Raw genomic sequence first — 57671 nt, forward strand, 5'->3', positions numbered from 1 at the left:
GCTGCTGATCGCCGGCGATGTTTTCGATCAGGCCAATCCCTCGGCGCAGGCCCAGCGCCAGCTCTACGCCTTTCTGGCCGCGGCGGTGCAGCGCCGCCCCGGTCTCGACATCGTGCTGATCGCCGGCAACCACGACTCACCGGGTCGCCTCGAAGCCATTGCGCCACTGGCTGCGGCGTTCGGCGTGCATGTCATCGGCCACACCCATGCCGACGTGCACGGCCACGTCGAGCTCGAACGCCTGCTGCTGCCGCTGCACGACACTGACGGAGCGGTCGCCGCCTGGTGTCTGGCCGTGCCCTTCCTGCGTCCGGCCGATGTGCCGCGCAGCAGCGCCGACGAGGCCGGCGCGGCCTATGCCGCCGGCGTCGCCCGCCTGTATGCGGAGCTCGGCGCGCTGGCGCGGACGCGCCGGGCCGCCGGTCAGGCGCTGATCGCGCTCGGCCACTGCCATCTGCATGGCGGTGCGGTCTCGCAACACTCGGAACGGCGGCTGCTGATCGGCAATGCCGAGGCGCTGCCATCGACGCTGTTCGCAGCCGATCTCGATTACGTCGCCCTCGGCCACCTGCACCGCGCGCAGCGCATCGGCGAAGAGCGACTGCGCTACGCCGGCAGCCCGCTGCCCCTGTCCTTTGCCGAGGTCGACTACCCGCACCAAGTGCTGCGCGTCGACTTCACCGACGGCCGCCTGAGCGCCGTCGAAGCACTGCGCGTACCGCGATCGCGCGCGCTGCTGCGCCTGCCGGCGGCCGGCCCGGCCCCGCTCGAAGCCGTGCTCGCCGAGCTCGCCGCGACGCGCTTCCCGTCACCGGCGCCGTATCTGGAAGTGCGCGTGCGCCTCGACGCCCCGCAACCGGGCCTGCGCCCGCTGATCGAAGACGCGCTGAAGGGGCACGACGTGCGCCTGGCGCGCATCGACTCCTGCTATGCGCAAACCAGCACGGAGCCGGAAGCCCCCGCCGCCCTCGAACGCCTCGATCCTGCCGAGGTATTCGCCCGCCGCTACCGCATGCAGTTCGCCGCGGAGCCACCCGAGGACTACACGGCGGCGTTCGCAGAACTGCTGCAGGCGGTGCAGCACACCGAGGACGCGCGATGAAGATCCTCGCCATCCGCGGCCGCAACCTCGCCTCGCTGGCCGGTGACTTCGAGATCGATTTCGGCATCGAGCCGCTGGCCTCGGCCGGCCTGTTCGCCCTCTGTGGCCCGACCGGTGCCGGCAAGAGCACGCTGCTCGATGCGCTTTGCCTGGCTTTGTATGCACAAACCCCGCGCCTGCAGCACGCCGGCACTCGCGGCGTCGCCATCCGCGACACGGCCAGCGACACCCTCGCTCCCTACGATCCGGCCACGCTGCTGCGTCGTGGCTGCAGCGAAGGCCACGCCGAAGTCGATTTCCGCGGCCACGACGGCGAGCGCTGGCGCGCCCGCTGGAGCGTGCGCCGCGCGCGCAATCGCAGCGAGGGCAAGCTGCAGCCGGCGGAAATGTCGCTGCACGCGCTGGCCAGCGGCCAGCCGGTCGGCGGCAAAAAGACCGAAGTGCTGACCGCGATCGAAGCGCGCGTCGGCCTGAATTTCAGCCAGTTCACCCGCGCCGTACTGCTGGCGCAGAACGAATTCGGCGCCTTCCTGCGCGCCGACGACAGCGAACGCGCCAGCCTGCTGGAAACCCTGACCGGCACGGAACTCTACGGTGCGCTGTCGAGCGCCGCCTATCGCCGTGCCCAGCAGGAGACCGACGCACTCGCCAGCCTGCAGGCCCGCCTGGCCGACCAGCAGCCGCTGACAGCGAGCGAACGCGCCGCACTCGACGCGGAACTCGCCCAGGCGCAGGCCGACGGCACGCTGTTGACGACGATCTGCCAAGCCGCGCGCGCCGCGCTCGACTGGTACGCCGAAGCCGAGCGGCTCGAAACGCTGCTGCGTGAAGCCGGCAGCACGTTCGAACAGGCTCGCGCTGCCCAGGCCGATGCCGCGCCGCGCCGCGCCGCCCTGCAGCAGATCGAAGCGGCGCAGGCCGCCCGGCACCTGGAAGCCAGCGCCCGGTACAGCGCCGAGCAGAGCGTACAGGCCACCCGACACGCACAGGACGCCGCCAACAATGCCGAGCAGGCACGCGCCGCTGAGCACATCGCCCACGCCGCCCAGCTGCAGGCCCGGGAGCAACAGGCACAGGCCGACCGCGCCTGGAACGACGCGCAACCGGCGCTGCGCGAAGCGCATCGCCTCGATGGCGAATGCGAGCGTCTGCAGCGCGAGTACGTCGACGCCGCGGGACCGCTCAAGCAGGCAGAACAGACGCTCGAAACCCTGCAAAAACAGCACGAGCAGGCTGAAAACGAACGCCATCAGCGCCAGCACCAGCTCGCAGCGATCGAAGACTGGCTGAACGAACACACCGCCGATGCCGCACTGGCGCACGCCTGGCCACGCCTCGAAGCCCTGCTGCCGCGGGCCGCTGACGAGCGCGCCGAGGCCGCGCAAGCGCAACAGGTGCTGGCCGCGACGCAGGCACAGCTAACGCAGCGCGAAGCCGAGCTCAAACAGGCGCAGGCGCCACTGACGACCCTGCGCGCGAACGCCGAGTGCAGTACGCAGCGCCTGCAGCAGGCACGGGATCGTGCTGCCGCATTCGATGCCGGGGCACTTGCCGAGACCCGCGAGCACCTGCAGCAACGCAGCGCCCAGCTCGACGCCCTCGCCCGTCACGACACAGAACAAACCCGCCGCGCCGACGACATCGCTGCACGACAAGCCCGCGCGCTGGACATCAGCGCCGAGCGGGACACGCTGCAGCAGCACCTCGACCGTATCGCGCAGGCACTGCCGGCACAGACCGCCGCCCGCACCCAGGCGCGGCAGATGCTGCATCTGACCGAGTGCGCCGCCGATGCGCAGAGCGAGCGCCTGCGCGCCGAACTGCGCGACGGTCAGCCCTGCCCGGTATGTGGCGCCACCGAACATCCGTGGACCGAGATCACCCCTGAGCTGCGCACATTGCTCGCTCGGCAACAGGCCGCATTGGCACAGCTCGAAATCGACTGCAATGCACTGCTGGGTGAGCAATCCGCGCTGCAGGAACGCCAGCGCACGCTGAACGCTGAGTCCGTAACCCTCACCGCAACGCTACGTGATCTGCGGGCCGCTCACGATGCCGCCAGCCGTGCACGCACGGCACTGCCACTGGCGACGATGGCGACTGATGCGGGCGCACTGCGCACGGCTCAGGATGACTGTGCGCAGGCACTGGAAGCGCTGAAGCAGCAGGAACGTGACAGTCGCACGGCCACTCGGACGCTGGAGCAGGCGCGCACTGCCGACAGTCAGGCGCAGCGCGCCCTGAGCGATGCGCAGGAGGCCATCACAACCGCCGAGCACCGTCAGCAGCTGGCAGAAAACGATCGCGACAACGCACAGAACCTGCAGCGCCTGAGCACGGATCACTTCGCAGCCACGCTCACGGCCATCGATGCGATGCATCCGCTGGCCGACTGGCGCCAGCGATGGCAGGACGATGCCGCTGCCGCGCTCGTGCGCTGGCAGCAGATCGTCGACGCCTGGCGCGCGCAACAGGCACAAGCCGCGCAGTTACACGAGGCCCGACAACAGGATGCGATCGAGCAGCAGCGCGAACGCAGTGCGCTCGAACAGGCGGGCATAGCACGTGCGCAGACAGCCCAGGCATTGGACGCGGCCGGCAGGCGACACCGGCAAGCCCTCGACGCGCGCACCGCGCTGTTCGCCGGCCAGGCGACGGCGGCGGTCGAACAAGCGTTGCGACGGGCCGTCGACGAGGCCCGCAACCACGTTGAAGCGGCCGAACAGCGGGCGCAGCAGTGCACAGCCGGGCGGGCCAGCGCCGAAGAAGCGGCGCGTCAGACGCAGGCAGCGCAGGACAACGCACGGCAGGCAGCGGCCGCTGCGGCCGCCGAACTCGCGACCTGGCTGGCCGCGCAGCCCGTCGAGGCCGACGGCCCGCTGACGCTCGAACGCCTGCACCAACGGCTGGCGGTCCCCCCCGAGGCCCGCCAGCGCGAAGCTGAAGCACTGGATGCACTCGACCACGCACGGGCGCAGGCACAGACGGTCGTCGACGAACGCCGGCAGCGGTGCGACGAACACCTGCGCAGCCGCCCGGCGGAAGATGCCGACAGCGCGCGCGCCACGCTCGCCGTGCAGGAGCCGGCGCTGCAGCAGGCGAACGAGGCCTGCACACAGGCGCTGGTCCGCCAGCGCGAGGATGAGCACCGTCGCCAGACCAGTGCAGCGCTGCTCGCCGACGGCGAGCGCCAGCAGCGCAGGCAAGCCCTGTGGGCCGGCATCAGCGGGCTGATCGGTTCGGCCGACGGCAAGAAATTCCGCAATTTCGCCCAGCAGCTGACGCTCGATGCACTGCTCGGCTACGCCAATCACCACCTCAACGAGCTCGCCCGCCGCTACCGTCTGCAGCGCATCGCCGACACGCTGGCCCTGCAGGTGATCGACCGCGACATGGGCGACGAGGTGCGTTCGGTGCATTCGCTGTCCGGCGGCGAATCGTTCCTGGTGTCGCTGGCGCTGGCGCTCGGCCTGGCCTCGCTGTCATCGAATCGCGTGCGCGTCGAATCACTGTTCATCGACGAAGGCTTCGGCAGCCTCGATGCCGACACGCTGCGCGTGGCGATGGACGCGCTCGACCGCCTGCAGGCGCTCGGGCGCAAGGTCTGCGTGATCTCGCACGTGCAGGAGATGACCGAACGTATCGGTACGCGCATCGACATCCGCCGCCGCGGTGGCGGCCGCAGCGAGATCATCCTGCCGCGCTGAACCGCCGGTGGCTGATATGACCAGTGCGGCCGCACGCACTGATCTGCGTCAAGCCACATGCCAACATGACAGAAAAGAAAGCAAACAGCCGTCTCGTCACTGTCAACAAATTTGGCAGCTATTGCCGCAGCAAAAATTGCAGCCTAGCGTGAGGGCGTGCTCATTAAGGCTTGGAAATCATGAACATGGATACGGCATCCGGTAACTGGTTGTCACAGCTTCGGCGCGCGCTGATCCGCATTATCTGCCCGCTGCTGGCGCATGACTGGCATTTCGAAGATCTGCAGGCCGACGGCCGCTGCACCGCAGTCTGCCGCCGCTGCGGCAAGCGCGAACCGGCAGTGCTGCTGGTTCACTCGGATCACCATGCCCACGTCTGAGGTCTCGGCATCACGGCCGGCCGCACGATCGTGAGATGGCAGCGGCCGACACGGTGAACGGACTCCCATTCGCCTGCCAACGGTGCTAAACCGGGCACTCAGCTGCCAGAGCGCCTGGAGGCGAGGCCGATGTCTCTGATACGGGAAGTCAATTTCGATGGCATCGTCGGGCCGACCCATCATTACGCGGGTCTGTCCTTCGGTAACGTGGCTTCGGCGAACAATGCCGGCAGCCAGTCGAACCCGCGCGCCGCAGCCCTGCAGGGGCTGGAGAAAATGCGGGCACTGCATGCGCTCGGTGTCGAACAGGCGGTGCTGCCGCCACAGGAGCGCCCGGACCTGGCGACGCTGCGCCGGCTCGGCTTCAGCGGGCGCGAAGGCGACTTGCTCGCCCGCGTCGCGGCGCAGGCACCGGCGCTGCTGTCGGCCTGCAGCTCGGCGTCGAGTATGTGGTGCGCGAACGCCGCCACCGTCGCCCCCAGCAGTGACACCGATGACGCGCGCGTGCACCTGACGCCGGCCAATCTGCACGACCGCTTCCATCGGGCGATCGAACCACCGACCACCACCCGCGTGCTGCGTGCGATCTTCAGCGACACCGCACGCTTCGTCGTCCACGAGCCGCTGCCCGCGCACGCGGCGACCGCTGACGAAGGCGCTGCCAATCACACCCGGCTGGCCGCCAACCACACCGCGAGCGGCGTGCATCTGTTCGTCTACGGGCGCGACGACGCCGACGCCCAGGCACCGCAGCCACAACGCTTCCCGGCCCGCCACACGCGCGCGGCAAGCGAGGCGGTGGCGCGTCTGCACCGCCTCGATCCGGCGCGCTGCGTGTTTGCCCAGCAGCATCCGGCGGCGATCGACGCCGGTGTGTTCCATCACGACGTCATCGGTGTCGGCAACGAATCGCTGCTGCTGCTGCACGAAGACGCCCTGCTCGATCAGGAACGCGTGCTTGCAGAGCTGCAGCACGCCGCCGGCGACTGGCTGCAGATCGTCGAGGTCAGCCGCGACGAGCTGAGCATCGCCGAGGCGGTGAGCAGCTATTTGTTCAACTCACAACTGGTGACACGGCCCGACGGGCAGATGGTGCTGGTGCTGCCGCAGGAGTGCTCGCAGTCCGATGCCGTCTGCATGCTGCTCGACCGCATCCTCGCCGAGCACAATCCGGTCAGCGACCTGATGTTCGTCGAGGTCCGCGAAAGCATGCGCAACGGTGGCGGTCCGGCCTGCCTGCGTCTGCGCGTACCACTCAGCATCGAGGAGCTCGGCACCCTCCATCAGGGGGTGCGCTACACGCCGGCGCTCGGGGAACGGCTGGGCGGCTGGGTGCGCCGGCATTACCGCGACCGCCTCAGTGAGGCCGATCTGGCCGACCCCGCCCTGCTGCAGGAATCACGCGACGCGCTCGACGAGCTGAGCCAGCTGCTCGGGCTCGGTAATATCTACCCATTCCAGCTGGTTTGAATACCGCGCACAGTCGCTGTCACAAGGAGGTGATCGATGGCCTGCCACACTGCGTACCGATCCACTCCAGCCACGGACGCCACGCAGATGAGTATGGACACCGAAACGCCACCAGCCGACGTGGCTGCGCTGCTCGCGCGGCTCGCCGCACACCGCTTCGACGATCCCGCTGCGGCGTTCAGCTTCAGCCAGCGCCTTGCCCGCGACAACGGCTGGACGCACGCCTATGCGCTGCGGGTCATCGACGAATACCGCCGTTTCGCCGCACTGGCGGTCCTCGCCGGCCATCCGGTGACGCCGTCGGACCAGGTCGATCAGGTCTGGCACCAGCACCTGTGCTACAGCCGCGACTACTGGCAGACCTTCTGCCCGCAGGTGCTCGGCACGCCGCTGCACCACGGGCCGACGCTGGGTGGCGACGCCGAGCGCGCCAAGTACCGCGACGGGTACCTGCGCACGCTGGCGAGCTATCGCCGGCTGTTCGGTGAATGGCCGCCGGCCGACATCTGGCCCGATCCGCAGCAGCGCTTCGGCCGCGATCTGGCACAGGTGCGCGTCAATCGTCACGACTACTGGCTGCTGCTGCGGCCGCGCTGCTCACGCCTCGGCATCGGCCTGAGCGCATTGGCGGCCTTCATGCTCGGTGGCTGCACGCTGCTCGAACTGCCCGCGCAGCTGCTGACGATGAGCGGCCACCAGTTCCTCATGTATTACCTGCCGAGCGCGCTGCTGGCGCTGTTCGTGGCGCTGCTGCTGCGTCTGGCGTTGCGCTCGCCGGGCGCATACGACCCGCGCGACCGCGCACCGCAACTGAGCGTAGCCGAAGCCGCCTGCCTGGCCGACGGTCCGCAACGGGTGGTCGACAGCAGCCTGCTGGCCATGATCCAGCGCGGACTGGTCAGCGTCAGCGAGGATGGTCGCCGACTGGCCTTCATCGGGGATGCCCGTTCACTCGGCGATCCGCTGGAACGGGCCATCGCCGGCGCCATCGCTCACGACCCGCGGCCGCAGGCCGTGCGCCGGGCCGCCAGCGGCCGCGCCAGCGCTGCACTGGCGCCCCTGCGCGCCGCCGGTCTGCTGGTCGCGCAGCGGCGCAGCCTCAGCGTGCGCCTGCTGCCGGCGCTGATCTGCAGCGCGATGCTGGTGCTGGCACTGTTTCGCATCGGGCTCGGCCTGTACCGCGACCGTCCGGTCGGCTTTCTGGTGTTTTTCAGCCTGCTCTACCTCGGGCCGACGCTGTGGCTGTGGTTCGGCCGCGTGCACCGCAGCCGCCGCGGTGAACGCGTGCTCGGTGAGCTGCGCCATCAGGTACGCCCGCGCACGGTTGCCCGTCTCGAAGACCCGGTGGTGCCGCTGGTGGTCGCGCTGTTCGGCCTGTCGGCCATCGGCGCCCTGCTGCCCTTGCCGCTGCGCGAGCTGCTGGTGCCGACCAGCGCTGACAGCGGCAGCTCCGGCGCGGACGGCAGCAGCAGTGACGATGGCGGTGGCGGGGGTGACGGCGGTTGCGGTGGCTGCGGCGGCGGTGACTGACGGGACTCAGGCCATCGCTGCCGGGCGCGCCAGGCGGTAGGCCTCATCGAGCCGGGTGCCGAGCACGACGACGACTTCGGCATCAACGCGCCCCTGCCGGCGCAGAGCCTCGATGAACTCGAACGCCTGCGTCGCAGCGAGGCCGGCCCGATACGGCCGGTCCTGCACCATCGCCTGAAAGATGTCGGCCACACGCAGGATACGCGCCTCGATCGGCAGCACGCTGGCATCGATGCGAAACGGATAACCGCCGCCGCCCGGCTCCTCGTGGTGGTAGGCAGCCCACGGCGCGATCTCCTCGAAGCCGGGGATGCGGCGCAGGATGCGGTAGGTTTCGAAGCTGTGGGTGTTGATGATCAGCCGCTCCTGCGCCTCCAGCTGCCCCGGTTTGTCGAGGATCTCATCGGGTACGCGCAGCTTGCCGAGGTCGTGCAGCAGGCCGGCGATCTCCAGCTTGTCGCAGTGCTCGCGGCTGATGCCCAGCGTCTCGGCGAGAAAGCGCGCCAGACGGGCAACACCGAGCGAGTGCTCGGCGGTGAACGGGCTCTTGGCGTCGACGATGCGCGAGAAGATCGCCGCCAGCGCGCGCAGCTCGGCGAGGCTGGCCTGATACGGCGTGCCGCCGGCGCGCATATCGAGCATGTAACCCTCGATCGAGCGCGCTTCGAGCTGCAGCCAGAAGGCCTCCGCCGCCGAAGCCGCCATGAACACCTCGACCAGATCCGGGCAGAAGGCCTCGCCGGCGTGCTGCGCGATCGCCGCCCGCAGCTGTGCGACCTGCGGCAGCAGGTGATCGTCGCCGTAGTACGGCGCCGCCAGTGCATCGACGCGATCGACCAGATAAATGAGGTTGGTCCATTGCGCGCACTCGGCATCGAGCGTCGCCGGCAGGTGCAGCCAGTGCGTGTGGTGGTAGCGCACCATCGGTGCCAGTGCGGCCAGCGGCTCGAAGGCGGCCAGGCGTTCGGCACCGACGCGGCAGTGCTCCTGCGCGCCTTCCCAGTCGAACTGGCCGACCAGCTCGCGATGCACGCGGGTCGACGACACGCCGATGTCATGCAGCAGACCGAGGTCAAACAGACGTGTGCGTTCGGCAGCCGGCAGGCCGAGCACGCGGGCACATTCCGCCGCCATGATGCCGACGCGCTTGCCGTGTGCAATGTCATCGATGCCGACCAGATCGAGCGCATCGGACAGCGCATAGATGACTTCGCGTAAATCCATAACCACGCTCATGCTGCTTCGCTCCTCTCCCCGCTCAGCGCACCGGCCGCGCCGCAGCAGGCCTCATCGGCTGTCACAGGCTTAGGCGCTGCACGCGTCGCACACCAGTGGCGATGGCCACATCGCGTGCCATCGCCAGTGCGGTGGCGGGGATTGCCCACGCACCGGCGTGCCGCAGCGCTACACTGCGCGGCTTTCCGCCCCGCCGCTCCGGAGCCGTGCATGACCGCCACGCTTGAGCTCGCCTGCGAACTGATCCGTCGCCGCTCGATTACCCCCGAGGACGCCGGCTGCCAGGCGCTGATGATGGAACGCCTCGCCCACCTGGGTTTTCATTGTGAACGCCTGCGCTTCGGCGAGACCGAAAACTTCTGGGCCCGGCGCGGTACCTGCGCGCCGCTGCTGGCGTTTGCCGGCCACACCGATGTGGTGCCGACCGGGCCGCTGGCGCACTGGCATTCCGATCCGTTCGAGCCGGTGATCCACGACGGCATGCTCTACGGTCGCGGTGCCGCCGACATGAAAGGCAGCCTGGCGGCGATGGTCACCGCCTGCGAGCGCTTCATCAGCCAGCACCCCGGTCACGCCGGCTCGATCGGCTTCCTGATCACCAGCGACGAGGAAGGCCCGGCGCATGACGGCACCGTCAAGGTCGTCGAGCACCTCGAAGCCCGCCACGAAAAAATCGACTGGTGCCTGGTCGGTGAACCGTCGAGCGGTCGCGAGCTCGGCGACACCATCAAGAACGGGCGCCGCGGTTCGCTGCACGGCCACCTGACGATCCACGGCGTGCAGGGCCATGTCGCCTACCCGCACCTGGTGCACAACCCGATCCACGCGCTCGGCCCGATCATCACCGCGCTCACCGACACGATCTGGGACTACGGCAACGAGTTCTTCCCGCCGACCTCGTTCCAGATCTCCAACGTGCACGGCGGCACCGGCGCCAGCAACATCGTGCCCGGCAGCGCCGAGCTGCATTTCAACTTCCGCTTCTCGACCGAATCCAGCGTCGAAAGCCTGCAGCAGCGCGTGCAGCAGCTGGTCGAGACCGCGCTGCTCAACGAGGAGGTCAAGGCCGGCTACCGCTACGAACACACGCTGCACTGGGATCTGTCGGGCCTGCCGTTCCTGACCACGCCGGGCGCGCTGGTCGAAGCCGCGGTGGAGGCGATCTACGCCGAAACCGGCTTCGAGCCCGAGCTGTCGACCAGCGGCGGCACCTCGGACGGGCGCTTCATCGCGCCGACCGGGGCGCAGGTGCTGGAGTTCGGCCCGCTCAACGCCACCATCCACAAGGTCGACGAATGCGTGCGCGCCAGCGATCTCGATGCCCTGTCACGCATCTACGAGGGCATCCTCAGCCGTCTGCTGGGGCGCTGAAAACACCGTGGACCTGTTCGCCGCCGATCCCGGCACGCTGTTGTTGTTCACCGCCATCTCCTTCACCGCCGGTTTCGTCGACGCCATCGCCGGCGGCGGCGGACTGCTGACCGTACCGGCGCTGCTCTCTGCCGGCATCCCGCCGCATCTGGCGCTCGGCACCAACAAGCTGTGCGGCACCTTCGGCAGCTCGACGGCGGCGCTGACGTTCATCCGCAAGGGCCTGTTCACGCCCGGCCGCTGGTGGGCCGCCAGCGGCGCGACACTGGCCGGCGCCGCGCTCGGCGCGCTGCTGACGCGTCTGGTCAGCGCCGGCGTGCTGAAGACCGTGCTGCCGCTGGCCGTGCTCGGCGCGGCGCTGTATCTGCTGTGGCCGCGACGGCGCAGCGCGACGGCCGAGCCGGCATTTCAGCCGACCCGCGCCAGTCAGTGGACGGCAGGCAGCCTCATCGGCTTCTACGATGGCTTCATCGGCCCCGGCACCGGCGCGTTCTGGATGGCAGCGGCAGTGCGCTTCTTCCGTCTCGATCTGGTGCAGGCGGCCGGGCTGGCACGCTTCATGAATTTCCTGAGCAATGCCGCGGCCCTCGCCGCTTTCATGACGCTCGGCACGATCGATTACCCGCTCGGGCTGACGATGGGCATGGCGCTGATGGTGGGCGCTTGGGCCGGCGCGCACAGCGCGATACGCTTCGGTGCACCATTGATCCGACCGCTGTTCATCGCCGTGGTACTGGCGATGAGCGTGCGACTGCTCTGGCAACAGTTCCACGGTTGAGCGACGCGGCGCTCGCCGTGCCCGACACGCGACCGAGGCTGCATGCACGCACACGACGAACGCCACCGGCTGGGATTGCGCGCGCTGGCAGCCCGCCGCGACGAGATTCAGACGCTCGAAGGCCGGCTGGCGCAGGCGCGACGCCAGCACATCGAACTGCAGGCCAGCCTGCACCGCTTTCTTGAGCGCTATCACCGCCGTGTCGGCAGCCTCGCCCGTGAATGGCAGGCGTTGGAGCAACAGCTCGATCCGGCGCACACGCCGCTGCCGGACACTGTCTGCAGCACAGTGCCGGACCGTGACGATGTGGAAATCCCCGACGCCGACGCGGGTGTCGACACGGCCGCACCCGCGATCAGTGAACCACCCGCCGAACTCAAAGTGCTCTATCGCCGCCTGGCCCGGCGCATCCATCCCGACCGGGCGCGCGACGAGGTCGAGCGTCTGGAGCGCAATGCCCTGATGGTGCGTGCCAACGCCGCCTTCGCCGCCGGCGATCGCGACGCGCTCGACGCCCTGTTGGCCGAGGTAACGGCAATGGATAGCGCCGCTCAGTCGACGGCGGATCTCAGTGCCCAGCTGGTGCAGTGCATGCGCACACTCGCCCGCCTGCGCCGTGCCCTGCGCGAGGTCGAAGCGACCATCGGCGTGCTGCGCACCAGCGCCGACTGGCAGTTCATGGAGCAGACACTGTGCGAGGAAGCCCGCGGCCACGATCCGCTCGGGCGCCTCGCCTGCCGGCTCGAAGCGCGCATCCGCGAAGCGCATGACCGCCTCGATGCCCAGGCGCGCCGGGCCAGTGCGCAGCGCCCGTTCCCGACCCGCGCCGGTGACTGGGTCAGCAGCGCGGCAGAAGCGGCGCTGGCCGACCGGCTGCACGGCCTCGGCCTGTGCTATCGCTATCGGCCGACACTCGCCATCGCCGGCGGTGCACCGCTGCGCCCGCTGTTCGCGATCGAGCGTGCGCAGGCGCCGGTGCTGTGGGAACACGTCAGCCGCCACGAAAACCCGGCCGCGCTCGCCGCGCGCCTGTCACGCTACCTCGCGGCGGGCTACCGCATCGGCGAGGATCTGCTGCTCAGCCACGAGCATGCCGACGGCAGCCTCGATCTCGAACGCATCGAACGTCAGCTGCGCTGGCTGGCGGCCGGCACCTCGAACGCGGCCTGAACGGCGCCCCGCTACAGTGAACGCGCCATCACCAGCGCATCTTCGCGCCCGCCGGCGGCCGGGTAATAGCCGCGACGCTGACCGATTTCACCAAGCCCTTCCGACAGGTACAGCGCGATCGCGTGGATGTTCGACGGCCGCACTTCGAGGAACATCATGTCGGCACCGAGCTCGCGCGAGCTGGCCATGACATGGCGCAGCAGGCGGCGGCCAACCCCCTGGCTCTGCCGGTGCGGGGCGACGGCAAGATTGAGCAGATGCATCTCACCGACGGCAACGCTGGTCATCGCGTAGGCGGCCAGCACACCGCCGATCTCCCAGACGTAACCGTGGTAGGCACTTTTCAGGCAGTCACGGAAGATCGCCGCCGTCCACGGAAACGGATAGGCGGCCAGCTCGACCACCATGACCGCCGGAATGTCGTCCACCGTCATCGCCCGGACTTCGGCGATCAGCTCCCCGCTCGTACTCATCCTGCTTCCTCGTCGCCGGCCGCTGCGGCAAGCGCCAGTTCCAGATCGTCCCAGCTCCTGCGCTTCTCGGCCGGCGAGCGCAGCAGATAGGCCGGGTGGTAGGTGACGACCAGCGGCACCTCACCGTAGCGATGCACCCGCCCGCGCAGCTTGCCGACCGGAGCATCGCTGCCGAGCAGGTTCTGCGCCGAAATGCGTCCGACCGACAGCACCAGTCGCGGGCGCACCAGCGCCAGCTGACGGTCAAGGAAGGGCTTGCAGGCGACCACCTCGGCCGGCAGCGGATCGCGGTTGTTCGGCGGCCGGCACTTGAGCACGTTGGCGATGAACACGTCATCGCGGCGGCGACCGACGGCGAACAGCATCTCGTTGAGCAGCTGCCCGGCCTGGCCGACGAAGGGCTCGCCCTGCAGATCCTCGTCGCGCCCCGGCGCCTCGCCGACGATCATCCAGGCGGCATCATGCCGGCCGACACCGAACACCGTCTGCCTGCGCGACTCGCACAGCGGGCAGGCCGTGCAGCCGCGCACGGCCTCGGCCAGCTCATCCCAGTCCATGCGCGCGATGCGCGCCCGCCGGTCATCGATCGGCGCCGCGCCGGCGGACACCGGCCCGGCGTCGACATCTCCGGCGAAGGCCGCATCGTCGAAGTCAGCCGCGGCGCCGAGGTAGGCGTAATCCGCGTCGGCATCGGGCGGCGCGAACGGCGCCCAGTCATCGCTGGCGATGTCCCCGCCGGCGTCCGTCGGCATGTCGGCTGCAACGGGGGGTTCGGCCGACCCGGCGACCGCCTCAACCGCGCTGGCAACAGGCGGCGTCACCTGCGCCATCACCACCGGCACGGCCGGCACCGGCATTTCTATGCTTACGGCCTCGGCCGCCGATGCGGCGGCAGGACTGTCGGCAACCGTCGCCGCAACCTGCAGCGCATCCGGCTCTGCCGCCGGTGCAGTCGCGCTGCCGGCCAGCGGCCGCCGCGCCAGCCACAGCGGAATACCGAGCGCTTCGAGGTAACGGCGATGACGCTCGCTCACGGCTCAGACGTTACCCAGCTGCGGATGCGCCCGCTCGGCCGGAGCGATGATCTTGTTCAACGCGTTGACGAAGGCTTTCGCCGAGGCGATGACGATGTCGGTATCGGCCCCCTGGCCGTTGACGATGCGTCCGGCCTTCTCGACGCGCACCGTGACCTCGCCCTGCGCGTCGGTGCCGCCGGTGATGGCGTTGACCGAGTAGAGCTTGAGCTCGGCGCCGACGTTGAGGATCTGCTCGATCGCCTTGAACGCCGCATCGACCGGGCCGCTGCCGCTCGCCGTCGCCTTCATCTCGGCGCCGTCGACGCTCAGCACCACCTCGGCGGCCGGCGTTTCGCCGGTTTCGGAGGTCACCTGCAGGTAGACCAGCTTGGCGCGCTCCTGCGCCGTCGCGGCGCTGGTCTCGCTGACCAGCGCCTGCAGATCCTCGTCGAAGATCTCGTGCTTTTTGTCGGCCAAGGTCTTGAAGCGGGCGAAGGCGGCATTGAGTTCTTCGTCGGAGGCGAAGCTCACGCCCAGCTCCTCCAGCCGCGAGCGGAATGCGCTGCGCCCGGAATGCTTGCCGAGCACCATGCGGTTGGCCGTCCAGCCGACGTCCTCGGCACGCATGATTTCGTAGGTCTCGCGGTGCTTGAGCACGCCGTCCTGATGGATGCCGGACTCGTGGGCGAAGGCGTTGGCACCGACGATGGCCTTGTTCGGCTGCACCGGGAAGCCGGTGATCGTCGATACCAGCCGCGAGGCCGGCACGATCTGCGTGGTGTCGATGCGCGTGTCGCAGGCGAACAGGTCGCGGCGCGTGCGCACGGCCATGACGATCTCTTCCAGCGCGGCGTTGCCGGCGCGCTCGCCGAGGCCGTTGATCGTGCACTCAACCTGACGCGCACCGGCGCGCACCGCCGCCAGCGAGTTGGCGACGGCGAGACCGAGGTCGTTGTGACAGTGCACCGAGAACACCGCCCGGTCGGCATTCGGTACCCGCTGCAGCAGCGCGCCGATGGTCGCAGCGAACTGTTCGGGCACGTTGTAGCCGACGGTGTCCGGAATGTTGATGGTGCGCGCACCAGCAGCGATGACCGCCTCGGTGATGCGGCAGAGGAAGTCGATCTCCGAGCGCCCGGCGTCCTCGGCGGAGAACTCGACGTCGTCGGTCCACTGCCGCGCGCGCTTGACCGCCGCCACCGCCGCTTCGATGACCGCCTCGGGCTCCATGCGCAGCTTCATCTGCATGTGGATCGGGCTGGTGGCGATGAAGGTGTGGATACGCGCCCGCGCGGCGTCTTTCAGCGCCTCGGCACAGCGGTCGATATCGGCGAAGGTCGCGCGGCTGAGGCCGGCGACGGTGGATTCCTTCACCGCCCGCGCCACTGCCTGCACCGACTCGAAGTCACCGGTGCTGGCCATCGGAAAGCCGGCCTCGATGACATCCACGCGCATCTTCTCCAGCACCTTGGCGATGCGCACTTTTTCCTCGCGCGTCATCGAGGCGCCGGGGCTCTGTTCGCCGTCGCGCAGCGTGGTATCGAAAACGATCAGCGTGTCTTGGCTCATGGCTGAAAACTCCGAAGCGGAACGCCGCGCCAGCGGGCGGCGTCCTGCGAGGTGAATGGGGCGTGCGCCTCGGCGTCCGCACCGGCCTGCGGGCAGGCAACGGCCGGTGAACTGCGGGGTTCGCGCACTATAGGAAAGCCCCCTGCACGCCGCCAGCGTGCGGGATGCGCCGGCCTCAGCCGGGCTCGCCGCCGCGCCGGCGGCGCACGCGTGCGCGCCAGCGCACGATCGACAGCGTCGGCCCGGACAGCGTGTAGATCAGGAAGCCACCGAACAGCGCCATCGGCGCCTGCAGATTGATCAGTGCAAACGCCAGCACCATGACGATGACGACGACGAACGGTACCTTGCCGCGCAGGTCGACCTTCTTGAAGCTGTGGAACAGGAAATTGCTAACCATCAGCAGGCCGGCCCCCAGCGTCAGCACGAACGCCGGCAGGGTGAAGGCTGCCGGAGCGACGCCCTGATCGGCGCCGACCCAGACCAGCCCCATCGTCACGGCCGCCGCCGACGGACTGGGCAGACCAAGGAAGTAGCGTTTATCGGCACTGCCGACCTGCGTGTTGAAGCGCGCCAGGCGCAACGCAGCGCCGGCGGCGTAGACGAAGGCGGCCAGCCAGCCAAGCTTGCCCATGCCGGACAGCACCCACTGATACATGATCAGCGCCGGCGCGACGCCGAAGGAGACCATGTCGGCCAGACTGTCGTACTGCACGCCAAATTCGGTTTCGGTGTGGGTCAGGCGCGCGACGCGGCCGTCGAGGCCATCGAGCACCATCGCCACGAACACCGCGACCGCGGCGGCTTCGAAACGGCCGTTCATCGCCGCAACGGTGCCGTAGAAGCCGGCAAACAGCGCCGCAGTGGTGAACAGGTTGGGTAACAGGTAGATGCCGCGCGGGCGTCGTGCTTCCGGGGTCTTCGCTTCGGGCGTCTCGATGTTCACGGTACGATCCGGTGGGGTGCCGGTCCGCGCCGGCTGCCGTGGCGGAGCGACAGCGCAGGACTGAGGCGGAAACCGGCGGGGCATCGCATATTGCGTGCCGCTACCGGCGGGAGGCCGCGCATTATCGCCCCGCGCCAGCGCCAGGCGCCAGCCCGACGCCGAACGGACAGCACTTGCCGCATGCCGGGCATGTGCGCACCATCAGCCGATGACCACCCCCCTGTACACGCTCGATGCTGTCGCGACCCTGCGGTCGCTGCCGGCAGCCCATGCCCTGACACTGCGCCAAGTCTTCATGCGGTGCCTCGAAAGCCCCCTGCCGGCGCCTCTGCCCGCCCGTCGCGAATGCCTGCTCATGGCCGGAACCTGGGCGCTGTGCCTGCATCCGCACGGCGCACGCACGATGCTGCTGCTGATCCTGCCCGCGGCGCTGTCACTGCCGCAGATCGAGGCCCGGCTGCTGGCTTTTCATCAGGATGATCTCGGCTTTCGCGTGCCGGATGCAGTGCTTGAGCGTCTGCTCACCGGCGTACCGGCCGTGCGCGCGTGGCGTGAACTGCGGGCGATGCCTCTGGAGCGTCTGGCAGCCGCCTGCCGGATCACGCCGGCCGGCCTGCGCGCCATCGAAGCCGGTGAGCGCCCGTCAACACGACGCGAAACGACCCGCATCGCCGAAATTCTCGGCCTGCCGCAGCAGGCGCTGTAGGCAGCGCTCATGCAGGCGAAAAAAAAGCCAGCTCGATGTTCGAGCTGGCCAAAAACAACCACCAAAGGAGGATTGGAGGAGAAACATCCATTGGATGTTGCGACGCAGTCTGAGCATGTTGCAGTGACACGACAAACGACGCTTTCTCATCCGAACCCTCAGTTTTTTTCACAATTCGTGAAAACGACGAGATTGATAATTCGCAGTGCGGACTATCGGACCGCTCTTTTCAACCGCCGAGATAGGCTTTGCGGATATCTGCATTGGCGAGCAGCGCCGAACCTGTGTCGCTCATCACAATCCGGCCATTTTCAATGACATAACCGCGATCAGCGAGCGCCAGCGCACGGTGCGCATTCTGCTCGACCAGGAACACGGTGACCCCCTCGTCGCGAATCTCCTGCACGATCTGAAAGATCTGCGCGATGATCAGCGGCGCCAGCCCCAGCGAAGGCTCGTCGAGCAGCAGCAGGCGCGGCCGGCTCATCAGCGCCCGACCGATTGCCAGCATCTGCTGCTCACCGCCCGACATCGTGCCGGCGCGCTGTGCGCTGCGCTCACGCAGCCGCGGGAACAGCGTGAACACCCGCTCCAGATCCTCCTCGATACGCTCGGCATCCGAAAAGAAGCCGCCCATCTGCAGGTTCTCAAGCACGCTCAGGCCCGGGAATACACGTCGCCCCTCGGGGGAAACGGCGATGCCACCCTGCATGATCAAGTGGGTTTCGCGCTGCGTGATGTCCTCGCCTTCGAAGCGGATCGTGCCGCTGGCCGCACGCGGACTGCCGCACAGCGTCATCAGCAGGGTGGTCTTGCCGGCGCCGTTGGCACCGATCAGCGTGACGATCTCGCCGCGATTGACGGTCAGCGACACGCCTTTCAGGGCTTCGATCTTGCCGTAGAAGGTATGGACGTTCTCGAAGCTCAGCATCGGTTCGCTCATCACTCTTCTCCGAGATAGGCCTTGATGACGCGCGGATTGCTGCGCACTTCGGCCGGCGTGCCGATGCCGATCGGGCGGCCGTATTCCATCACCAGGATGCGGTCGGAAATCTCCATCACCAGACTCATATCGTGTTCGATCAGCAGCACGGCGACGTCATGCTGATCGCGCAGTTCGCGGATCAGCAGGTCGAGTTCGTGCGTCTCCTGCGGATTGAGGCCGGCCGCCGGCTCGTCGAGCAGCAGCAGCCGCGGCTGCGTGATCATGCAGCGAGCGATTTCGAGGCGCCGCTGCTGGCCGTAAGCGAGATTGCCGGCTTCGCGGTTGGCGTATTCGCGCAGCCCGACTTTCTCCAGCCAGTAGGCCGCACGTTCCAGCGCATCGCGCTCGGCACGGCGAAAGCGCGGCAGCATGAACAGGCCGCTGAACCAGTTGGTGTCGAGCTGCGCGTGCTGCGCCACCAGCAGGTTTTCGACCGCCGTCATCGTGCGAAACAGGCGGATGTTCTGGAAGGTGCGCACGATGCCGGCACGGGCGATGCGATGCCCCGGCTGGCCGGTGATGGCTCTCGCATCGAGGCGGATTTCGCCGGCCGTCGGCCGGTAGAAACCGCTGACACAGTTGAACACCGTGGTCTTGCCGGCACCGTTGGGGCCGATGATGGCGAAGATCTCGCCGGGATTGACCTGGAACTCGATACCGTCGACGGCGAGCAGACCACCGAAGCGCATCTGCAGGCCGGATACCGTCAGCAGCGGCGACTTCATTGGTGCGCCTCCTCGGCCGTCGGCAGTTCGAGGCGTGGCCGGGTCGCCGGCATCAGGCCCTGCGGGCGCCAGATCATCATCAGCACCATCACCAGACCGAAAATCAGCATGCGATATTCGGAGAAGCTGCGCGCCAGCTCCGGCAGCACGGTCAGCAGGAGCGCAGCGAGGATCACGCCGATCTGCGAGCCCATGCCACCGAGCACGACGATCGCCAGCACGACCGCAGATTCAATAAATGTGAACGACTCCGGTGTGATCGTGCCCAGCCGCGAAGCGTAGAAAGCACCGGCCAGCCCGGCGAAACAGGCACCGAGCGCGAACGCGGAGAGCTTGATCAGCGTCGGGTTCAGACCGAGCGAGCGACAGGCGATCTCATCCTCGCGCAGCGCCTCCCAGGCACGACCGACCGGCATGCGCACCAGACGGTTGATGATGAACAGCGTCAGGATCACCAGCAGCAGCGCAATCAGATACAGCGCGATCACCGCATACAGCGAATCGAATGGGATGCCGAAGAACTCATGCAGCGTGGTGCCGCCGGGACTGGCGCGCCGGTTCAGTTCGAGGCCGAACACCGTCGGCCGGGCAATGCCGTTGATGCCGTCGGGACCGTGGGTCAGGCTGTCCCAGTTGTTCAGCACCAGACGGATGATCTCGCCGAAGCCAAGGGTGACGATCGCCAGGTAATCGCCGCGCAGGCGCAGCACCGGAAAGCCGAGCAGGATGCCGAAGGTCGCAGCGAACAGGCCGCCGATCGGCAGGCAGACCCAGAACGACAGGCCGAAGTACTGCGACAGCAGCGCGTAGCTGTAGGCGCCGACGGCGTAGAAAGCGACGTAGCCCAGATCGAGCAGACCGGCGAAGCCGACGACGATGTTCAGGCCGAGCCCGAGCATCACGTAGGTCAGTGCATAGGTGGCGACATCGACGGCGCCGCGTGAGGCGACGAACGGGAAGATCAGCGCGGCAACCAGCACGACGGCCAGCCACAGACGAATATGGCGCGAGAAACTGGCGCTCGACAGCGACACGGTCGGCAGCGCCTGTGTGATGGCGCCAAGCCGCGCCTTCAGATCCAGCAGCTGGGCGACGAATACCAGCAGTACGGCAATGCCCACCGGCCACAGATTGACGACCAGCGTCGTCGACAGGCCGTTGACCACCAGGTGGGCGCCCAGCAGCGGCAGCGTGAGCACGGCGGTGAGCAGCGCCGCCATGCACGCAGTCTTCAGAGACTTCATCAGACTTTCTCCACGTCGGGCGTGCCAAGCAGGCCGGTCGGACGGAACAGCAGGATCAGCACCAGCAGGCCGAAGGCGACGACGTCCTTGTATTCGGTCGGCAGGAACGCCGAGGCGAAAGTCTCGGTCAGGCCGAGCAGCACACCGCCGAGCATTGCACCGGGAATGCTGCCGATGCCGCCGAGCACCGCGGCGGTGAAGGCCTTGATGCCGGCGACGAAGCCGATGAACGGGTTGATCTTGCCGATCGACAAGCCGATCAGCACGCCGCCGACCGCGGCGAGGATCGCACCGACGACGAAGGTGAAGCTGATGACGCGGTTGGTATCGATACCGAGCAGATTGGCCATGCCCATGTCCTGCGAACAGGCACGGCAGGCGCGGCCCATGCGGGAGCGGCTGATGTAGAGCGTCAGCGCGATCATCAGCGCCAGCGTCGCAAAGATGATCAGCGCCCGCGTCAGCGACAGGCTGACCGGGAAGCCTTCCACGTCAATTTCAAACAGGTTGCCCGGCAGCAGCGGCGGCACGGAAATATCACGCGCACCCTGACCGAGCTGGACGTAGTTCTGCAGGAAGATCGACATGCCGATCGCTGAAATCAACGGCACCAGTCGCGGGCTGCCGCGCAGGGGGCGGTAGGCGACGCGCTCGACGGTCCAGCCGTAGGCCGCGGTGACCACCACTGCGATGATCAGCGCACCGGAGAGCACCAGGGCCAGCGGCATCGCGCCACTGGCCGCGCCGAGCGCGGTGATGGTGACGACGCCGACATAGGCGCCGATCATGTAAATCTCGCCGTGCGCGAAATTGATCATGCCGATGATGCCGTAGACCATCGTGTAACCGATCGCGATCAAGGCATAGATGCTGCCAAGCGACAGGCCGTTGATGACCTGCTGGGCAAGGACGGGGAGTAAATCGTTCATGCGGGTTCGGACCCCTGAATAAGACGACGCCTCCGCCTCCCGAAGCTTGGGCGGCGGAAGCGTGCGGTCCGCTGCGGGCCGATCCCGGGCCCGACCGGCGGCGAATACGGCTGGATTACTTCACCGCGGTCTTGCTGGCATCCTTGTGCCACTCGTAAACGACGAACTTGAAGTCCTTGAGGTCGCCGCTGGCGGTAAAGCCGAGTTCACCGATCGGAGTCTTGAACGTGTGCTTGCGCATGTAGTCGGCGACCTTGACCGGGTCGGCACCGACCGCCTTGATCGAATCGGCGATGACTTCCACCGCCGCATACGAGGTCAGCACGAACGGGCCGCTCGGGTCCTGGCCCTTGTCCTTGAACGCCTTGACCAGCGCGGCATTTTCCGGCTCGGTGGTGAAGTCCTGCGGCAGCGTGACGTAGAGGCCCTCGACGGCATCGCCGGCGATCGCGTTGAGGTCCTTGTTACCGACGCCCTCCGGGCCCATCCACTTCGCCTGCAGCCCCTGCTCCTTGGCCTGACGCAGCAGCAGGCCGAGTTCCGGGTGGTAGCCGCCGTAGTAGATCACGTCGGCGCCGGCGGTCTTGAGCTTGGTGATCAGCGCCGAGAAGTCGGTATCGCCCTTGCTGATGCCTTCGAACATCACCGGCTTGACGCCAGCCGCCATCGCCGTTTCGCGAACCTGCTCGGCGATGCCCTGACCGTAGGACTGCTTGTCGTGGATGATCGCCAGCGCCTTCGGCTTGAGGTGCGAGACGATGAACTTACCGGCCGCCGGGCCCTGCTGGCTGTCCTTGCCGATGGTGCGGAACACCATCTTGAAGCCCTCGGCAGTGATCGCATCATTGGTCGCCGCCGGGCTGACCATCAGCACGTCGTTTTCGTCGTAGATCTTCGCCGCCGGCTTGGTCGCGCCCGAGCACAGATGACCGACGACGAACTTGATGCCGTCGTTGACGACCTGATTGGCGACGGTCGGCGACTGCTTGGGTTCGCAGGCGTCGTCCATCTTCACCATCACCAGCTTGTCACCCTTGATGCCACCCTTGGCGTTGATCTGCTCGATCGCCATCTCGGCACCGATCATCTGCATATCGCCGTACTGAGCGACCGGACCGGTCACCGGGCCGGCCACGGCAATGCGGATATCAGCGGCGACGGCCTGGCCGGCGACACCGGCAAGCGCGGTGGCAACGGCGATGCCGAGCAGGTTACGGGAAAGTTTCATGCATTCGCTCCTCGTTTGGACGTTCCGACGGGACAAGCATGCGCCTGTGGCGCAGCGGTCAACGGGCCGACTGGCGGCACTGGAAATGGGCGAAGCTTGGTACCAATACCCGCCTCGCTCAACCGGCGGCCGGCCCCGTGCACACGCTCAATGGAAATACTGCGTGACGTGAGCACGCCTTGACCGATGTCAGCCGAAGCTGCACAGGTACTCGCACAGGCCTTCAGCGACGCTGATTTCGAACTGGGAATCGCCGGGAACATGGAAGGTTTCCCCGGTCGCGTACTCCTGCCATTCCGTCTCGCCGGCAATGCGTACACTGCATTTTCCGGCCACGATATCCATGCGCTCCGGTGCGGCGGTACCGAAGACGTACTCACCGGGACGAATCAAGCCGAGCGTTTGTTTTTCGCCATTCGCATGCTGCAGCACATGGCTGATGACGTTGCCATCGAAATAGACATTGGCCTTGCACAGCACGCTGACCGCATCGATCTGGGTCGGAATCGGCATGAATTTACTCCTGAGGGACGGGCGGACTCACACGCACAAGCGGAGCAGCATCGCCCGCAATGTGCTCGCGCGCGGAGCTTAGCGACTCCCCCCCGGTACGACCAGATGCGTGATCTTCGCCGGTCGGTCGAGCCAGCGGGCAAACGCCGTGGCATCGCACGGCGGCGCCAGCCAGTAGCCCTGATACTGGTTGCAGCCGATGGCCCGCAGAAAATCATGCTGTTCGCGCGTCTCGACACCTTCGGCGACGGTCTGCAGACCGAGGGCCCGAGCCATGTCGACGATCGCCTGCACCAGCCCGGCATCCGCCGCCGCGCCGGGCAGCGCACGCACGAAGCTGCGGTCGATCTTCAGGCGATCGAGCGGCAGATGCCGCAGCGATGACAGCGATGAGTAAGAGGTGCCGAAATCGTCGATCGCCAGACGCACACCGAGGGCTTTGAGCTGGTGCAGCGTATGGGCAGTGCTGTCGATATCGCGCATGACCAGGCTCTCGGTCATCTCGATCTCCAGCCATTCGCCTCCCAGCCCGACTTTTGCCAGCGCCTGAGCAACGCGCTCGGCAATGTCGCCGCGACGAAACTGCACCGGCGACAGATTGATCGCGATCGGCAGCAGCGGCAGGCCACTGTCGGCCCAGGCGCGTGCCTGGCGGCAGGCTTCGGCGAGCACCCACTCGCCGAGTGGCTCGATCAGGCCGCACTCCTCGGCAACCGGAATGAATTCCGCCGGCGACAAGCCGGCCAGCAGGCCACCGCGATCGCGCAGCAGCGCCTCGGCGCGCACGACCCCGCGGCCGTCGAGCCAGGCCTGCGGCTGGAAATGCAGCTCGAACGAACCGGCGTCGAGTGCGGCGCGCAAGGCGCGCTCGACAGCATTGCGCCGTTCGGCACGCTCGCTGAGGCCGCGGTTATAAGGCTGGTAGGCATTGCGCCCGCGTCCTTTCGCGGCATACATCGCCGCATCGGCGCAGCGCAGCAGGGCTTCGGCATCGCCGGCATCATCCGGGTACAGCGCGATACCGATACTGGCCGAGGTGTAGACGGTACGGCCGGCGCACAGATAGGGCTCGGCGAGGCGCTGCAGGATGCGGCTGGCGATCTGCTCGGCATATTCGGCCGAGCCGGCCTGCGCCAGCAGCACGACGAACTCATCGCCACCGCGCCGGCTGACGGTATCTTCGCTGCGCACGCAGGCGAGCAGCCGTGCCGCCACCTCGCGCAGCAAGGCATCGCCGATGGCATGGCCGAGTGTGTCGTTCAGGGTCTTGAAGCGGTCGAGGTCGAGGAACATCAGCGCGATGCGCCCGCCGCTGCCGGCAGCATGCGCAAGCGCGACGTCGAGCCGCTCGCCGAGCAACGCCCGGTTCGGCAGACCGGTCAGCGCATCACGCTGACCGAGCCAAGCCACCCGTTCCTGCGCCTCGCGACTGGCGGTGATGTCGTGCAGCGTGCCGAGCATGCGCGTCGGCTCGCCACCGGCATCACGGCGCATGATCTTGCCGGTGATGCGAAACCACAGCCAGCGGCCGTCCGCCGCGCGCAGGCGGTGTTCGTGGACGAAGCGTTCAGTCTCGCCGGCCAGATGCTGACGCACCGCTTCGCGCGAGGACAGCAGGTCCTCGGGGTGCATCAGCGCTTCCCAGTCCTCGTAGTGTTCGCTGAGCTGGCCACGCGAGTAACCGAGCAGCTCCAGACAGCGGGCCGAGGCAATGATGCGCCCGGCCGGCACGTCGTAATCCCAAACGCCGTCGCCACTGCCTTCAAGGGCGAAATGCCAGCGCTCCTCGGCCTCGCGCAGGGCCGCCTCAGCGCGATCACGCTGATCGGCGCGATGCATCGCGTCGAGCGCGAACGACATGTCTTCGGCCAGATCGCGCAGCAGTTCGACCAGATCCGAGCGGAAAAAGCCTTCTTCACCGGCGTACAGACACAGGCAGGCAAGCGGCCGCCCCTCTTCACGCAGCACGAAGGAGGCTACTGCACCGATGCCATAGCGACTGACCGGCTCGTGCCACGGCGCCATCGCCGGTGCAAGCAGCATGGAGTTCTCGACTGCCCAGCCACCGCGCCAGGCACGCCCCATCGTGCCGCGCCCCTCAACGCGCGTGGGATCGTTGGAGACACGGATTTCATCGAGCAGCCCGGCGGCCGGGCCGGCTACAGCCACCGGCCGGAACCAGCCGGTTTCATCCGGCATGCCGATCCAGACCAGCGAAAAACGGCAGTGCTCCAGAGCGATACGGCACAACTCGGCGAACAGCTGTTCACGCTCGCGCAGACGCACGATGGCGCGGTTGACACCGCCGAGCACGGCATAGAGATCCTTGATCCGCTCCAGACTGCCTTCGGCACTGATGCGAGCATCGATCTGATCGCTGAGCGTGGCCGACATCGTTTCCATGCCGCGCGCCAAATCGCCAAATTCATCGCCGTCGGGCACCTCGATGCGCAGCCGTGACGGACAGTGCGCAATACGCACCATGGTGGCCTGCAGACGTGCGATCGGGCGCTGCAGCAACCTGCGCACCAGCCAGACCAGCGCCGCGGCGCAGAGTGCGCCACCGGTGCTGAGCGCCACCAGCAGTGCCCATGGCAGCGCGGCACGGATCTCGTGCGCTGCTTCGCCATGCGGAAGGTTCAGGTACAGCCAGCCAAGCGGAATGGCGATCGCCAGCAAGACCGTCGGCATCACTCCGATCAGGAATTTGCACGCCAGCCGCATCGACCTGCCCGCCCGTCGCTGTCCGCATCACCTGCGGAGTGCTTCATTGCTGCGATCCCCAGTGCTGAAGGCGCCGCCCGGCGACGACGCGATGCTCACTAGATGACTTTCGAAAAACGCTGTTGCGTAGCCTGCCGCAGATAGCGATCAAACACCATGCAGATATTGCGTATTAAGAGACGCCCTGGCGCCAGCACCCGGATGGCGGCAGGCGTCAGAGTCAGCAGACCATCCTCCACCATCGCCGCCAGCTCGCCGAGTTCGAGCGCGAAATAGTCGGCAAAGACAATCTCGAACTCACGCTCGATGGCGGCGAAGTCGAGCACGAAGTTGCACAGCAGGCGGGTGATCACCGCCCGGCGCAGCTTGTCGTCGGCATCCAGCTGCACGCCGCGGAACACCGCCAGCTCACCGGCGGCGAGGCGCTCGGCGTAGGCCTCCGGCGTTTTCAGGTTCTGGCTGTAGGAGTCACCGACCATGCCGATCGAGGTCGCGCCGAGCGCGACCAGATCGCAGTCGGCATGCGTGCTGTAGCCCTGGAAATTGCGATACAGCGTGCCTTCGCGCTGCGCGACCGCCAGCTCGTCGTCGGGTTTGGCGAAGTGGTCCATGCCGATGTAGACGTAGCCGGCCGCAGTCAGCCGGCGGATCACCAGCTTGAGGATTTCGAGCTTTTCGGCAGGACTCGGCAGCTGGCTGGCATCGATCTGCTTCTGCGTCTTGAACAGCTCCGGCAGATGCGCGTAGTTGAACACCGACAGCCGGTCGGGATCGACTTCGAGGATCTCATCGAGCGTGCGCGCGAAGCTTGCCGCCGACTGCAGCGGCAGGCCGTAGATCAGGTCGACGCTGATCGAGCGGAAACCCTCGGCACGCGCCGCGGCAATCGCCGCCAGCGTCACCGCCTTCGGCTGCAGGCGGTTGACCGCCTGCTGCACCGCCGGATCGAAATCCTGCACGCCCATGCTCAGGCGGTTGAAGCCGAGCTCGCGCAGCAGCGCGATCTTCGCTGCGTCGGCCTCGCGCGGATCGATCTCGATCGAATACTCGCCGCGATCGCCGTCGAGCAGCGTGAAATGCTCGCGCGTCTTGGTCATCAGCGCGCGCATCTCCGCCTCGCTGATGAACGTCGGCGTGCCACCGCCCCAGTGCAGCTGCACCACCGGACGCGAGCGATCGAACAGCGCGCCCTGCAGCTCGATCTCGCGATGCAGCTGTTCGAGGTACGGTGCGGCACGGCGGCGGTTGCGGGTAATAACCTTGTTGCAGGCGCAGTAAAAACAGACGGTGTCGCAGAACGGGATGTGGAAATACAGCGACAGCGGCCGGGCACTGGCATTGCTGGCACGAGCCAGTGCGGCGTAGTCGGCGGCAGTGAAGCCTTCGTGGAACTGCACCGCCGTCGGGTAGGACGTGTAGCGCGGCCCGGCCTTGTCGTACTTGGCGAGCAGCGCCTCGTCGAACACGATCTGTGTATCCATCGGTGGTCCGTCCTCGCGCAAGCTGAAGCTGCGCCAAACATAGGGAGCCGGCCGCCGCCGGCCCGGAGAAGTCGCTCAGGCGGCCGCGATCGCCGCCGCGTGCTCGCGCAGCTCGGCGGCCGTCAGCAGGAACACGCCTTCGCCGCCACGCTCGAAGTCGAGCCACAGGAACGGCACCTCGGGCAGGCGCTCGCGCAGGGCCCACTGGGCGTTACCGACCTCGACCACCAGCACGCCGTCATCGCTCAGGTGCTGCGGCGCGGCGCGCAGGATCTGCAAGGTCGCATCGAGACCGTCCTCGCCCGAGGCCAGCGCCAGCGCCGGTTCATGGCCGTATTCCGCGGGCAGGCCGGCCATTTCCTCGCTGCCGACATACGGCGGGTTGCTGACGATCAGCTGGTAGACGCGATCTTCCAGCTCCGAGAACAGGTCCGACTCGATCGCCTCGACGCGATCCTCGACGCCGTGCTCGATGATGTTGATCTCGGCGACGTCGAGGGCGTCGCGCGAAATATCGACCAGATCGACCTCGGCCTCGGGGAAGGCGTGTGCGCAGGCGATGCCGATACAGCCGCTGCCGGTGCACAGATCGAGGATGTGGGTCACGGTTTCAGCCTTGATCCACGGTGAGAACTGGCGCTCGATCAGCTCGGCGATCGGCGAGCGCGGAATCAGCACGCGCTCGTCAACGAAGAACGGCATGCCCATGAACCAGGCCTGCTGCGTCAGGTAGGGCACCGGCACGCGCTCGTTGATGCGCCGCTCGAACAGTTCGAGGATGTCGCGCTTTTCATCGGGCGTGAGATTGGCGTGGAAGTACTCCACATGCAGATCCGGCGGCAGATGCAGCGCATGCAGCACGATGGCGGCCGACTCGTCGATCGCGTCAGCGGTGCCGTGGCCGAAATACAGCCCCGCACCGTTCATATGCGAGGCGCCCCAGCGAATCAGGTCACGGATGGTATGCAGGTGCGCCAGCAGGCTGAGATCAGTCATCGATGGTGAAATCCCGAACAAACAGTCGCCGACTATAGCACCGCGCCCTGCTCCACCGCGCCGGTACGGCGGGCGCCATGCGTTACACTGCGCCCCCCTCGAACCACCCGATGGAGCGAGCCGATGGCACGCGCCCGACTGATTGCAATCACTCTCGCCGGCGTCGCCGCGCTCGCTGCCGGCCTGTGGATCGGCCAAGGCCTGAGCGGCTCGCAGGAGCCGCCACCGCAGGTCCAGGGCTTCGTCATGAGCGAACGCCCGCCTGTGGTGCCGTTCACGCTGACCGACCAGGATGGCAAGCCGTTCGGCCCGGAACGCTGGCGCGGCCACTGGTCCCTGCTCTACTTCGGCTACACCTATTGCCCGGACGTCTGCCCGACCGCGCTGACCGAACTGGCCCAGCTGCAGAAGGCACTGCGCGAGCGCAATGCCGAGGGCGATCTGCACTACTGGATGGTGTCGGTCGATCCACAGCGCGACAGCCCGCAGCGGCTGAAGACCTACGTGCACTTCTTCAGCCCCTCGTTCGAGGGAGCGACCGGCAGTGAGGCCGAGCTGAAAAAGCTGATGTACCAGTTCGGCGTCGTCGCCATGCGCGCACCGGGCGGCGGCGAGGACTCCTACACCATCGACCACTCGTCGACCTTCACGCTGATCGACCCCGAAGGCCGCCTGATCGCGATCTTCACGCCGCCGCACGATCCCGAGACCATGCTGCCGCAACTTTTGGCGGTGCAGGCGTACTACCAGCACATTCGCTGATTCCATCGATCCTTTGACACGCCCGCCTGCCGTGGCGGGCTGCGAGCACGCGTCCCCATGACCCCGTCCCGCCCCCCGTTCGCCGATCGCCTGCGCAACCTGCCGCAATACCTGCTGCCGCAGGTGACGATCACCGCGCTGATCCACCGCGCCACGCGCTGGCGCATGCCCTGGTGGCGCAAAGCGCTGACGCGCTGGTTCGTCGCCCGCTACGGCGTCGACATGAGCGAAGCGCTGCAGCCCGATCCCCTCGCCTATCCGGATTTCAACGCCTTCTTCACCCGCGCGCTGCGTGCCGATGCGCGACCGCTGCCGGCCGACCCGGCGCTGCTGTGCAGTCCGGTCGACGGCGCCGTCAGCCAGGCCGGGGCGATCCGCGGCGACGCCGTGTTCCAGGCCAAGGGCCACGACTACTCGCTGACGGCGCTGCTCGGTGGCGAGGCCAGCGATGCCGCGGCGTTTCTCGACGGCCGCTTCGCCACGCTGTACCTCAGTCCGCGCGACTACCACCGCATCCACATGCCGGTCGACGGCCGGCTGCGCGCGATGATTCACGTCCCCGGCCGGCTGTTTTCAGTGTCGCCGCTGACCACGCGCTGCATCCCCGGGCTGTTCGCCCGCAACGAGCGCGTGGTCACGCTGTGGGATACGGCGCACGGGCCGATGGCGCTGGTGCTGGTCGGCGCGATCAATGTCGCGTCGATGGAAACCGTCTGGGCCGGCGTCATCACGCCGCCGCTCGGCCGCCAGATCCGCCGCTGGCAATACCCGGCGGACGGTGACGGCAGCGTGCACCTGCGCCGCGGCGATGAACTCGGCCGCTTCAACATGGGCTCGACGGTGATCCTCGCCTTCGGCCCCGGTGCCGTCGAATTCGAGGCGGCGATCCAGGCCGCCGCGCCGCTGCGCATGGGACAGGTGCTGGCCCGCCCGCAGCCAGGCTCCTGAGCATGCAGCCGCGACCCGCAGGCTCGGCACTCGCGCTGACACTGCTGCTGGCAAGCGCCGCAACCCAGGCGGCGCCGCGACTGGGCCTGGTGTTCGACGGCGAGTACGGCGACGGCCTGCAGCTGCTCGGAGCACTGCGCGCGCTCGAATGGCTGGACGTGCCGGTCGATGCGCTGGTCGTCGGCGGTTCGGGGGCGCTGGTCGGCGGCAGCTACGCCGCCGGCGCACCGCTCGCGCAGATCCACCACACCTTCACCCGCAGCGACTGGCGCACCCTGCTGCGCGCGCAGCCGGCACCGGCCGCACCGACGGCAGCCGCGGCGGGCCTGCCGGTCGGGCTGTCGCGGGTCTGGCGACTGGAACGCACGCTGCATCACCTGCTGCCGCGCACGGCGCTGTCCGGCACCGACTTCGATACGCTGCCGCGCCGCCTGCGTGTACTGGTCGAGCGCGACGGCCGCTGTGAACTGCTCAGCGCCGGCCAGCTGCCGCGCCGCCTGCGCAGCGCCATCGCCGGCCCCGGCCTGCCGGCACCGGCCAACGCCGACGGCAGCCACGACCGCCGGGCCGGACGTCAGTGCCAGGCCACCGCGGCCCAGCTCGATGCGCTCGCTGTCGATCTGTGGCTGCGGCTGCAGACGCCTGATGCCGACAGCGTACCGGACGCGCAAACGCCGCAGCTGCTGGTGCCCAGCGTCACCGCCACAGCCGACGATGCCGTGCTGATCGCCGCCGGCGAAAACGCCGTGCTCGCCGCCGCCGCGGCGCTGCGCCGCTTCGCCGTCCATCCGGTCGCGCGCCTCGCCGAGCGCGACGCCGCCCCGCCGCGACTCGCTGATACGGCGAGCGCGCAGCCGGCCCGGACGCCGGTCGCCTTCGGCCCCGGCAGCGTCCATGCCGCCTCGAACTATCCACCCGGCGTGCGTCTGCATACGTATGACGGCGGCAGTGATGCCGTCCTCGAAACCCTCGGCGACTATCGCGACGGCAGTGCGCTGTGGCTGCGCCTGGGGCTGTCGCGCAGCGGCGATGCCGCCGATCTCGGTTGGCGCAGCGGTGTCCACCTCGGCCGCACGACGGGGCGCACGCAGGCACGGCTCGACCTTGGCGGCGACACCCGCCGCGGCAGCGCGGCGCGCCTGCGCATCGAGCAGCAGGCGCATCATCACGGCAGCCGCACGATCATCGAGCTCGGCCATGACGCCGACGCCGCGTGGCGCGCCAGCGCGCGCTGGTCGACCGCCTTCAAGCTCGGCGAAGGCGACTTCGGCGCGCTGGCGCTGCTCGGCGACACCGGGCGCACCGCCCTGCCGCTGGAGGCAGCCAGCGACGATTCACCGCTGCTGCTCGGACTGCCGGGCCGGGCCGCCCTCGCCCACATCGACTACAGTCAGCCGCTGCTCGCCTTCGAGCTGCCGGTCCAGGCCGGTGGCAGTCTCGAAATTGGCCAGAGCAGCGAAACCGAAGTGGTGCACAGCGCCGCCAGCCTGTTCCTCGGCCTGCGCACGCTGTTCGGACCGACGCGGTTGAGCTTCGACTTCGGCGACAGCGGCCGCCAGGCACTGCAGCTGTTCTTCGCCACGCCCTGGTGAAACCGCCGGACTTGCTCGGCGCGGCGTGTCCGGCACAATCCCCCGACCGCCGCCGCCCCGAGCCCATACCATGGACCGACCCAGCCGCTTTCTCGTCGCCCTCGTCCTCTGCCTGAGTGCGACGCTCGCACACGCCGCTGCGCCGCGCATCGGCCTGGTGCTGTCCGGCGGCGGCGCGCGCGGCATGGCGCACATCGGCGTGCTCAAAGTGCTCGAAGAAATGCACATCCCGATCCATGCGATCACGGCGACCTCAATGGGATCGATCGTCGGCGGCGCCTACGCCTCGGGCATGTCGGTGGCGGACATGGAGCAGCGCGTCACTCACACCGACTGGAAGGATCTGTTCACCGACGAGCCACCGCGTGCCGAGCGGCCGATGCGGCGCAAGCTCGACGACCGCCGCCCGCTGCTCAACGGCCAGCTCGGCTACGGCGCACGCGGCTTCCAGCTGCCCAAGGGCCTGCTCAACGGGCAGAAGCTCGGTTTCTACCTGCGTGACCTGATCAGCAACGCCGAAAACATCGAGTCCTTCGACAAGTTGCCGATCCCGTTTCGGGCGATCGCCACCAACCTCGAAACCGGCGATATGAAAGTGTTCGACCACGGCGATCTGGCGCTGGCGATGCGCGCTTCGATGTCGGTGCCCTCGGCCTTCGCACCGGTCGACATCGACGGCCACCTCTACGTCGACGGCGGTCTGGTACGCAATCTGCCGATCGACGTGGTACGGCAGATGGGCGTCGACGTGGTCATCGCCGTCAACCTCGGCACACCGCTGCTCAAGCGCGAGGAGCTCGGCTCGGTGCTCGGCGTGACGGCACAGATGATCGGCATCCTCACCGAGGCCAACGTCAAGACCAGCCTCGGCGAAGTCGACCCGCACCGCGACGTGCTGATCCTGCCCGAGCTCGGCGACATCACCGCCGCCGACTTCGACAAGGCGGCGGCCTCGATCGCCATCGGCGAGGCGGCGGCGCGCAAGGTCGCCGCGCAGCTGCGCCGTTTCAGCGTGCCGCCAGCCGAATACGCCGCCTGGTCGGACGCCCGCCTGACCCGCAACCCGCAGGTCGCCCGCATCGACGAGGTACGCATCGACGGGCTGCATCGCGTCAACCCGATCGTCGCCGAAGAGGTGCTCACGCCGAAAGGCCGGCCGCTGACCCGGGCACAGCTGGAGCAGCGCGCCAACCAGCTGTATGGCAGCGGCGACTACGAACGCATCGACTATCGCGTGCGCAGCGAGAACGGTCACGAGGTGGCGATCGTCGACGCCGTCGAAAAAGCCTGGGGGCCCAACTATCTGCGCTTCGGACTCGGACTCAGCGCCGAAGCCGAGGGTACCGCCAGCTACGGTCTGCGCGGCAGCTGGCTGTCGACCTGGGTCAATCCGCTCGGCGCCGAGTGGAAGACCGACGTGCAGCTCGGCTCGACGATGCTGCTCGAATCCTCGTTCTATCAGCCGCTGCAGGCCGGTGGCGGCGGCTTCGTCGAACCCTATCTGTCGCTCAGCCGGCGGCCGCTGTCGCTGTATGACGGCGATCGCCACGTCAGCACCTACAACGTCAATGAGTCACGGCTGGGCATCGATCTTGGTTATACCGCCGGCCAGTCGTTCGAACTGCGCGCCGGACCGTACATCGGCCAGACCAAGGCTGACGTCGATGTCGGCACCACGGTGTTCCCGGACATCGAGGTCAAAGATCGCGGCCTGCGCTCGGTGATCGGCTGGGATGATGTCGACAGCCTGGACTTTCCGCATGACGGGCAGCGCGCCACGCTGACGGTGCAGCGTTCGCTCGGCGTGCTGGGCGCCGATCTCGACTACACCAAGGTCAGTGCCAGCTGGCTGGGTGCGACCACTTTCCAGCGCTATACGCTGCTCGGCCGCGGGCTTTACGGCGACAGCTTCGGCGAAGATCAGGGCCTGTTCTTCGACGACTTCACGCTCGGCGGCTTCCTGCGCCTGTCGGGCTATCCGAGCGAGCGCTTCCGCGGCAACCGCTTCGCCTTCGGCAGCCTCGTCGCCTATCGCCAGCTCGACACCGAACTCGCCGGCATGCCGCTGTATCTCGGTGGCAGTCTGGAAACCGGCAAGGTGTGGAGCGACGACGCCATCCCGCTCGACACCGGCGGTACGCACAGCTCGGCCAGCCTGTTCTTCGGTGCCGACACGCTGCTCGGGCCGACCTATCTGGGCTTCGGCATCAGTGAAGAGGGCGATACCAACGTCTACTTCATGCTCGGCCGGCCGTGGTGAGGCCTTCAGGCACGGGCCTGCGGAAACGCCAGCACCGCATCCAGTGACGAGGCCCCCTGCGCGAGCATCAGCAGACGGTCAAAGCCGAGGGCGACACCGGCGCAGTCCGGCAGGCCGTGTGCCAGCGCGGCGAGGAAGCGCTCGTCGAGCGGCACCGGCGTTAGGCCGAGGGCGCGGCGCTGCCCGTTGTCGGCGAGAAAACGTGCCCGCTGCTCGGCGGCGTCGCCGAGTTCATGGAAGCCGTTGGCCAGCTCGACGCCGTCGAGGTAGAGCTCGAAACGGCTGCCGACCGCCGGCGAGTCCTCGACGCGGATGCGCGCCAGCGCCGCCTGACTCGGCGGGTAGTCGTAGAGGAACGTCAGCCGCTCCCGCCCCAGCTGCGGTTCGATGCGATGGCTGAGCAGCAGATCGAGCCAGGGGTCGAGCACCGCCTCCGGCATACCCGGCGGCGGCACGATGCCCTGCGCCAGACAGGCCGCACGCGCCTCGGCCACGCCAATGGCGAACGGGTCGAGGCCGAGGTGGCGCAGGAACGCCTCGCGGTAGCTGAGCTTTTCCACATCGCCCAGCCGGCGCCGCCCGGCGAGCAGCGTGTGCACCAGCTCGGCCACCTCGTCCATCAGCCGATGATGATCGAAACCGAGGCGATACCACTCCAGCAGCGAAAACTCCGGGTTGTGCCGCCGCCCGGCCTCGCCATCGCGAAACACCTTGCACAGCTGCCAGATGCAGCCGCTGCCGGCGGCGAGCAGACGCTTCATCGCGAATTCCGGCGAGGTCTGCAGCCAGCGCGGTCCGCCATCCGGGCCGTTGAAATGCGTGGCGAAACTCGCCAGCTGCGGATCGCTGACCGCAGCGGCCGACAGTGCGGGCGTATCGACTTCGAGCACGCCACGCTCGGCGAAAAAGGCGCGCAGGCGCCCCAGCAGTTCAGCGCGCAGACGCAGCGCATCCAGGCTGCAGGCCGGTCGCCAGTCGACGGACTCACTCATGATTCGAAACATCCCCTAAATACAAAGGGCGACCCCGTGGTCGCCCCTGCTGCACTGGCGGCAACAGCCGCCGTGTTCATTCCTTGACGCGCGATACGTACTCGCCGGTGCGGGTGTCGACCTTGATCACCTCGCCGGTCTGCACGAACAGCGGCACGCGCACGACGGCACCGGTATCCAGCGTCGCCGGCTTGCCGCCACCACCCGAGGTATCGCCCTTCAGCCCGGGATCGGTCTCGACGATCTTGGCGATGATGAAATTCGGCGGCAGCACCGTCAGCGGCACGCCGTTCCACAGCGTCAGCTGGCAGATGTCGTTTTCCTTCATCCACTTGGCGCTGTCGCCAACGGCGTTGGCATCGGCCGAGAGCTGCTCGAAGGTGCTCTGGTTCATGAAGTGCCAGAATTCGCCGTCGTTGTAGAGGTACTCCATGTCGACGTCCATGACGTCCGCACCTTCCACGCTGTCGCCCGACTTGAAGGTCCGCTCGATGACGCGACCGGACTTGAGGTTGCGCACGCGGACACGATTGAACGCCTGTCCCTTGCCGGGCTTGACGAACTCGTTCTCGACGATCGCGTACGGGTCGCCATCCAGCATGATCTTCAGCCCGGACTTGAATTCGTTGGTACTATAGGTCGCCATGGTTGTTTAGCCTGCTTTGCAGCGAATTTTCTGGAATATAGAGCCGCACATGATACCCGCATCTCCCGCCGTGCGAGAAATGCCCCGCTGGCAGGCGGAAATGGCCCGGGCGATCACGCAACCCGCCGAACTGTTACGCGTACTGGCGTTGGACCCGGCCCTGCTGCCGGCGGCCGAGCGCGCCGCCGAGCGTTTTCCACTGCGCGTGCCGCGCGGCTTCGTCGCCCGCATGCGCAGGGGCGACCCCGATGACCCGCTGCTGCGCCAGGTGCTGCCGCTCGCGGCCGAACTGGACGACGCCGACGGCTTTGGCAGCGATCCGGTCGGTGACCTCGCCGCCCGCGTCGCCCCCGGCCTGCTGCACAAATATGCCGGCCGCGCGCTGCTGGTCGTCACCGCCGCCTGCGGCGTGCACTGCCGCTACTGCTTTCGCCGCGACTACCCCTACGCCGACAGTGGTGCACGTGCCGGCGACTGGCGCGCGGCCCTCGAACACATCACTGCCGACACCTCGATCCGCGAAATCATTCTTTCCGGCGGCGACCCGCTGGCATTGGCCAATCCCCGGCTGCGTGCCCTGATCGAACAGCTCGACGACATCACGCACCTGCAACGCCTGCGCATCCACAGCCGCCAGCCGGTGGTGCTGCCCGAGCGCATCGATGACGAGCTGCTCGAAATCATTGCCGGCAGTCGTCTGCAACAGGTAATGGTGCTGCACGTCAACCATGCCAACGAGATCGATGCTGCGCTCGGCGACGCCTGTCGGCGGCTGCGCCAGACGGGGATTACTTTGCTCAATCAGGCCGTGCTGCTAGCAGGTGTAAATGACAGTGTCAAAACACAGTCGCAGCTGTGCGAACGCTTGTTCGCGGTTGGCGTGTTACCGTATTACTTGCATCTGCTCGACCGAGTGCAGGGAGCGGCACATTACGAGGTCCCGACGGAACGGGCCTTAACTATCATGGAATTGCTACGGGCCGAGCTGCCGGGCTTTCTGGTGCCCAGACTGGTGCGCGAGGAAGCCGGTGCTGCGGCAAAGTCACCGGTATACAGCACGCCTGAGCCTCGGCACGGTCTCAGGGAAGAGAGCGCGCGTGTCCCTTGAAGCTACCATTCGTCTGCTGCTCGTCGATCGGCCCCAGGCCGATCCGCAGCCTGTCCTGAAACCGCTGCGTGCGGCGGGTTTCCTCGTCCGTCACTGGCAGGTGGAACGCATCGACCTGTTGCAGAAACTGGTCGACGATCAGGTGCTCGACCTGATCGTCGTGCACATCGCCGAGGGCGTACCGCGCATCGAGGATGTGCGTGATTCGGTCGACAGCGCCTTCAAGGACATCCCGCTGATCGCCGTCGTCGAGGGTGAAGGCATGCCCGATGCGGTGCATCTGCTCAGCGCCGGCGCCGATCGCATCGCCTCGCTCGACATCGCGGACTCGCTGCCGATGGTCGCCCGGCTCGAACTCGGCCGCCTCAACGAGCGTCGCCAGGCGCGGCGCTGGGAAGGTCTCTACCGTGAAGCCGAGGCCAGGGCGCAGGCGCTGCTCGAAACATCCCGTGATGCCATCGCCTACATCCACGCCGGGGCGCACATCTATGCCAACCCGACCTATCGCGCCCTGTTCCACTACGAAGACGACCTGCTCGACACCACGCTGATCGATCTCGTCCATCGCGACGATCGCACCGCCATCAAGGCGTACCTGCGTGCCTGTGAACGCGCCGGTGCGAAAGACACTCCGGAAGGTTTCGACTGCCGCGGCCTGCGTGCCGACGGCAGCGAGATTCAGCTGCACATGCGCGCCAGCCCGGCACGCATGAACGAGGAGTTCTGTCTGCAGCTGGTGGTGCGTGAAGCGGCCGACGATTCCGAGGTGCAGGACCGGCTGCGCTATCTGACCGAGCACGATCCACTGACCGGCCTGTTCAACCGCCAGTACTTCGCCCAAGTGCTCAACCGCGTGCAGATGGCGGCGATGAACCAGGGACAGACCTCTGGAGCCGTGCTCTACATCCTGCTGACGGACTACCGCGGTGTTGCCGAACGCCTGGGTCTGGAGGCCGTCGACGACCTGCTGCGCGGCGTCGCGCATGCCATCGAGTCCGCCGTCACGCCGCATGAGATCATCGCCCGCTTCTCGGATGCGACCTTCACCGTCTATACGCCGCAGCCGGGCCGCAGCACGGTGACTGAACTCGGCGAACGCATCCGTATCAGCATCGAAACGCACAGCATCCGCACCGGCGAAAAAATGATCGCGGCGCGCGCCAGCATCGGCATCTGCATGATCGGCGACACCAACGCCAGCGCCACACAGATCATCGTCTACGCCGACAAGGCCTGCGAGCAGGCCCGGCAGCTCGGCGGCACGCAGGTGCAGGTGTACACGCCGGTCGCCCCGGAGCGTGACTCGATCGCTCGCCGCGACAGCCTGCTGCACGCGCTGCGCCGCGCCATCGCCGACGGGCGGGTCTACCTGCAGTTTCAGCCGATCGCCAGCTTCCAGTCCGACCCGCTCGAACGCTATCAGGTCCGGGTGGCTGCGATCGGCGACGACGGGGCTCCGCTCGACATGCGCGAGGCGCTGCCGCTGGCCGAAACCCGCGGCCTGCTGGTGCCCTTCGATCGCTGGGTGATCGCCTCGGCCTTGGGCACCCTGTCCACGCGCCGGGAACAGGGCCATCCCATCGCCCAGACGCTGTTCATTCCGCTGTCGACGAACACCATCCTCGACAAGGAATTTCCGGGCTGGCTGCTCACGCAGCTGACTTCACTGAGCCTCGAAGGCTCGGTGCTGGTGCTGGAAGTGGCCGAAGGCGCCGTCGAGCCGTATTTCACCGACCTGTTACGTGTGAAGCAGGCGGTGGAAAAAGCCGGCTGCCATCTGGCGCTCGAACACTTCGGCGAACATCCTTCCTCGGCGCAGCTGCTGCGTGAACTCAAGCCGGCTTACGCCAAGCTCGGTTTCGATCTGATCGAACGCGCGTCGCATGATTCGGCAGCCGCCCAGTCCGCACACGAGCTGGCCGACCTGGCCCATTCGCTCGAAGTCCGCACGATTGCCTGTGACGTCGACAATGCCGCGGCGATGGCTGCGGTATGGCAGTTTGGCATCACGCTGATCGAGGGCGATCTGGTGCAGGCACCCGGCGCGGAAATGAACTTCGACTTCCGTCAGTTCATCAGCTGAGCGCTGCCAGAACAGCGGCCCAGCACCACCGAGCCGAAAAAAGCCCACCTGCTCAGGTGGGCTTTATATTTCCGCTCGCGACACAAGCCTCAGCACGCGGCCTGCAGCGCCGCGATGCGCTCCTCCAGTGGCGGATGCGAGGCGAACAGCTGCATGAAACCGCCACGGCCACCGGCGATGCCGAAGGCGGCCATCTGCGAGGGCAGCTGCGAGGGCTCGTGCATCAGGCGCAGGCGTTCGAGCGCGGCGATCATCTTGCCGCGACCGGCCAGGTGGGCACCGCCGGCATCGGCGCGGAATTCGCGCTGCCGCGACACCCACATGACGACGATCGAGGCGAGGATGCCGAACAGGATCTCGCAGACGATGCTGGTGACGTAGTAGCCGATGCCGACACCGCCGGAATCCTCGTCGCGATTGCCGCTGAGCGCCCGGTCGACGACGTAGCCGACGACCCGCGACAGGAAGATCACGAAGGTATTCACCACGCCCTGCACCAGCGCCAGCGTGACCATGTCGCCGTTGGCGACGTGGCTGATCTCGTGGGCGAGCACACCCTCGACTTCATCGGCGCGCATCTGGCCGAGCAGGCCGGTGCTGACCGCGACCAGCGCATTGTTGCGGCTGGCACCGGTGGCGAAGGCGTTGATTTCCGGCGAGTCGTAGATGGCGACCTCGGGCATGCCGATGCCGGCCTGCTGTGACAGGCGCTGCACTGTTTCCACCAGCCAGCGCTCGGTCGGATTCTGCGGCTGCTCGATGACGACCGCGCCGACCGACATCTTGGCCATCCATTTCGACATCGCCAGCGAAATGAACGAGCCGCCCATGCCGAAGACCGCCGCGAAGCCGAGCAAGGCGCCAAGATTGAGCCCGTTCTGCGTCAGGAAGCGATCGACCCCGAGCAGACGTGCGGTCACGCTCAGCACCAGGACGACCGCGAGATTGGTCAGGATGAACAGGAAAATGCGTTTCATGGAAACCCCCGAAACTCGGTCAAGGTGATTCGCGTTGGCCTAATGGCTGCCGCCACGGTGCTTTTCAAGACCGCCGGCTCGCAGGCAGAGACTGACGCAGCGCACAGAAGTTGCAAGTCAGCGCGTATTCTTACCTGTAATGAACATTGCATCGCCATAGCTGAAAAAGCGATAGCGCTGCGCCACCGCATGACGATAGGCCGCCATGATCTCGGCATGGCCGGCCAGTGCGCTCACCAGCATCAGCAGCGTCGATTCCGGCAGATGGAAATTGGTCACCAGCGCATCGACGACGCGAAACCGGTATCCCGGGGTGATGAAAATAGCGGTCTCACCGGTGAAGGGCCGCAGCTCGCCATCCGCAGCCGCGGATTCGAGACTGCGCACCGCCGTGGTACCGACGGCGATCACCCGGCCGCCGCGGGCACGGGTACGGGCTACCGCGGCGACAACCTCCTCGCCCACCTGCAACCACTCGCTGTGCATGCGGTGGTCCTCGATACGCTCGCTGCGCACCGGCAGGAAGGTACCGGCACCGACGTGCAGCGTGACGAAGGCAGTCTCGATGCCGCCCGCCGCCAACTGTTCAAGCAGGGCCGGCGTGAAATGCAGGCCGGCGGTCGGCGCCGCCACGGCACCGGGGCTGCGCGCGTAGACCGTCTGGTAGCGTTCGGCGTCCTCGGCAGCGTCGGCACGCTCGATGTACGGCGGCAGCGGAATGTGGCCGTGACGCTCCAGCACCTCGAATGCGCCGCGCTCGTCTTCGAAGGCCAGTTCGAACAGATCCTCGTGGCGCCCCAGCATGCGCGCATGCACCGCCTGCTCCAGCCACAGCCGCGTCCCCGGTTTCGGCGCCTTCGAGGCGCGCACATGGGCGAGCACGCGCCGGCTGTCGAGCACGCGCTCGACCAGCACCTCGACCTTGCCGCCACTGCCCTCCTTGACCCCGTGCAGGCGCGCCGGGATGACGCGGGTATCGTTGAACACCATCAGGTCGCCGGGCCGCAGCCAGTCCGGCAGCTCGGTGAAACGCTGGTCGCTGAGCGCGCCGCTGGCGCCATCGAGGACCAGCAGGCGGCTGTCGCCGCGCTGCGCCGGCGGCTGCTGGGCGATCAGCTCTTCAGGCAGGTCGAAATGGAAATCGGATCGAAGCATCGGTAATGACCTCGCCGCGGCGCTCGGTGCGGCGCGCGGACGGTACGGATGGCCACACCGCAGGGCCGCTACGGCCCCCAGCGCGGCGGGAGCGGCTTTATACAGCAGCGTGCCACCGGCAGGGAAACGCCGCCTGCCCCTTGACCTTGCCATCGTGGCAAGCGACAAGCTGCGCGGGCATTCAGCCTGCTGCTGGCAGGGTTTTCAGGAGAAGCATGATGAACAGCTACCGATTCACCGTTCCGGACATGAGCTGCGGCCACTGCGTGCAGGCGATCACCCAGGCGGTCGCCGCGGCCGATCCGCAGGCGCAGACGCAATGCGATCTGACGACGAAGATCGTCACCATCGGCAACGCTGCGAGCGAGGCGCAGACCCTGCTGGAGGCGATCCGCGAGGCCGGCTTCGAACCGCAGTCGGCCTGAGGCCGCTGCATCAGCTGCTGCAAACTCGGTCGCGGCCGGTGTGTTTTGCGCGGTAGAGCTGACGGCCGGCGCGGGCGAACAGGGCTTCGACACTGGCCTCGTCGGCATTGCGCTCGGTGACGCCGGCGCTGAGCTGCAGCTCGATGTGCATACCGTCGTCGGCCCGCGGGCGCAGCACACGCACTTCACGACGCATGCGCTCGGCCACCGCCTCGGCGGCAGCGGCCCCGGTTTCCGGCAACACCACGGCAAACTCTCCGCCGCCGATGCGCCCGAGGCGGTCCTGATCGCGCAGGCAGGCGGCGCAGGCCACGGCAACGGCATGCAGGCAGCGATCGCCGGCACCGTGGCCAAAACGATCGTTGATGAATTTGAAGTGATCGAGGTCGAGGCGGATCAGCGCCAGCGGCCGCGCATAGCGGAACGCACGCGCCATTTCCGCACCGGCATGTTCGATCAGGCTGCGGCGGTTGAGCACGCCGGTCAGGTTGTCGTGCAGCGCCAGGCGGCGCAGCTCCAGCTCGGTCTGCTTGGCCACCGTCACATCATGAGCGACGCCGATCTGTGCCACGTAGCGACCATGACGATCGAACTGCGCCCGGGCGCTGACCTGCAGCCAGCGGATGTTGTCGCCCGCATCCTTCAGACGATACTCACCGTCGAAATCGGTCTCCGCCCGGTGCGCCGCGCGCAGCTCAAGCAGCAGGCGCCCAAGCTCTTCGTCGTCTTCGTCATCGATGCGACCGAGCAGAATGGCCTGCTGCAGCGCCACCGGCAGTCGCTGCGCGGCCGGCGATACCCGCGTATTGGCATACAGCGCCCAGCAGCCGAACTCGGCGATGCTCTGTGTCTGCAGCGCCAGCCAGGCGCTGCGCTCGGTCTGGCTGCCGCCGCGGCGGTACCAGCGCCAGTAGCGCAGCGTCGCCACGAGCACCGGCAGGGTCACCAGCAAGGCAGCCAGGCCAAGAACCAGCGCCAGCTCACGCCAGGACATCAGTGCGGTATCGACGTTGATCGAGGCGACGACGATCAGCGGCAGACCTTCGACCGTCGCAAACGCGTGCAGGCAGCGGGTGCAGCCGTCGACGAAACCGGGGCTCTGCGCCACACCGTAAGGCGCTCGCGTGATGCGTTCGCGATACAGCTGCGTGCCGGCCAGCGAACGGCCGATGAGTTCCGGACGCGGTGGCGCGCGCGTCAGCAGCACACCATCATCGCGCAGCACCGAGATCGAACCGCCGGGCTGCGGCCGCAGGCTGTCCTGCTGCGCCAGCAGCGGTGACTGCGGCAGCGACACGCCCAGGGCGACGAACTCACCGACCGCTGCGGCTAGCGGCTGCACCAGCGGAATCTCCCATTCCCCCGACAGCGGACCGATCATCGGCGCACCGACGCAGAAGCCACGCCGTGCCGGGTCGAGCTGACGGCGGAAGCAGGTGCGATCACCGACGAAGTACTGGGCGATGCCGGGCTCATCCGGTGCAAAGGCCCAGCCGTCGCGTTTGAGCAGCAGCGGCTTGGCCGCCAGCGCGCGATCGTGCAGCAGCGTGCCGAGCAAGGCATGTACACCGGCGTTTTCGGTGTGCAGTGCGGCTTCACTGATGGCGAGCAGCGCGCGCAGGCGTGAAAACTGCCCTTCCAGCTCACTGCTGGCGGCATGCCCGGCGCGTTTGAGCTGTTCTTCGACACGCGTCAACTCGGCGTCGCGCTGCTGATAGAGATAAACACCCAGCCCGCTCCACAGCAGCAGGCTGAACAGCAGGCCGAGGGTCAGCAGCGCGAGCGAAGTGCTCGCCGCGGCCTCGTCGAGGGCGAACGGCGGGGCCTCCTCCATCAAAAGCTCCGTCCGCTCATCGGGCCTCCACCGCAGCGGACGCACCCGGCCCCGCGCGCAGATGCGCGGCGAGCGCCACGACCGCCGCAGCAGCATCGCCGCTCAGCGCCAGCAGCGAACAACTGATCATCAGGTTATCGCTCAGGCCGAAGTCCTCGATGCTGCGCCCGACGCCATCGACCCAGCGGCCGTCAGCCTGCTGGCTGGCATCGTCCAGCCGCGTGCGGTAGACACGCCGATCGGCGCTGTAACCGGCCACCGGCTTGCCCTGGGCGCGCGCATAGCCGATCTCGAAGGCCGTGCCCGGATCGATGGAGACGCCGCGAAACGGCGTGCAGTCGGCGAGCAGCGCATCGCAACCGTCGATCAGCGCCAGATTGGCGCGGCAGATCGCCGCCGCGCGACCATCGGCCGCCGCGATATCGGGTTCGGCGTCGAACGGGAAGACACCTTCGAGGCCCTGCGCGGCACACAGCGCACGCAGACGTTCAGCGCAGGCCAGCGGATCAGGATCGAAAACGGCCGGCCCCGCCAGGTAAACACGCGGGCGCCGGCCGCTCGGCGCTGCATTCGGCGGATCGATCTGCATACTCGGGCTGTACTCCGTGGCCGCTCCAAGGCGCTAGGCTACAGGTCCGCCCCGCATGGGCGATAGGGCGAGCGCCATGAACGACGATGTCTACCGCGCCAACTCGGGCCGCATCAACCATGCCATCACGCCGGGACCGCTGCGCGGCAGCACCGACGAGCCGCTCTACGGCGGCGTGCTGAGCTTTCTGCGCCGGCGCTTTTCCGATGATTTCACGCAGGACGATGTCGACGTTGTCGTCACCGGCGTGCCCTTCGATCTGGCGACCACCGGCCGCTCCGGCAGCCGGCTCGGGCCCAACGCCATCCGCGCGGCCTCGGCGAATCTCGGCTGGGAGGCGGCGCGCTGGCCCTGGGGGTTTCGCGTGTTCGACCGCCTCGGCGTCATCGACTGCGGCGATCTGTGGTTCGAGCCGGGCTCGCCGCAGTCACTGTGCGAACGCCTGCAGAGTCACGCCGAGCGCGTACTCGCCGCCGGCAAGACCCTGCTCAGCCTCGGTGGCGATCATTTCATCGCGCTGCCGCTGCTGCGGGCCCACGCCAAACGCTTCGGACCGCTGGCGCTGATCCACTTCGACGCCCACACCGACACCTACGCCGCCGGCAACACCTGGGACCACGGCACGATGTTCCACCACGCGCTGCAGGAAGGCCTGATCGTGCCCGAGGAATCGGTGCAGATCGGCATCCGCACCGAGTACGAGCGCGCCACGCACCGCTTCCACGTATTTGACGCCGCCGAGGTCAACGAGCGCGGCGCGGCCGCGATCCTTGCGGAAGTCCACCGCATCGTCGGCCGCCGGCCGGCCTACCTGAGTTTCGACATCGACGGTCTCGACCCGGCCTTCGCACCGGGCACCGGCACGCCGGTGTGCGGCGGCCTGAGCAGCGATCTGGCGCTGAAGCTGGTGCGCGGGCTGCGCGGCCTCGATCTGGTCGGCATGGACATGGTCGAAGTCGCTCCGCCTTTCGACCATGCCGAGATCACGGCGCTGGCGGCGGCGACGCTGGCGCTGGAGTTCCTCTGCGTGCTGGCGGCCGATCGACCGGCCGGCTGAAAACGCCACGTTCACCCCGATTTGTCCACAGGTCCGCCCACAGCTTCTGTGGATAAGCCGACATGACCGCCACCGCGTCAGGCCGTGGCCAGCGGCCGCTCGTCACGGCAGCTCGCCTGCGCCCGAGCCCGCGACGCCGCGAACCAGTCGAGCTGCTCGCGCAGGCTCACCACCTCGCCAACCACCACCAGCGTCGGCGGCACGAAGGCATCGGCCAGCGCGCGCTGCGGCAGCTCGGCCAGCGTGCTGACGGCGACGCGCTGGCGCGCCGTGGTGCCGTGCTCGATCAGCGCCGCCGGCGTCTGTGCCGCCAGACCGTGGGCGATCAGCTGCGCACTCAGTGTCGGCAGATTGGCCAGCCCCATGTAGAACACCAGCGTCTGCCGCGCCGCCGCCAGACTGGCCCAGTCGAGCACCAGTTCGCCGTCGTGCAGATGGCCGGTGATGAAGCGCGCCGAGGTCGACAGGCCGCGATGCGTCAGCGGAATGCCGGCATAGGCCAGGCAGCCGCTGGCCGCGGTGATGCCCGGCACCACTTCGAAATCGAGCCCAGCCGCCGCCAGCGCCTGCAGCTCCTCGCCACCACGACCGAAGACGAACGGATCACCGCCCTTGAGCCGCACCACCTGCCGCCCGGCGCTGGCCAGCCCGACCAGCAGGCCGTTGATCTCCTCCTGGCGCAGCGTGTGCCGGCCACTGGCCTTGCCGACGTCGATGCGCTCGGCCTGCGGATTGGCCAGCGCCAGGATCTCGGCGGAGACCAGCCGGTCGTAGACCAGCACCTCGGCCTGGGCCAGCAGGCGCGCGGCACGCAGCGTCAGCAGCTCCGGGTCGCCCGGACCGGCGCCGACCAGCCATACCCGCCCGCGTGGCTGCGTGGCGGTGTACGTCGGCAGCTGAAAGGGGAACAGCGGTTCGGTCATGGCGGCGGTCTCCTGGCGTGTGTGCGGACTGGCGGATGGGGCAGTATCTGCAGAGTTTTTAATAATTAAAAAGAATGATTGGGCTTAAAATCATGCGTTGATGATATAAACTAGGCGTGTCATCTGTCGGGGATCACGCCTTGAAGCTGCAGCAGCTGCGCTACCTCTGCGCCATCGCCAAGAACAACCTGAACATCTCGGCCGCGGCCGAGAGCCTCTACACCTCGCAGCCCGGCGTGTCGAAGCAGATCCGCCTGCTCGAAGACGAGCTCGGCGTGGAGATGTTCAACCGCAACGGCAAGCATCTGACGCACATCACCCCGGTCGGCCGGCGCATCCTTGAGCGCGCCGAGGCGATCCTGCGCGAGGTGCGCAACATCCAGATCCTCGCCGAGGAATTCCGCGACAACGCTCGCGGCGTGCTGTCGATCGCCACCACGCACACGCAGGCGCGCTACGCGCTGCCGCCGGTGATCAGCGCCTTCCGCAAACGCTACCCGGACGTCGCGCTGCAGCTGCATCAGGGCTCGCCGACGCAGATCGCCGAGATGGCCGCCTCCGGTCAGGTCGATTTCGCCATCGCCACCGAGGCCATCGAGGAATTCGAGGACCTGGTGATGATGCCCTGCTACAGCTGGAACCGCTGCGCGCTGGTGCCGGCCGGCCACCCGCTGCTCGATGAACCGCTGAGCATCGCCTCGCTGGCACGCTACCCGCTGGTGACCTACGTGTTCGGCTTCACCGGCCGTTCGCAGCTCGACGAGGCCTTCCGCGCCGCGCACCTGCACCCGGAAGTCGCGTTCACCGCCACCGACGCCGACGTCATCAAGACTTACGTACGCCTCGGTCTCGGCGTCGGCATCATCGCCCACATGGCCTACGACCCGCAGGTCGATCACGACCTGGTCGCCGTCGACGCCTCGACGCTGTTCGCCCCGAACACCACCAAGATCGGCTTCCGCCGCGGTACCTTCCTGCGCCAGTTCCAGTACGACTTCATCCAGCTGTTCGCGCCGCATCTGAACGCCGAAGTGGTGCAGACGGCCGAGCGCACCGAATCTCAGGATGAACTCGACAAGCTGTTCGCCAGTCTCGAACTGCCCACGCTCTGATTTCGCTTCGAGGTACCGCCGATGCTCGCGATCCGTCCGCTCCCCGCCTTCGAGGACAACTACATCTGGCTGCTGCAGCACGGTGACGACGCCGCGGTGGTCGACCCCGGCGATGCCGCACCGGTGCTCGCGGCGCTGCAGATCGAGGCGCTGCACCTGCGCGCGATCCTCATCACCCACCATCACCGCGACCACACCGGCGGCATCGCCGCGCTGCGTGCGGCCTGGCCGCAGGCGGTGGTCTACGGCCCGGCCGGCGAGACGATCGCCGGCGTCGACCGGCACCTGCACGACGGCGACAGCCTCGATGTGCTCGGCGCGCGCTTTACGGTGCTCGACGTACCCGGCCACACCCGCGGTCACATCGCCTATTACGCCGCCGCCGAGTCGACGTTGTTCTGCGGCGACACGCTGTTCGCCGGTGGCTGCGGCCGCTTGTTCGAAGGCACGCCGCAGCAGATGACCGCCTCGCTGACGCGGCTGCGTGCGCTGCCCGGCGACACCTGCGTCTACTGCGCGCACGAATACACGCTGGCCAATCTCGGCTTCGCCCGCCTGGTCGAGCCGGACAACGCCGCGCTGCTGGCGCGCATCGAGCGCGACCGCGCCACCCGCGCGCGTGATGAACCGACCGTGCCCTCGCTGCTGGCACTGGAGCGGGCCACCAACCCGTTCCTGCGCTTCGACGAGCCGGCGCTGCTCGATGCGGTAGCCGCGCACACCGGGCAGCGGCCAACCGACGATGCGGCGAGTTTCTGGGCAACGCGTCACTGGAAGGACACCGAGTACGACTGAGCCGGGCTCAGGCGGCCGGACCGGCCGCGATCAGCTGGCGGATCTCCGGCACGCAGGAGCCGCAGCCGGTCCCGGCGCGCAACACCTTGCCGACCGCCTCCGGCGTGGTCAGCTGCTGCTCGCGGATGACCCTGGTCAGCGTGTTGACGCCGACGCGGTAGCAGGCGCAGACGATGCGACCGATGTCCGGCTGACCTTTGCCCGGGCGGGCGGCGAGCAGGCTGGCGCGCTCGGCGGCATCGATCTCCTCGCGCTCGAACAGGCCGGCAAGCCAGTCGCGCGGCGGCAGCTCATGGCCGGGGGCGACGAACAGGCAGCCGACCAGACGGCCGTCATGGATCGCCGCACCGCGGTAGCGACCGAGCGCCGGATCGGCGAATTCGATCCAGCCATCGCCCGGCGCCTCATGCAGCAGCGCCCGCGCCCATTCCCCCCAATTGACCACCGGCGTTTCCGCGGCGATCTCGTAGCGCCACAAGCCATCGCCGCGCACGACGACCTGATAATCGAGCCCTTCCGGCAGGCTCAACGGCGTGCGGGACAGCACGAAGCCGTGCCAGGCCGGCTGCCAGGGCAGCACCCGCACCGGCGTGTGCTTGGACTCCGGCTGCCCGGAGAACGGATCGGTCACCGGGTTGACCACGGCGTCGACGCGGCCGCGGGTGGCATACGGCGCGCCCCAGTGCATCGGCACGAACACCGAGCCGGGCTGCTGCTCGCGGCTCGGCTTGGCGCGGACGATGACCTCGCCCCAGCGGCTGAACACCCGCACCAGCGCATCCTCGCGGATGCCCAGACGCGCGGCATCGCGCGGATGGATCTCGGCGTACGGCTCGGGGATGTGCGCCGACAACCGGGCCGATTTCGCGGTGCGCGTCAGCGTGTGCCAGTGATCACGCACACGGCCGGTGTTGAGCACCAGCGGGAAATCCTCGTCGGGCGCATGCGCCGGCGCCCGCGCGCCGATCGCCAGCAGCCGCGCGCGGCGATCGCCGGTAAAAAAGCCACCCGCGGCAAAGAAGCGCTCGGCGCCGCTGCCGATCGCCGGCCGCGGCCAGTGGAACGGCGCCAGCGCGTCGTAGGCGGCGCCGGCAAGCCCGACGAGTGCCGAAATGTCGAAGTCGCGGCGGCTGCCGCTGCCATCGCTCCAGGCGGTGTTCTCAAAGCCCGAAAGCGCGGCATGTTCGCGGAAGATTTCCGCCGGCGAGGCATACGGGAACAGCTCGGCAAAGCCGAGGCGGCGAGCGACCTCGCTGATGATCCACCAGTCCGGCCGCGCCTCGCCCGGCAGGTCGAGGAACGCGCGCTGGCGCGAAATGCAGCGCTCGGAATTGGTGACGGTGCCGTCCTTCTCGCCCCAGGTCGCCGCCGGCAGGCGGATGTGCGCACAGCGCAGCGTGTCGGTATCGGCGACGGCGTCGGAGACCACCACCAGCGGGCAGTTCTTCAGCGCCGCGCGCACGGCGTCGGCATCCGGCAGGCTGACCACCGGGTTGGTGCCCATGATCCAGATCGCCCGCACCCGCCCCTCGCCGACCGCGCGGAACAGATCGACCGCCTTCAGGCCGGGCCTGGTGGCGATCACCGGCGAGCCCCAGAAGCGCTGCACGCGTTCGACGTCGCTTGGGGCGAAATCCATGTGCGCGGCGAGCTGGTTGGCCAGGCCGCCGACTTCGCGCCCGCCCATCGCGTTCGGCTGCCCGGTCACCGAGAACGGACCGCAGCCGGGCTTGCCGATGCGGCCGCTGGCCAGATGGCAGTTGATGATGGCGTTGACCTTGTCGGTACCGAACGAGGACTGATTGACGCCCTGCGAATAGACGGTGACGACCTTCTCGGTGCGGGTGAACTCGGCGTAGAACTCGGCGACCTGCTGCTCATCGAGGCCGCAGCGGCGCGCCACTTCGGGGATCGACGGCGCCACCTCGCGCGCACTCTTCAGCGCCGCCAGATAGCCCTCGGTGTGGGCGTCGAGAAAATCCAGATCGATGCGGTCGTGGCGGTGCAGATGATTGAGCAGCCCGTTGAACAATGCGCTGTCGCTGCCGGGTGCGAGCGCCAGATGCGTATCGGCCTGGTCGCAGCTCGCGGTGCGCCGCGGGTCGATCACCACCAGCCGCGGCAGACCACCGCGCCGCTTGCGCGCGGCGAGCACGCGCTGATACAGCACCGGATGGCACCAGGCCAGATTGGAGCCGACCAGCACCAGCAGATCGGCCTCTTCGAGATCCTCGTAGCGGCCGGGCACGGTGTCGCTGCCGAAGGCGCGCTTGTGACCGGCCACCGACGAGGACATGCACACCCGCGAATTGGTGTCGATGTTGGCGGTGCCGATGCAGCCCTTCATCAGCTTGTTGGCGACGTAGTAGTCCTCGGTCAGCAGCTGACCGGAGACATACAACGCCACCGACTCCGGACCGAACTGCTCGATGGTGCTGCGAAGACCGGCGGCGACCGCATCGAGCGCCGTGTCCCAGTCGACGCGCTGGCCGTCGATGCTCGGGTGCAGCAGTCGATCGTCGAGCGCCAGCGTCTCGGCCAGCGCCGACCCCTTCGAGCACAGGCGACCGAGGTTCGCCGGGTGCTCGCTGTCGCCGCGCACCGTGACGCTGCCATCGGCGGCCACGCTGGCGACGACGCCGCAGCCGACGCCGCAGTACGGACAGGTGGTACGGACTTCACAAGCCTCGACGGCCATGGTCGATCTCCTGGACAAACGGATGAAGCTGCACGGCACACGGCCGCGGCATCGGCGTCGTGACTGCCGGCATGGCGGCCGCCGACGCAGCGCACCCCGGACAGGGCGCGATGGCGTGATCCCTCAGACCGAGGAGCTGTCGGTGACGCTGACCAGCTGCAGCAGCACCCGCCCGCCGTCGACCCGTACCGGATACTTCCTGGCGCAGCCGACGTCCGGCGCGATCGCCGCCCCGCTTTCGAGTTCGAGCACCCAGTTGTGCAGCGGGCAGGTCACGCGGTGGCCGTGGACAATGCCCTGCGACAGCGGGCCGCCGCGGTGCGGGCAGCTGTCGCTCAGTGCAAACACCGCGTCGTCGGCGGCACGGAAGACCGCGATATCGCCCTGCGCACTCTTGACGATGCGCGAGCCGAGCTGAGGGATGTCGCTGAGTGCACCGATGTCGTGCCAGTCAGTCATGGAAACGGTCTCCGTCGCTGCCTTCCGCGGACAGGCCGCCATCAAAGCGGAACGGCCTGTGCGGAATGGGTCGCTGTAGCAATTACGATGATATAAAAGCTTGAATTAATTGATCGCCGCCAGCGGCTCGAACTCGTGCGCATCGACACCGCCGCTGGCCCGCTCGGCCCAGGGGTCGATCTGCGCGAACTGCTGCGAAGCAAGGAAGCGGGCGTAGAGCGCCTTGCGACCCTCCTCGTCCTCGACGATCTTCGATTTGACGTAGCTCAGGCCGACACGCTCGATCCACGGTGCGGTGCGTTCGAGGTAACGGGCTTCCTCGCGGTAGAGCTGCATGAAGGCGCCGCAGAACTCCTTGACCTCTTCTTCGGTGGCGAGCTTGCACAGCAGATCAGTGCCGCGGATCTTGATGCCGCCGTTGCCGCCGACGTGCAGCTCGTAGCCGGAATCGACGCAGATCACGCCGAAGTCCTTGATCGTCGCCTCGGCACAGTTACGCGGGCAGCCGGAGACCGCCATCTTGAACTTGTGCGGCGTCCACGAGCCCCAGGTCATCTTTTCGAGCTTGACGCCGAGGCCGGTCGAATCCTGCGTGCCGAAGCGGCACCAGTCGGAGCCGACGCAGGTCTTCACGGTGCGCAGGCTCTTGCCGTAGGCGTGGCCGGAAACCATGCCGGCAGCGTTGAGATCGGCCCAGACCCTGGGCAGGTCGTCTTTCTTCACGCCGAGCAGGTCGATGCGCTGGCCGCCGGTGACCTTGACGGTGGGGATCTGATACTTGTCGGCGACGTCGGCGATCGCGCGCAGCTCGTCGGGCGTGGTCAGCCCGCCCCACATGCGCGGCACCACCGAGTAGGTACCGTCCTTCTGGATGTTGGCGTGCACGCGCTCGTTGATGAAGCGCGAGCGCTGATCGTCCTGCGCCTCGCCCGGCCAGGTGGCGATCAGGTAATAGTTGAGCGCCGGGCGGCAGGAATGACAGCCGTCGGGCGTCTTCCAGTCGAGCGTATCGAACACCGCGCGCAGCGAGGTCAGGTGGCGCTCGCGAATCGCGGTGCGCACGACGTCGTGCGAATGCTCGGTGCACTTGCACATCGGCTTTTCCGCCGGCGTCTTGCCGATGGTGCCGACGGTGGCGGCGAGGATCTGCTCGACCAGGCCGGTGCAGGAACCGCAGGAGGCCGAGGCCTTGGTGTGAGCGCGCACGTCGTCGAGCGTGAACAGCTTCTTCTCGGTGATCGCCTTGACGATCGTACCCTTGCACACGCCGTTGCAGCCGCAGATCTCGGCGTCATCGGACATGCTCATGACGCTGCTGCCCTCGCGGCCGGCGTCGGCCATGTGAGCGTGGCCGAACAGCACCGTCTCGCGGAAGTCGCTGATGTCGGTGCCCTCGCGCAGCAGCTGGAAGTACCAGGCGCCGTCGACGGTATCGCCGTACATCACCGCACCCTGGATGCGGTTGTCGCGCACCACCAGCTTCTTGTAGACACCGCGCGCCGGATCGCGCAGCACGATCTCCTCGCAGTCGGCGCTGCCGTTGAAGTTGCCGGCGGAGAACAGGTCGATGCCGGTGACCTTGAGCTTGGTGCTGGTCACCGAGCCCTGATAACGGCCGATGCCGAACTGCGCCAGGTGATTGGCGCAGACCTTGGCCTGCTCCCACAGCGGAGCGACCAGGCCGTAGCAGATACCGCGGTGCTGCACGCACTCACCGACCGCATACACCCGCGGGTCGTAGGTCTGCATGGTGTCGTTGACGACGATGCCGCGCTCGGTGTGAATGCCGGCCTGCTTCGCCAGATCGGTGTTCGGGCGGATGCCGACGGCCATCACCACCAGATCGGCCGGCACTTCGAGACCATCCTTGAAGCGCACGCCACGGACCTTGTCCTCGCCGAGGATCGCCGCGGTCTGCGCGCCGAGCAGGAAGCGCATGCCGCGCTCTTCCAGGCTGGCGCGCAGCAGGCCGGCGGCAACCGGATCGAGCTGGCGCTCCATCAGCACGTCGCCGAGGTGGACGACGGTGCACTGCATGCCGTGCTTCATCAGGCCATTGGCGGCCTCAAGACCGAGCAGGCCGCCGCCGATGACCACCGCGTGGCGCCCGGGCTGCGCGGCGGCGAGCATGGTTTCGACGTCTTTGATGTCACGGAAGCCGATGACGCCCGGCAGCTGGTTGCCCGGCACCGGCAGGATGAACGGATTGGAGCCGGTGGCGAGCAGCAGGCGGTCATAGTGCTCGACGGTGCCGTCAGCAGTGCGCACCTCACGGCGCGTGCGGTGGATCTCGACCACTTCCTTGCCGGCATGCAGGCGCACGTTGTTCTTCGCGTACCAGTCGAGGTCATTGATCATGATCTCGGCGATGGTCTTCTCACCGGCGAGCACCGGCGACAGCATGATGCGGTTGTAATTGCCGTGCGGCTCGGCACCGAAAACGGTGATGTCGTATTTGTCCGGAGCAATCGCCAGCAATTCCTCGATCGTACGCATGCCGGCCATGCCGTTACCGATCAGGACCAGTTTTTCTTTCATCGATATGTTCCTCTCAAAATAACGCTTCGTTTCCGGCTGGCGGTGCTCGAAACGACCGACGACAGCATTGAATTTCGCCCTAGCATTAGGCGTGCCATTTAATAAAGAAACCATCTGAGCCATTTATTACAGACACTTGCGAACATAACCACACAAGACAAATGCACATTAAAAAGATTTCAAAAGACAAATACTGAATCAGCTTGGTGCAATCCGCACAAAACCAGTGCGAAGCTGCTAACTCATCGTAAGTATTATAAAAATACCTCTTTGGTGGTATTCGTATAAGCCTTTTGGCAAGACCGGAAACATTCAGCAACCCGCCGCTTTTGCCCCAAAAAAAAGCAATTGCACCATCGCAATGCAATTAGCCGATATCACCATGTGCATTAGCGGATTCGACTAATTACGCCTGAAACAGCACAAGGCGCATCAGCTGTGGATTTGTTTAACTTGGCCCGGCATTTGCGGAATAGGAGAGCCAACATCACGCAAGAACTACCCCAAAAGAGGTATCTGCATGTCTTCGCCGAAACTTAACCTGCTGTCGTTCAGCGGCAATATCCGCATCCTGCATTTGAGCTGGATCGCTTTCTTCATCAGCTTCGTGGTGTGGTTCAATCACGCACCGCTGCTGGCCCCGATCCGTGACACCTTCCAGCTCACTGAAGGCCAGGTGAAGGCACTGCTGACCCTCAACGTCGCGCTGACCATCCCGGTGCGCATCCTCATCGGCATGCTGGTCGACAAGTTCGGTCCGCGGGTGATGTATTCGGTGCTGCTCGCCATCTGCGGCGGCCTGTGCTTCTTCTTCGCACTGGCCGAGACCTACCAGCAGCTCGCGCTCGCCCGCCTGCTGCTCGGCTGTGTCGGTGCCGGCTTCGTCATCGGCATCCGCCTGATTTCCGAGTGGTTCCCGGCCAAGCAGGTCGGCTTCGCCGAAGGCATCTACGGCGGCTGGGGTAATTTCGGCTCGGCGGCGGCGGCACTCAGCCTGCCGGCGCTCGCACTCGCCTTCGGCGGCAAGGACGCCTGGCGCTGGGCGGTCGGCGTCACCGGCGTGATCTCGATCATCTACTCGGTGATCTTCTATGCGATGGCCCGCGACACGCCGAAGGGCTCGACCTACTTCCGGCCGAAGAAGCTCGGCGCGATGGAAGTCACCAGCAAGGGCGACTTCTGGCTCTACATCCTGCTGCAGGTACCGATGACCGCCGCGCTGATGGTACTGACCTGGAAGCTGTCGCCGGCCGGCTTCAAGCTGATCGACCAGACCACCACCAATCTGGTTTACGTAGCGCTGCTGGCGCTGTTCACCTGGAACGTCTGGCAGGTCATCAGCGTCAACCGCAACATCCTCGCCGGTGAAGTCGTTCCGGAGATCCACCGCTACAAGTTCAAGCAGGTGGCGATCCTCTCGGCTGCCTACGCCATCGCCTTCGGTTCGGAAATCGCCGTGGTGTCGATGCTGCCGCTGTACTTCAAGGACATGTACGGCCTGAGCCTGGTGCAGGCCGGTCTGGTCGGTTCGAGCTTCGCGATCATGAACCTGATCGCCCGCCCGGCCGGCGGCCTGATCTCCGATCGCATCGGCCGCAAGCGCACGATGAGCATCGTCATGGTCGGCATCACCTGCGGCTACTTCGGCATGAGCTTCATGGGCCAGTGGCCGCTGTGGGCCGCGGTGACGGTGACGGTGATCAACTCCTTCTTCGTGCAGGCCGGCTGCGGCGCGGTCTACGGCATCATCCCGCTGATCAAGCGCCGCCTCACCGGCCAGATCGCCGGCATGAGCGGTGCCTACGGCAACGTCGGCAGCGCGGTGTTCCTGACGGTGCTGTCCTTCGTCACGCCGTCGGTGTTCTTCCTGGTGATCGCGGCCAGCGCGCTGGTCGTGCTCGGCATCGTGCAGCTGCTCGACGAACCGAGCGGGCAGATGGCGGAAGTGATGCCCGACGGCAGCGTGCAGATGATCGACGTGGCCTGAGCCGCGTTCCACGCCTGAGCCTTGCCGAGGCCCCCGCCCGCGGGCGGGGGCTCAACGCACGCGGAGACCCGGCGATGAAACGCCAACTGCAGATCACGCTGGGCCAGTACTCGGAGCGCGGGCGCAAGCCTGCCAACGAGGATTTTTTCGGCGCCCGCGTACCCCAGGGCGATGCACTGGCGCTCAAGGGCGCAGCCTTCGCCATCGCCGACGGCATGAGTTCGAGCGAGGCGGCCCGGCTGGCGGCCGAGTACGCGGTCAAGGGCTTTCTCAACGATTACTTCGCCACGCCGGATTCCTGGACCGTGCGCAGCTCCGCGGAGAAGGTGCTCACGGCGCTCAACCGCTGGCTCTACGGCCAGAGCATGGCGCTGCACGATCCGGCCCGCGGGCTGGTGACGACCTTCAGCGCGCTGGTGCTGAAATCGACCAGCGCGCACATCTTCCACGTCGGTGACAGCCGCATCTGGCAGTTGCGCGGCGACACCCTCGAACCGCTGACCACCGACCATCACGTCTGGGCGAGCGGCAACCGCGCCTACCTGAGCCGGGCGCTCGGCATCGACCTGCGGCTGGACATCGACTACCGCAGCCTGCCGGTCGAGGTCGGTGACCTGTACCTGTTCACCACCGACGGCGTGCACGAATACCTGCCGCCGCGCGAACTCAAGCAGTTGTTGCATGCCGCCGGGGCCGAACTCGACACCACCTGCCGCGCCATCGCCGAAGCCGCGCTGGCAGCCGGCAGCCCGGACAATCTCACCGTGCAACTGCTGCGCGTCGATGCGCTGCCGATGGCCGACGCCGATTCGGTGTTCCGCGAGCTGACGGCGCTGCCGTTCCCGCCCGAACTGGACGTCGGCATGGTGCTCGATGGCTACCGCATCCTGCGCGAGATTCACACCAGCACCACCAGCCAGCTCTATCTCGCCCGCGACGAGGCGTCAGGACGCGACGTGGTACTGAAAACGCCTTCGGTGAACTTCGACGACGATCCCGCCTACCTCGAACGTTTTCACCACGAGGAATGGGTCGGCCGCCGGATCAACAACCCGCACGTGATGAAAATCATCGAGCCTACACACCGGCGTCGATTTCTCTATCACGTGCTCGAATACCTCGATGGCCAGACACTGCGCCAGTGGATGCAGGCGCATCCGCAGCCGCGGCTCGGCGAGGTACGTGCACTGCTTGACCAGATCGCTCGCGGGCTGCGTGCCTTCCACCGCCTCGACATGCTGCATCTCGACCTCAAGCCGGAAAACATCCACATCGACCGCCACGGCATCGTGCGCATCATCGACTTCGGTTCGGTGAAGATCGGCGGCATCGCCGAAACCGCCTCGCCGATCGAGCGCAGCGAGCTGGTCGGTACCAAGAACTACACCGCGCCGGAACTGCTGCGCGGCGAGCCGGCGACGACGCGATCGGATCTGTTCTCTCTGGGCGTCATCGCCTACGAAATGCTCTGCGGCCACCTGCCCTACGGCGAGGCGCTCGGCCGCGGCCTCGACGCCAAACGCATCGCCCGCCTGCATTACCTGAGCGCGCGCATCCACCGCGCAGACCTGCCGCGCTGGGTCGACGGTGCGCTGGAACGTGCCGTCGCCATCGAGCCGCAAGCGCGCTACACGGTCGAAACCGAGCTGCTGCACGATCTGCTGCATCCCAATCCGGCCTTCGGCGAACACCGTGCCCGACCGCTGCTCGAACGCCATCCGACCGGCTTCTGGCGCAGCCTCGCTGTTACCTCGCTGCTGCTGAACCTGTTGCTCGCCTACCTGCTGCACCGGGGCTGACCGCAGGCCGCTGGCTCACAAGGCGCTGCGCGCTTCGGCGGCGACAAGACGAGTACAGCCGTCCGCTGCACCCTCACCGTCGGGCAAAAAAAGGCGCCCGATGCACGGGCGCAGAGGGGAGAAGCGCGCGGGCATCAGACGCCATCATTCGTTGCCGCAAGCCAGGTGCCAAGTCGCGAGAGGGAACGACCGGCACCGGCTCGTGCAACTGTCGAGCAAATATCAGCAAAAAGCGATCCATAAAATTTAAATACATTCAAATCAATTAATTAAACAAAAAATCTCGTTCAGCAACACGCTCACGGTCCGCACAGCGGAGCCAGTTGGTGCAAGCACGCCTGCGATTGCTCCAAGCCTGAACAAGCCGGCAGGCGAAGCCACCCATCAGGCATCATCGGCCGCCGGCCGCTGCCACGGTGCGGCGCCGATCGTACCGGTGCGGGTCTGGAAACGGCCGGCACGGCGATCGGCGAAGAAGTGACGCAGGCTTTCGTGCACGGTCGGAAAGGCCAGATCGCCCCACGGAATTTCCGCCTCCGTGAACAGCGCCACGTCGAGGCTCTCGTGCCCTGCGGAGAACGCCTCATCGAGCATGCGGGCGCGAAAGATCAGATACACCTGACTGATGTGCGGCAGGCTGTAGAGGGTGTAAA

The 57671-nt window shown here is 67.4% G+C and carries 46 protein-coding genes (2 of these 46 running past the window's edge); 21 read left to right on the forward strand and 25 right to left on the reverse strand.

Annotated features, from left to right (window positions below; genetic code table 11):
- The 5 genes from C7443_RS01430 to C7443_RS01450 form a co-directional block, all read left to right on the forward strand.
- Nucleotides 1–1102: the 3' portion of an exonuclease SbcCD subunit D C-terminal domain-containing protein gene (locus tag C7443_RS01430; protein WP_110016794.1), read on the forward strand. The gene continues 125 nt to the left of window position 1, outside the view; only the last 1102 of its 1227 coding nucleotides appear in the window; its start codon lies beyond the left edge, outside the window; the stop codon is at nucleotides 1100–1102.
- A complete protein-coding gene (locus C7443_RS01435) occupies nucleotides 1099–4809 on the forward strand; it encodes an AAA family ATPase (protein WP_110016795.1) in 3711 nt (1236 codons plus the stop codon). Before C7443_RS01430 ends, C7443_RS01435 begins: the two co-directional genes overlap by 4 nt.
- Before the next feature lie 185 nt (nucleotides 4810–4994).
- Nucleotides 4995–5189: a hypothetical protein gene (locus C7443_RS01440; protein ID WP_110016796.1), complete on the forward strand. Its 195-nt coding sequence runs from the start codon at nucleotides 4995–4997 to the stop codon at nucleotides 5187–5189.
- 129 nt (nucleotides 5190–5318) lie between these two features.
- Complete coding sequence (gene astB / locus C7443_RS01445; RefSeq protein WP_110016797.1) at nucleotides 5319–6659, forward strand: N-succinylarginine dihydrolase; 1341 nt, start codon at nucleotides 5319–5321, stop codon at nucleotides 6657–6659.
- 87 nt (nucleotides 6660–6746) lie between these two features.
- The gene (locus C7443_RS01450) at nucleotides 6747–8189 is read left to right on the forward strand and encodes a TIGR04222 domain-containing membrane protein (protein ID WP_170123441.1); all 1443 of its coding nucleotides are present in this window, start codon (nucleotides 6747–6749) and stop codon (nucleotides 8187–8189) included.
- A gap of 6 nt (nucleotides 8190–8195) precedes the next feature.
- On the opposite strand, the gene C7443_RS01455 is transcribed toward C7443_RS01450, so the two are convergent.
- Nucleotides 8196–9425, reverse strand: a complete 1230-nt coding sequence (locus C7443_RS01455) for an HD-GYP domain-containing protein (RefSeq protein WP_110016799.1) — start codon at nucleotides 9423–9425, stop codon at nucleotides 8196–8198.
- A 210-nt stretch (nucleotides 9426–9635) separates the two neighbouring features.
- Here C7443_RS01455 and dapE point away from each other — a divergent pair, with 210 nt between their 5' ends.
- Genes dapE through C7443_RS01470 form a run of 3 tightly spaced genes read left to right on the forward strand, consistent with a single transcriptional unit; the run spans nucleotide 9636 to nucleotide 12744 of the window.
- The gene (dapE, locus tag C7443_RS01460) at nucleotides 9636–10796 is read left to right on the forward strand and encodes a succinyl-diaminopimelate desuccinylase (protein ID WP_110016800.1); all 1161 of its coding nucleotides are present in this window, start codon (nucleotides 9636–9638) and stop codon (nucleotides 10794–10796) included.
- Nucleotides 10797–10803: 7 nt separating this feature from the next.
- Nucleotides 10804–11574 carry a TSUP family transporter gene (locus C7443_RS01465; protein WP_425467061.1) on the forward strand — a complete coding sequence of 257 codons (771 nt, stop codon included), beginning with the start codon at nucleotides 10804–10806 and terminating at the stop codon, nucleotides 11572–11574.
- Nucleotides 11575–11616: 42 nt separating this feature from the next.
- A complete protein-coding gene (locus C7443_RS01470; protein ID WP_110016802.1) occupies nucleotides 11617–12744 on the forward strand; it encodes a J domain-containing protein in 1128 nt (375 codons plus the stop codon).
- 11 nt (nucleotides 12745–12755) lie between these two features.
- On the opposite strand, the gene rimI is transcribed toward C7443_RS01470, so the two are convergent.
- From rimI to C7443_RS01490, 4 genes are all read right to left on the reverse strand, one after another.
- Nucleotides 12756–13217, reverse strand: coding sequence for a ribosomal protein S18-alanine N-acetyltransferase (gene rimI / locus C7443_RS01475; RefSeq protein WP_110016803.1), 462 nt, complete (start codon nucleotides 13215–13217; stop codon nucleotides 12756–12758).
- On the reverse strand, nucleotides 13214–14251 hold the full coding sequence (locus C7443_RS01480) for a uracil-DNA glycosylase (RefSeq protein ID WP_246004493.1): 1038 nt from the start codon (nucleotides 14249–14251) through the stop codon (nucleotides 13214–13216). Before C7443_RS01480 ends, rimI begins: the two co-directional genes overlap by 4 nt.
- A gap of 3 nt (nucleotides 14252–14254) precedes the next feature.
- Complete coding sequence (locus tag C7443_RS01485) at nucleotides 14255–15802, reverse strand: 2-isopropylmalate synthase (protein WP_110016804.1); 1548 nt, start codon at nucleotides 15800–15802, stop codon at nucleotides 14255–14257.
- A 175-nt stretch (nucleotides 15803–15977) separates the two neighbouring features.
- Nucleotides 15978–16742: a CDP-alcohol phosphatidyltransferase family protein gene (locus C7443_RS01490; protein WP_425467063.1), complete on the reverse strand. Its 765-nt coding sequence runs from the start codon at nucleotides 16740–16742 to the stop codon at nucleotides 15978–15980.
- Nucleotides 16743–16956: 214 nt separating this feature from the next.
- Here C7443_RS01490 and C7443_RS01495 point away from each other — a divergent pair, with 214 nt between their 5' ends.
- Entirely contained in the window at nucleotides 16957–17454 is a 498-nt protein-coding gene (locus tag C7443_RS01495) for a helix-turn-helix domain-containing protein (protein ID WP_110016806.1), read from the forward strand.
- A 229-nt stretch (nucleotides 17455–17683) separates the two neighbouring features.
- Here the strand turns inward: C7443_RS01495 and C7443_RS01500 are convergent, their stop codons facing one another.
- The 9 genes from C7443_RS01500 to prmB form a co-directional block, all read right to left on the reverse strand.
- Nucleotides 17684–18385: an ABC transporter ATP-binding protein gene (locus C7443_RS01500; RefSeq protein ID WP_110017017.1), complete on the reverse strand. Its 702-nt coding sequence runs from the start codon at nucleotides 18383–18385 to the stop codon at nucleotides 17684–17686.
- Between the two features lie 11 nt (nucleotides 18386–18396).
- A complete protein-coding gene (gene livG, locus C7443_RS01505; RefSeq protein ID WP_110016807.1) occupies nucleotides 18397–19164 on the reverse strand; it encodes a high-affinity branched-chain amino acid ABC transporter ATP-binding protein LivG in 768 nt (255 codons plus the stop codon).
- Complete coding sequence (livM, locus tag C7443_RS01510) at nucleotides 19161–20408, reverse strand: high-affinity branched-chain amino acid ABC transporter permease LivM (RefSeq protein WP_110016808.1); 1248 nt, start codon at nucleotides 20406–20408, stop codon at nucleotides 19161–19163. Before livM ends, livG begins: the two co-directional genes overlap by 4 nt.
- Nucleotides 20408–21337: a high-affinity branched-chain amino acid ABC transporter permease LivH gene (livH, locus tag C7443_RS01515; RefSeq protein ID WP_110016809.1), complete on the reverse strand. Its 930-nt coding sequence runs from the start codon at nucleotides 21335–21337 to the stop codon at nucleotides 20408–20410. The genes livM and livH overlap by 1 nt, the downstream gene beginning before the upstream one ends.
- 115 nt (nucleotides 21338–21452) lie before the next feature.
- Nucleotides 21453–22565 (reverse strand): high-affinity branched-chain amino acid ABC transporter substrate-binding protein, encoded by a 1113-nt coding sequence (locus C7443_RS01520; protein WP_110016810.1) that lies wholly within the window; start codon nucleotides 22563–22565, stop codon nucleotides 21453–21455.
- A gap of 189 nt (nucleotides 22566–22754) precedes the next feature.
- Nucleotides 22755–23078, reverse strand: a complete 324-nt coding sequence (gene ppnP, locus C7443_RS01525; protein ID WP_110016811.1) for a pyrimidine/purine nucleoside phosphorylase — start codon at nucleotides 23076–23078, stop codon at nucleotides 22755–22757.
- A gap of 78 nt (nucleotides 23079–23156) precedes the next feature.
- Complete coding sequence (locus tag C7443_RS01530; RefSeq protein WP_170123442.1) at nucleotides 23157–25769, reverse strand: putative bifunctional diguanylate cyclase/phosphodiesterase; 2613 nt, start codon at nucleotides 25767–25769, stop codon at nucleotides 23157–23159.
- A 131-nt stretch (nucleotides 25770–25900) separates the two neighbouring features.
- A complete protein-coding gene (gene hemN / locus C7443_RS01535) occupies nucleotides 25901–27283 on the reverse strand; it encodes an oxygen-independent coproporphyrinogen III oxidase (RefSeq protein ID WP_110016813.1) in 1383 nt (460 codons plus the stop codon).
- A gap of 75 nt (nucleotides 27284–27358) precedes the next feature.
- On the reverse strand, nucleotides 27359–28279 hold the full coding sequence (gene prmB / locus C7443_RS01540) for a 50S ribosomal protein L3 N(5)-glutamine methyltransferase (protein WP_110016814.1): 921 nt from the start codon (nucleotides 28277–28279) through the stop codon (nucleotides 27359–27361).
- A gap of 123 nt (nucleotides 28280–28402) precedes the next feature.
- Here prmB and C7443_RS01545 point away from each other — a divergent pair, with 123 nt between their 5' ends.
- From C7443_RS01545 to C7443_RS01560, 4 genes are all read left to right on the forward strand, one after another.
- Nucleotides 28403–29041: an SCO family protein gene (locus C7443_RS01545; protein ID WP_110016815.1), complete on the forward strand. Its 639-nt coding sequence runs from the start codon at nucleotides 28403–28405 to the stop codon at nucleotides 29039–29041.
- 57 nt (nucleotides 29042–29098) lie between these two features.
- Complete coding sequence (gene asd, locus C7443_RS01550; RefSeq protein ID WP_110016816.1) at nucleotides 29099–29989, forward strand: archaetidylserine decarboxylase; 891 nt, start codon at nucleotides 29099–29101, stop codon at nucleotides 29987–29989.
- A gap of 2 nt (nucleotides 29990–29991) precedes the next feature.
- Complete coding sequence (locus C7443_RS01555) at nucleotides 29992–31581, forward strand: patatin-like phospholipase domain-containing protein (RefSeq protein WP_110016817.1); 1590 nt, start codon at nucleotides 29992–29994, stop codon at nucleotides 31579–31581.
- Between the two features lie 70 nt (nucleotides 31582–31651).
- Complete coding sequence (locus tag C7443_RS01560; protein WP_110016818.1) at nucleotides 31652–33841, forward strand: patatin-like phospholipase family protein; 2190 nt, start codon at nucleotides 31652–31654, stop codon at nucleotides 33839–33841.
- 5 nt (nucleotides 33842–33846) lie between these two features.
- Here the strand turns inward: C7443_RS01560 and epmA are convergent, their stop codons facing one another.
- The gene (gene epmA, locus C7443_RS01565) at nucleotides 33847–34833 is read right to left on the reverse strand and encodes an EF-P lysine aminoacylase EpmA (RefSeq protein WP_110016819.1); all 987 of its coding nucleotides are present in this window, start codon (nucleotides 34831–34833) and stop codon (nucleotides 33847–33849) included.
- A gap of 76 nt (nucleotides 34834–34909) precedes the next feature.
- The gene (efp, locus tag C7443_RS01570) at nucleotides 34910–35479 is read right to left on the reverse strand and encodes an elongation factor P (RefSeq protein ID WP_110016820.1); all 570 of its coding nucleotides are present in this window, start codon (nucleotides 35477–35479) and stop codon (nucleotides 34910–34912) included.
- A 49-nt stretch (nucleotides 35480–35528) separates the two neighbouring features.
- Here efp and epmB point away from each other — a divergent pair, with 49 nt between their 5' ends.
- Both epmB and C7443_RS01580 read left to right on the forward strand, forming a co-directional pair.
- The gene (gene epmB, locus C7443_RS01575; RefSeq protein WP_110016821.1) at nucleotides 35529–36587 is read left to right on the forward strand and encodes an EF-P beta-lysylation protein EpmB; all 1059 of its coding nucleotides are present in this window, start codon (nucleotides 35529–35531) and stop codon (nucleotides 36585–36587) included.
- Nucleotides 36577–38670: an EAL domain-containing protein gene (locus C7443_RS01580; RefSeq protein WP_110016822.1), complete on the forward strand. Its 2094-nt coding sequence runs from the start codon at nucleotides 36577–36579 to the stop codon at nucleotides 38668–38670. The genes epmB and C7443_RS01580 overlap by 11 nt, the downstream gene beginning before the upstream one ends.
- 89 nt (nucleotides 38671–38759) lie before the next feature.
- On the opposite strand, the gene htpX is transcribed toward C7443_RS01580, so the two are convergent.
- Both htpX and queA read right to left on the reverse strand, forming a co-directional pair.
- Nucleotides 38760–39647 (reverse strand): protease HtpX, encoded by an 888-nt coding sequence (gene htpX / locus C7443_RS01585; protein WP_110016823.1) that lies wholly within the window; start codon nucleotides 39645–39647, stop codon nucleotides 38760–38762.
- Nucleotides 39648–39764: 117 nt separating this feature from the next.
- Complete coding sequence (gene queA / locus C7443_RS01590) at nucleotides 39765–40802, reverse strand: tRNA preQ1(34) S-adenosylmethionine ribosyltransferase-isomerase QueA (protein ID WP_110016824.1); 1038 nt, start codon at nucleotides 40800–40802, stop codon at nucleotides 39765–39767.
- Nucleotides 40803–41020: 218 nt separating this feature from the next.
- Between queA and C7443_RS01595 the strand changes: the two genes are divergently transcribed.
- Nucleotides 41021–41227 (forward strand): heavy-metal-associated domain-containing protein, encoded by a 207-nt coding sequence (locus C7443_RS01595; RefSeq protein WP_110016825.1) that lies wholly within the window; start codon nucleotides 41021–41023, stop codon nucleotides 41225–41227.
- Nucleotides 41228–41237: 10 nt separating this feature from the next.
- Here C7443_RS01595 and C7443_RS01600 read toward each other — a convergent pair whose 3' ends face one another.
- Complete coding sequence (locus C7443_RS01600) at nucleotides 41238–43061, reverse strand: sensor domain-containing diguanylate cyclase (protein ID WP_170123443.1); 1824 nt, start codon at nucleotides 43059–43061, stop codon at nucleotides 41238–41240.
- Between the two features lie 16 nt (nucleotides 43062–43077).
- On the reverse strand, nucleotides 43078–43650 hold the full coding sequence (locus C7443_RS01605) for a nucleoside 2-deoxyribosyltransferase (protein WP_110016827.1): 573 nt from the start codon (nucleotides 43648–43650) through the stop codon (nucleotides 43078–43080).
- Nucleotides 43651–43726: 76 nt separating this feature from the next.
- Here C7443_RS01605 and speB point away from each other — a divergent pair, with 76 nt between their 5' ends.
- Complete coding sequence (gene speB / locus C7443_RS01610; RefSeq protein ID WP_110016828.1) at nucleotides 43727–44707, forward strand: agmatinase; 981 nt, start codon at nucleotides 43727–43729, stop codon at nucleotides 44705–44707.
- Between the two features lie 77 nt (nucleotides 44708–44784).
- Here speB and cobA read toward each other — a convergent pair whose 3' ends face one another.
- On the reverse strand, nucleotides 44785–45630 hold the full coding sequence (cobA, locus tag C7443_RS01615) for a uroporphyrinogen-III C-methyltransferase (protein WP_110016829.1): 846 nt from the start codon (nucleotides 45628–45630) through the stop codon (nucleotides 44785–44787).
- 140 nt (nucleotides 45631–45770) lie between these two features.
- Between cobA and cysB the strand changes: the two genes are divergently transcribed.
- Entirely contained in the window at nucleotides 45771–46742 is a 972-nt protein-coding gene (gene cysB, locus C7443_RS01620; protein ID WP_110016830.1) for an HTH-type transcriptional regulator CysB, read from the forward strand.
- Between the two features lie 21 nt (nucleotides 46743–46763).
- On the forward strand, nucleotides 46764–47537 hold the full coding sequence (gene gloB, locus C7443_RS01625; protein ID WP_110016831.1) for a hydroxyacylglutathione hydrolase: 774 nt from the start codon (nucleotides 46764–46766) through the stop codon (nucleotides 47535–47537).
- Between the two features lie 7 nt (nucleotides 47538–47544).
- Here gloB and C7443_RS01630 read toward each other — a convergent pair whose 3' ends face one another.
- The 3 genes from C7443_RS01630 to nirB form a co-directional block, all read right to left on the reverse strand.
- Nucleotides 47545–50235, reverse strand: coding sequence for a nitrate reductase (locus C7443_RS01630; protein WP_110016832.1), 2691 nt, complete (start codon nucleotides 50233–50235; stop codon nucleotides 47545–47547).
- 123 nt (nucleotides 50236–50358) lie between these two features.
- Nucleotides 50359–50694: a nitrite reductase small subunit NirD gene (gene nirD / locus C7443_RS01635; protein WP_110016833.1), complete on the reverse strand. Its 336-nt coding sequence runs from the start codon at nucleotides 50692–50694 to the stop codon at nucleotides 50359–50361.
- A 105-nt stretch (nucleotides 50695–50799) separates the two neighbouring features.
- Nucleotides 50800–53232 carry a nitrite reductase large subunit NirB gene (gene nirB, locus C7443_RS01640; RefSeq protein ID WP_110016834.1) on the reverse strand — a complete coding sequence of 811 codons (2433 nt, stop codon included), beginning with the start codon at nucleotides 53230–53232 and terminating at the stop codon, nucleotides 50800–50802.
- Between the two features lie 520 nt (nucleotides 53233–53752).
- On the opposite strand from nirB, the gene C7443_RS01645 reads away from it, so the two are divergent.
- Complete coding sequence (locus C7443_RS01645; protein WP_110016835.1) at nucleotides 53753–55219, forward strand: NarK family nitrate/nitrite MFS transporter; 1467 nt, start codon at nucleotides 53753–53755, stop codon at nucleotides 55217–55219.
- 74 nt (nucleotides 55220–55293) lie between these two features.
- Nucleotides 55294–57018 carry a bifunctional protein-serine/threonine kinase/phosphatase gene (locus C7443_RS01650; RefSeq protein WP_110016836.1) on the forward strand — a complete coding sequence of 575 codons (1725 nt, stop codon included), beginning with the start codon at nucleotides 55294–55296 and terminating at the stop codon, nucleotides 57016–57018.
- Nucleotides 57019–57402: 384 nt separating this feature from the next.
- On the opposite strand, the gene C7443_RS01655 is transcribed toward C7443_RS01650, so the two are convergent.
- Nucleotides 57403–57671, reverse strand: partial view of an NUDIX hydrolase gene (locus tag C7443_RS01655; protein WP_110016837.1) — the 3' portion only. 295 nt of this gene lie beyond the right edge of the window; 269 of the gene's 564 nt are visible here — the last part of the coding sequence; the start codon falls outside the window, past its right edge — the gene reads right to left on this strand; the stop codon is at nucleotides 57403–57405.

It is taken from the genome of Plasticicumulans acidivorans (genome assembly GCF_003182095.1).
In the GTDB taxonomy this organism is placed as follows: Bacteria; Pseudomonadota; Gammaproteobacteria; order Competibacterales; family Competibacteraceae; genus Plasticicumulans; species Plasticicumulans acidivorans.

What these genes read in the sequence shown, in the direction of transcription:
- C7443_RS01435 (WP_110016795.1), top strand. Translation starts at nt 1,099, where the DNA reads ATGAAGATCCTCGCCATCCGCGGCCGCAACCTCGCCTCGCTGGCCGGT.
- C7443_RS01440 (WP_110016796.1), top strand. Translation starts at nt 4,995, where the DNA reads ATGGATACGGCATCCGGTAACTGGTTGTCACAGCTTCGGCGCGCGCTG.
- astB (WP_110016797.1), top strand. Translation starts at nt 5,319, where the DNA reads ATGTCTCTGATACGGGAAGTCAATTTCGATGGCATCGTCGGGCCGACC.
- C7443_RS01450 (WP_170123441.1), top strand. Translation starts at nt 6,747, where the DNA reads ATGAGTATGGACACCGAAACGCCACCAGCCGACGTGGCTGCGCTGCTC.
- C7443_RS01455 (WP_110016799.1), bottom strand. Translation starts at nt 9,425, where the DNA reads ATGAGCGTGGTTATGGATTTACGCGAAGTCATCTATGCGCTGTCCGAT.
- dapE (WP_110016800.1), top strand. Translation starts at nt 9,636, where the DNA reads ATGACCGCCACGCTTGAGCTCGCCTGCGAACTGATCCGTCGCCGCTCG.
- C7443_RS01470 (WP_110016802.1), top strand. Translation starts at nt 11,617, where the DNA reads ATGCACGCACACGACGAACGCCACCGGCTGGGATTGCGCGCGCTGGCA.
- rimI (WP_110016803.1), bottom strand. Translation starts at nt 13,217, where the DNA reads ATGAGTACGAGCGGGGAGCTGATCGCCGAAGTCCGGGCGATGACGGTG.
- C7443_RS01485 (WP_110016804.1), bottom strand. Translation starts at nt 15,802, where the DNA reads ATGAGCCAAGACACGCTGATCGTTTTCGATACCACGCTGCGCGACGGC.
- C7443_RS01495 (WP_110016806.1), top strand. Translation starts at nt 16,957, where the DNA reads ATGACCACCCCCCTGTACACGCTCGATGCTGTCGCGACCCTGCGGTCG.
- C7443_RS01500 (WP_110017017.1), bottom strand. Translation starts at nt 18,385, where the DNA reads ATGCTGAGCTTCGAGAACGTCCATACCTTCTACGGCAAGATCGAAGCC.
- livG (WP_110016807.1), bottom strand. Translation starts at nt 19,164, where the DNA reads ATGAAGTCGCCGCTGCTGACGGTATCCGGCCTGCAGATGCGCTTCGGT.
- livM (WP_110016808.1), bottom strand. Translation starts at nt 20,408, where the DNA reads ATGAAGTCTCTGAAGACTGCGTGCATGGCGGCGCTGCTCACCGCCGTG.
- livH (WP_110016809.1), bottom strand. Translation starts at nt 21,337, where the DNA reads ATGAACGATTTACTCCCCGTCCTTGCCCAGCAGGTCATCAACGGCCTG.
- C7443_RS01520 (WP_110016810.1), bottom strand. Translation starts at nt 22,565, where the DNA reads ATGAAACTTTCCCGTAACCTGCTCGGCATCGCCGTTGCCACCGCGCTT.
- ppnP (WP_110016811.1), bottom strand. Translation starts at nt 23,078, where the DNA reads ATGCCGATTCCGACCCAGATCGATGCGGTCAGCGTGCTGTGCAAGGCC.
- C7443_RS01530 (WP_170123442.1), bottom strand. Translation starts at nt 25,769, where the DNA reads ATGCCGACGGTCTTGCTGGCGATCGCCATTCCGCTTGGCTGGCTGTAC.
- hemN (WP_110016813.1), bottom strand. Translation starts at nt 27,283, where the DNA reads ATGGATACACAGATCGTGTTCGACGAGGCGCTGCTCGCCAAGTACGAC.
- prmB (WP_110016814.1), bottom strand. Translation starts at nt 28,279, where the DNA reads ATGACTGATCTCAGCCTGCTGGCGCACCTGCATACCATCCGTGACCTG.
- C7443_RS01545 (WP_110016815.1), top strand. Translation starts at nt 28,403, where the DNA reads ATGGCACGCGCCCGACTGATTGCAATCACTCTCGCCGGCGTCGCCGCG.
- asd (WP_110016816.1), top strand. Translation starts at nt 29,099, where the DNA reads ATGACCCCGTCCCGCCCCCCGTTCGCCGATCGCCTGCGCAACCTGCCG.
- C7443_RS01555 (WP_110016817.1), top strand. Translation starts at nt 29,992, where the DNA reads ATGCAGCCGCGACCCGCAGGCTCGGCACTCGCGCTGACACTGCTGCTG.
- C7443_RS01560 (WP_110016818.1), top strand. Translation starts at nt 31,652, where the DNA reads ATGGACCGACCCAGCCGCTTTCTCGTCGCCCTCGTCCTCTGCCTGAGT.
- epmA (WP_110016819.1), bottom strand. Translation starts at nt 34,833, where the DNA reads ATGAGTGAGTCCGTCGACTGGCGACCGGCCTGCAGCCTGGATGCGCTG.
- efp (WP_110016820.1), bottom strand. Translation starts at nt 35,479, where the DNA reads ATGGCGACCTATAGTACCAACGAATTCAAGTCCGGGCTGAAGATCATG.
- epmB (WP_110016821.1), top strand. Translation starts at nt 35,529, where the DNA reads ATGATACCCGCATCTCCCGCCGTGCGAGAAATGCCCCGCTGGCAGGCG.
- htpX (WP_110016823.1), bottom strand. Translation starts at nt 39,647, where the DNA reads ATGAAACGCATTTTCCTGTTCATCCTGACCAATCTCGCGGTCGTCCTG.
- queA (WP_110016824.1), bottom strand. Translation starts at nt 40,802, where the DNA reads ATGCTTCGATCCGATTTCCATTTCGACCTGCCTGAAGAGCTGATCGCC.
- C7443_RS01595 (WP_110016825.1), top strand. Translation starts at nt 41,021, where the DNA reads ATGAACAGCTACCGATTCACCGTTCCGGACATGAGCTGCGGCCACTGC.
- C7443_RS01600 (WP_170123443.1), bottom strand. Translation starts at nt 43,061, where the DNA reads ATGGAGGAGGCCCCGCCGTTCGCCCTCGACGAGGCCGCGGCGAGCACT.
- C7443_RS01605 (WP_110016827.1), bottom strand. Translation starts at nt 43,650, where the DNA reads ATGCAGATCGATCCGCCGAATGCAGCGCCGAGCGGCCGGCGCCCGCGT.
- speB (WP_110016828.1), top strand. Translation starts at nt 43,727, where the DNA reads ATGAACGACGATGTCTACCGCGCCAACTCGGGCCGCATCAACCATGCC.
- cobA (WP_110016829.1), bottom strand. Translation starts at nt 45,630, where the DNA reads ATGACCGAACCGCTGTTCCCCTTTCAGCTGCCGACGTACACCGCCACG.
- gloB (WP_110016831.1), top strand. Translation starts at nt 46,764, where the DNA reads ATGCTCGCGATCCGTCCGCTCCCCGCCTTCGAGGACAACTACATCTGG.
- C7443_RS01630 (WP_110016832.1), bottom strand. Translation starts at nt 50,235, where the DNA reads ATGGCCGTCGAGGCTTGTGAAGTCCGTACCACCTGTCCGTACTGCGGC.
- nirD (WP_110016833.1), bottom strand. Translation starts at nt 50,694, where the DNA reads ATGACTGACTGGCACGACATCGGTGCACTCAGCGACATCCCTCAGCTC.
- nirB (WP_110016834.1), bottom strand. Translation starts at nt 53,232, where the DNA reads ATGAAAGAAAAACTGGTCCTGATCGGTAACGGCATGGCCGGCATGCGT.
- C7443_RS01645 (WP_110016835.1), top strand. Translation starts at nt 53,753, where the DNA reads ATGTCTTCGCCGAAACTTAACCTGCTGTCGTTCAGCGGCAATATCCGC.
- C7443_RS01650 (WP_110016836.1), top strand. Translation starts at nt 55,294, where the DNA reads ATGAAACGCCAACTGCAGATCACGCTGGGCCAGTACTCGGAGCGCGGG.